The sequence below is a fragment of the Pseudomonas sp. TNT3 genome (assembly GCF_010095445.2).
In the GTDB taxonomy this organism is placed as follows: domain Bacteria; phylum Pseudomonadota; class Gammaproteobacteria; order Pseudomonadales; family Pseudomonadaceae; genus Aquipseudomonas.
The window spans coordinates 1-56,101 of the sequence record NZ_WFGV02000036.1 but is presented as its reverse complement, the minus strand read 5'-3'; the positions used below and the strand labels follow the sequence as shown (position 1 = coordinate 56,101).

Here is a 56,101-nt window from a genome sequence, read left to right as displayed (position 1 = left end):
TCGCGGTTGACGTAGCCGTAGCCGAAACGGCCGCGGTCGCACAGGAAGTACTGGTTCACCGAACCGTTGAAACGGTTTTCGATGCGACGCAGTTCACCGTAACGCTCACCCGGGGAGATGTTGCAACCGCTGGAGCAGCCATGGCAGATGCTCGGCGAGAACTGCATGTCCCACTTGCGGTTGTAGCGCTCGGAGTGAGTCTTGTCGGTGAACACACCGGTCGGGCAGACCTCGGTGAGGTTGCCGGAGAACTCGCTTTCCAGGGTGCCGTCTTCAACGCGACCGAAGTACACGTTGTCGTGGGCGCCGAATACACCAAGGTCAGTGCCGCCGGCGTAGTCTTTATAAAAGCGCACGCAGCGGTAGCAGGCGATGCAGCGGTTCATTTCGTGGGAAATGAACGGGCCCAGTTGCTGGTTCTGGTGGGTGCGCTTGGTGAAGCGATAGCGGCGTTCGTTGTGACCGGTCATCACGGTCATGTCTTGCAGGTGGCAATGACCGCCTTCTTCACAGACCGGGCAGTCGTGTGGGTGGTTGGTCATGAGCCATTCGACGACGCTGGCGCGAAACACTTTCGCTTCTTCGTCTTCGATGGAGATCCAGCTACCGTCGGTAGCGGGTGTCATGCACGACATGACGATGCGACCACGGGTGTCGTTCTCGTCGGTGTACTGCTTGACCGCGCACTGGCGGCAAGCGCCAACGCTGCCCAGGGCAGGGTGCCAGCAGAAATACGGGATATCGAGGCCTAGCGACAGACATGCCTGTAACAGGTTGTCTGCCCCATCGACTTCGAGCTCTTTGCCGTCTACGTGGATAGTGGCCATGGTTCAAAGTTCTTCGTTGGCCCGGTGTCAGCGGGCGTGGCTAATGGAATCTTGTTGTTCGCGTGAATCAACACAGCCGTTAAAGGCGTCATCACACGAGAAAGCGAAGGGTACGGACCCTTCGCTTTTTTAAGCGTTTACGCGCCGACTACGATCGGCCTTGCCAGAGGCGGGACGGCGGCGCTGGTAGGCGCAATGCCGGCTTCGAACTCCGAGCGGAAGTATTTGATTGCGCTGCCCAACGGCTCCACGGCGCCCGGTGCGTGAGCACAGAAAGTCTTGCCAGGGCCGAGGAAACCGACCAGACCCAGCAGGGTCTCGATGTCGCCGGCTTGCCCTTCACCGTTCTCGATCGCACGCAGCAGCTTGACGCTCCACGGCAGACCGTCACGGCACGGGGTGCAGAAGCCGCAGGACTCGCGGGAGAAAAACTCTTCCATGTTGCGCAGCAGGGACACCATGTTGACGCTGTCGTCCACCGCCATGGCCAGGCCGGTACCCATACGGGTGCCCACTTTGGCGATGCCGCCGGCGTACATTTGTGCGTCGAGGTGTTCCGGCAACAGGAAACCGGTACCGGCGCCGCCTGGCTGCCAGGCCTTGAGCTTGAAGCCATCGCGCATGCCGCCGGCGTAGTCTTCGAACAACTCGCGACCGGTGACGCCGAATGGCAATTCCCACAGGCCCGGGTTCTTGACCTTGCCGGAGAAGCCCATGAGCTTGGTGCCCATGTCTTCACTGCCTTCACGGGCCAACGATTTGTACCAGTCCACGCCGTCGGCAATGATCGCCGGCACGTTGCACAGGGTTTCAACGTTGTTCACGCAGGTCGGCTTGCCCCACACGCCAACGGCGGCAGGGAAGGGTGGCTTGGAGCGCGGGTTGGCGCGGCGGCCTTCGAGGGAGTTGATCAGTGCGGTTTCTTCACCGCAGATGTAACGCCCGGCGCCGGTGTGGACGAACAGCTCGAAATCGAAGCCGCTGCCCAGAATGTTCTTGCCCAGAAGGCCCGCTGCCTTGGCTTCTTCCACGGCACGGTTCAGGTGCTTGGCGGCGGTGGTGTATTCGCCACGCAGGAAGATGTAGCCACGGTAGGTTTTCAGCGCGCGAGCACTGATCAGCATGCCTTCGATCAGCAGATGGGGCAGTTGCTCCATCAGCATGCGGTCTTTCCAGGTGTTCGGTTCCATCTCGTCCGCGTTGCACAGCAGGTAGCGGATGTTGATGGATTCGTCTTTGGGCATCAGGCCCCACTTAACGCCAGTGGGGAAACCTGCACCGCCGCGACCTTTCAGGCCGGCGTCTTTCACGGTCTGGACGATGTCGTCCTGGGCCATGTCGGCGAAGGCTTTTCGCGCGGCGGCGTAACCGTTCTTGGCCTGGTACTCGTCGAGCCAGACAGCTTCGCCGTCGTCACGCAGACGCCAGGTGAGCGGGTGAGTCTCGGCCGAACGCTTGATGCGGTTGGCCGGGCCGAAAGAAGTCAGGGTCATACGTAGCCCTCGAGCAATTTGGCAACGCCGGCAGGCTGCACATCACCGAACGTGTCGTCGTCGATCATCAACGCCGGCGCCTTGTCACAGTTGCCGAGGCAGCAGACCGGCAGCAGGGTGAAACGACCGTCTGCGGTGGTCTGACCCAGGCCGATGCCCAGATTGCTCTGGATTTCGCTGACTACGGACTCGTGGCCGCCGATGTAGCAGACCATGCTGTCGCAGACGCGAATGATGTGACGGCCCACGGGCTGACGGAAGATCTGGCTGTAGAACGTCGCCACGCCTTCAACGTCGCTGGCCGGAATGCCGAGCATCTCGCCGATGGCGTAGAGCGCGCCATCAGGCACCCAGCCACGTTCCTTCTGGACGATCTTCAGTGCTTCGATCGACGCCGCGCGCGGATCTTCGTAGTGATGCAACTCGTGCTCGATGGCCGAGCGCTCGGTTTCGCTCAGGGCGAAACGGTCTGTCTGGATAAGCGTGCTGTTCATGCTTAGCGGTCCACGTCGGCCATAACGAAATCGATACTACCCAGGTACGCAATCAAGTCCGCGACCATGCTGCCTTTGATCACCGAAGGGATCTGCTGCAGGTGCGGGAAGCTTGGGGTGCGAATCCGGGTGCGGTAGCTCATGGTGCCGCCATCGCTCGTCAGGTAATAACTGTTGATGCCCTTGGTCGCTTCGATCATCTGGAAGGATTCGTTGGCCGGCATGACCGGGCCCCACGAAACTTGCAGGAAGTGCGTGATCAGGGTCTCGATGTGCTGCAGGGTGCGTTCTTTCGGTGGCGGCGTAGTCAGCGGGTGATCCGCCTTGTACGGGCCTTCCGGCATGTTGCGCATGCACTGCTCGATGATCTTGATGCTCTGGCGCATTTCTTCGACGCGCACGATGCAGCGGTCGTAGGCATCGCCATTGACGGCCAGCGGCACTTCGAATTCGAAGTTTTCGTAACCGGAGTACGGGCGAGCTTTACGCAGGTCGAAGTCGCAACCGGTCGAACGCAAGCCTGCACCGGTGACGCCCCATTCAAAGGCTTCCTTGGTGTTGTAGGCGGCGACGCCGATGGTCCGGCCTTTGAGGATGCTGTTGTCCAGGGCGGCTTTCTGATATTCGTCCAGACGCTTTGGCATCCACTCGACGAAGTCTTTCACCAGTTTTTCCCAGCCGCGTGGCAGGTCGTGAGCGACACCACCGATGCGGTACCAGGCCGGGTGCAGACGGAAACCGGTAATGGCTTCGATCACCGTGTACGCCTTCTGACGGTCGGTGAACGTGAAGAACACCGGGGTCATGGCGCCGACGTCCTGGATATACGTCCCCAGGAACAGCAGGTGGCTGGTGATACGGAAGAACTCGGCCATCATGATGCGGATGACGTCGACCTTCTCGGGCACCTTGATGCCGGCCAGCTTCTCGACCGAGAGCACGTACGGCAGGTTGTTCATCACGCCGCCGAGGTAGTCGATTCGGTCGGTGTACGGGATGAAGCTGTGCCAGGACTGACGCTCGGCCATTTTCTCGGCACCACGGTGGTGGTAACCGACGTCAGGCACGCAGTCGACGATCTCTTCGCCGTCCAGCTGCAGGATGATGCGGAAGGCACCGTGAGCAGAAGGGTGGTTCGGACCGAGGTTGAGGAACATGTAGTCCTCGTTCGCGCCTGAACGCTTCATGCCCCAGTCTTCAGGCTTGAAGCGTGCAGCTTCTTCCTCAAGCTGTTGCTTGGCCAGGGTCAGGGTGAACGGGTCAAATTCGGTGGCACGGGCCGGGAAGTCCTTGCGCAACGGGTGACCTTCCCAGGTCGGCGGCATCATGATGCGGGTCAGGTGCGGATGACCTTTGAAGTCGATGCCGTACATGTCCCAGACTTCACGCTCGTACCAGTTGGCGTTCGGCCAGATGCTGGTGACGGTCGGTACGCTGAGGTCGCTCTCGGACAAGGCGACCTTGATCATCACGTCACTATTACGTTCGATCGACATCAGGTGATAGAACACGGTGAAGTCGGCGCCGCTTGGCAGCCCTTGACGCTTGGTGCGCAGACGCTCGTCCACGCCGTGCAGGTCATAGAGCATGACGTACGGCTTGGGCAGGTTACGCAGGAAGCTGAGGACTTCGACCAGTTTGGCGCGGGCAACCCAAAGCACCGGCATGCCGGTGCGGGTAGGCTGGGCGGTGAACGCCTCGGGGCCAAAACGGTTGTTCAGTTCGACGACCACATCCTGGTCGTCTGCCTTATAAGGCGGGATGTACAGAGCACTGCCTGTAGTCATGGTTATTTATCGCTTTCGGTCAACGTAAAGAATGAAGCCAGTGTCTCGTTCTATTAAAGAAGCAGATCTGGATCAGACTTCGTCGGGGCTGCGCAGGTTGGTGACTGCGATTCGCTGTTCGCGGCGCTGTTCCTTTTGCGAAGGCATCTCGGCGCGATACACGCCTTGATCGCCGACGACCCAGGAAAGCGGACGACGCTCCTGTCCAATCGATTCCTGCAACAGCATCAAGCCTTGCAGAAAAGCTTCAGGACGGGGCGGGCAGCCAGGCACGTAGACGTCCACGGGCAGGAACTTGTCCACCCCTTGAACGACGGAGTAGATGTCGTACATGCCACCGGAGTTGGCGCACGAACCCATGGAGATAACCCATTTAGGTTCGAGCATTTGCTCGTAGAGACGCTGAATGATCGGCGCCATCTTGATGAAGCAGGTACCGGCGATAACCATGAAATCCGCCTGACGCGGCGATGCCCGGATAACCTCGGCGCCAAAGCGCGCGATGTCGTGGGGCGCCGTGAAGGCGGTAGTCATTTCCACGTAGCAGCACGAAAGACCGAAGTTATACGGCCACAGGGAGTTCTTGCGCCCCCAGTTGATCGTGCCGTTAAGCACGTCTTCGAGCTTGCCCATGAAGATGTTTTTGTGGACTTGATCTTCTAACGGATCGGAAACGGTTTCCCGCTCGCCGATCGGATACTGCTCGTTAGGAGCATCGGGGTCGATCCTGGTGAGATTGTATTGCATTGCCAAAGCCTCATTGTTTCAGCTTCGCCTGCCGCTTGCGCCGCGCTTCCGGAGCCCAGTCAAGGGCGCCCACTCGGAACAGGTAGACAAGACCTGCCAACAGAATTGCTATGAAAACGAGAGCTTCGACGAATCCGGTCCAGCCGCTTTCGCGGACGGACACAGACCAGGCAAAGAGAAAGAGGGCTTCGATATCGAAAATCACGAAGAGCATCGCGACCAGATAGAATTTGGCTGAGAGCCGTAAGCGGGCGCCACCTGTAGGTAGCATGCCGGACTCGAACGGTTCGTTTTTGCTGCGGCCCCAGGCTTTTGACCCAAGGAGGCTTGAGACGCCAAGCATGAAGGCACAGAGGCCGACGACGCCCAGAAGGAAAATGGCAAAGCCCCAGTTGTGGGCCATGAGTCCTGTCGCTTCGGGCATGCTGGAAATCCTTAACAGAGAGCAAAGGTCTCTGAGCTTGAAAAAGAAACAACGCAGTGACGATATGTCGCAGCAATCAATCCCGCTGATTTTATGGCACAACACGGTGCAAGTAAAATTCAGATAGCGAAATTATTGAATGGAATAAGGACATGGCGCACCTCAAAACCCCGGCGGCCCATGCGTTGCGGGCATTACGGGTTATTTCATCAATATTGTTTTGTTGGGAATGTAACGAACATAGTTTGAGCTAAATGATAATCAATATCGTTACTGGTGGTTTTTAAACTGTTTATCGGGTGAACGGGCAGGAAGTTGTCTTATATAGCGGTTACTGCAAGTAGCGAGCGAGATCGTTTTAACCTGCCTTCTGATCTGAAAACGGCTCTGGATCAATGATTTTCCGCACAAAAGCCGGCGTGCGCGAACCCTGTAGCAGCTGCCGAAGGCTGCGTCCGGCTGCGCAGCAGTCGTAAAACCCGAGTGCAAGGTGAAACAGGCACAACACGGTGGTTGGTTTCGAAAGGACTTCGTCCTCGAACGCAGCCTTCGGCAGCTGCTACAGGGCTGTGATTGCCTGCAAATCGCAGGCAAAAAAACGCCCCGAACCAGTCGGGGCGTCTAGAGGTGCGACGTTGCGGTTAGCTCTTACTCGTTCCGCAACGGCCGTTTACTCGGTATCAGTGGAACTGTTCTTCTTCAGTCGAGCCGGTCAGCGCGGTAACCGAAGACGAGCCACCCTGGATCACGGTGGTCATGTCGTCGAAGTAGCCGGTGCCCACTTCCTGCTGGTGAGCCACGAAGGTGTAACCCTTGGCAGCGTCAGCGAACTCTTGCTCTTGCAGTTTCACGTAGGCAGTCATGTCGTTGCGGGCGTAGTCGTGCGCCAGGTTGAACATGCTGTGCCACATGTTGTGAATGCCGGCCAGGGTGATGAACTGGTGCTTGTAGCCCATGGCGGACAGTTCGCGCTGGAACTTGGCGATGGTCGCGTCGTCCAGGTTTTTCTTCCAGTTGAAGGAAGGCGAGCAGTTGTACGACAGCAGTTGGTCCGGGTATTCCTTTTTGATCGCTTCGGCGAAGCGACGAGCCTCGTCCAGGTCCGGCTTGGCGGTTTCGCACCAGATCAGGTCGGCGTACGGAGCGTAAGCCAGGCCGCGAGCGATAGCCTGGTCCAGACCGGCGCGTACTTTGTAGAAACCTTCCTGGGTACGTTCGCCAGTCACGAATGGCTGGTCGTACGGGTCGCAGTCGGACGTCAGCAGGTCAGCAGCGTTAGCGTCGGTACGAGCCAGGATGATGGTCGGAGTACCGGCAACGTCAGCCGCCAGACGAGCAGCGGTCAGCTTCTGTACCGCTTCCTGGGTAGGAACCAGTACCTTGCCGCCCATGTGGCCGCATTTTTTCACGGAAGCCAGCTGGTCTTCGAAGTGAACGCCGGCGGCGCCTGCTTCGATCATGCTCTTCATCAGCTCGTAAGCGTTCAGTACGCCGCCGAAACCGGCTTCAGCGTCAGCTACGATTGGCGCGAAGTAGTCGATGTAGCCTTCGTCGCCCGGGCCTTTACCGGCTTTCCACTGGATCTGGTCAGCACGACGGAACGAGTTGTTGATGCGCTTGACCACGGTTGGAACCGAATCCACCGGGTACAGCGACTGGTCCGGGTACATCGATTCTGCGGAGTTGTTGTCCGCAGCGACTTGCCAGCCAGACAGATAGATCGCCTGGATACCGGCTTTGACTTGTTGCACAGCCTGGCCGCCGGTCAGGGCGCCCATGCAGTTGACGAAATCTTTCTCGGGACGGAAGGACGGCTTGGCACCCTGGGTCACCAGGTTCCAGAGCTTCTCGGCGCCCAGTTTTGCAAAGGTGTGCTCAGGTTGAACCGAGCCACGCAGGCGGACGACGTCAGCAGCGGAGTAAGCGCGTGTCACGCCTTTCCAGCGTGGGTTTTCAGCCCAATCTTTTTCGAGGGCTGCAATTTGCTGTTCGCGTGTCAGTGCCATGGAGATAAACCTCGTCGCGTCTTTTACGGAAAGTTGTTCTGCGGTGGAAAACTCATGCGCTCGCTGACCAGAAGCTTAGGGGTCAAGTCGGATTCGGCGGGATTGGCGACGGGATGAACGATGGGCTCGAGGGGAAGTGAGCAGGTAAGGGCGAACTGGCGAACGCATTCGGGCATCGTGGGCCGTGGTGCAAACTTCAGTGTGGAGCCGGGTTACCTAATTACGCTTCCGTCCCTCGGGACAACTTCGTTCCAGTCGGCAATCTCGTCAAACACACCTTATGGGCGGTACAGACACGAAGCGGTTCGCGAGGTAGGTGCGAACATCGCCTCGAAGGCCCTTGCCAGGGCCCCTGATTAGCGGGAGCGAGGCCATCATGCCTTTGCTTTTTTAGATCGTCAAACGTTTTGTAGTGCTTTTTTTCAAGCACTACATCTTTGGTCTAATAAGACTAATCAGTCAGTTTTCGGTGGTTTAGTCCAAAGTCTCGACTTTCACTCGCAGGGTCATGTCATCCCGGCCTTGAGTCGAGTAGCTGCGGGTGAGGCCCTGTTTGTCGGCCTGGCTTTGGCGGTTTACGCCGGCGAGGGTAATCCATTCGCCAAGGCGGCCCGTGACGGTTGTGTCGGTGCTTTGCACATTCACTACATCGGGCCGTTCCTGGCTCATGCGGTCGCGGTTGGTGCTGATGTCCAGGTGCACGATATCGCCGGTGATGCTGGCGGTGACGTAGAAACCCTGGGTGACGTTGCGGTACTCGGTCTGGCTGCGCAGATCGCCATAGGAATCGGACTGGGTGCTGGTCAGCGGTACGCTCTGGCCGACCTGGATCAGTGCCGGTGCGCCTTCGCTGGCCTGGATCTGCTGGATGCCACCGTCACGACTGTCGGTGCTGCGATTGATAATTCGCGTCTGGCCTGCATTGTTGCCATTGACCGAGTAACCCTGGTCGCCCTGGAAGTTGTTTTCGCTGGTGTCGACGGTGATCAGCAGGCGTTTGGGCTGGATGTCGAGTTGGGCGATAAGTGCTTTAAGTTCGTCGATCTTGCGCTGATCGGCGTTGACGATGAGTTGGTTGCCGTAGGCGCTGACCTGGCCATCCTTGCCGAGAAAATCCTGTGCCATCGGCAGCATGTCAGCGCTGGTGTGGTAGTTCAGCGGCACCACCTCGGTAGCAGCGATGACTGAAAAGCTGCAAGTTACCAGCAATGTGGCGAGCAGGGTGCGTAGGGACATGTCCGTTATCTCCGACTGTGAATGCTTTGATATTGCCAGTTTGTCGGCCCGCGGTGGCGCTAGTTGAATCGCAGACAGCAAAACGCCCCGGCATCCGGAGATGGCGGGGCGTGTTGTGGTGTTCCTGTGGCGAGGGGATTTATCCCCGTTGGGTCGCGAAGCGGCCCCAAAAACTCCAACCACGGTACATCAGGATTACCGCATGCAATGGTTTAGCGACTGCTGCGCAGCCGAACGGGGATGAATCCCCTCGCCACAGATTAATCCCCTAACACCAGGTGTTATGCCGAGTGACGCACCATGTCCACATGCGGAATCCCTGCTTCCAGGAACTCCTCACTGACCAGGCTGAACCCCAGGCGCTCGTAGAACGCTGTGGCCTGCACCTGGGCGCTGAGCATCTGCTGCTTCAGGCCGCGCTTTTCAGCTTCACCGATCACTGCTTGCATCAGCGCATCGCCGACTTTCAAACCACGCCAGTCCTTGAGAACCGAAACCCGGCCGATGTGTCCATCGGGCAGCAGGCGGGCGGTGCCAATTGGAAAGTCGCCTTCGAAGGCCAGAAAATGCACCGCAGTGGCATCATCGGCGTCCCATTCCAGCTCAGGTGGAACGGTTTGCTCGGCAATGAACACCGTCTCACGAATGCGCCGGATCTCGGCGTTGTCCTTTTGCCAGTCTGCGACACGAACGTGGATTTTATTCATCAGCAAACCCCAGGCTTCCTTGCTTGATCAGTTCGCACAACAGGCCGCGACCGTCTTCATCGCTCAGCCACTCGCCGAGGTTTTCGGCGTGCAGCGCATCGGCGGCGCAAATCATCTTCAGCAACTCGCGCAGCTTGCCCGGCAGGTAACGGCTCTGGCCGCTGGCGAACAGCAGAAGGTCGTCATCTACTTCGGACCAGGCCAGGCGCGCGCTCGGATTGCGGATCAGGATCGCGCCTTCTTCGAGACTGGCGAGCAGGTCGTCTTCTTCGATTTCTTCCGGGCCCACCACCAGTTCCGGGTAGCGCGGCTCGGTCATGTACTGGCCGAACCAGGTCAGCAGCAGGCGTTCATCGCTCATGTGCTCGGCCAGCAAGGCTTTCAGGCGATCAAGGGCGTCGTGCTGAATCTGGTGCGGATCGACCGCCGGCAGCGCGTCGGCATCGGTGTAGCGCTCTTCGTCGGTCAGGAACTGGCTGAGGAAGTCGGTGAAGTGAGTCAGCACTTCAGAGGCGCTTGGGGCGCGGAAGCCGACCGAGTAGGTCATGCAATCGTCAACCGCAACGCCGCAATGGGCCAGGCGCGGTGGCAGGTAAAGCATGTCGCCTGGCTCCAGTACCCACTCATCGGTGGCTTCGAAGTCAGCGAGGATGCGCAGGTCGGCGTGTGGCAGCAGCGGACTTTCGGAATCGCACATCTGGCCGATTTTCCAGTTGCGCTTGCCGTGACCTTGCAGCAGGAACACGTCGTAGTTATCGAAGTGCGGACCCACGCTGCCACCTGGGGCGGCAAAGCTGATCATCACGTCGTCGACGCGCCAGCTCGGCAGAAAGCGGAAGTTTTCCAGCAGTTCGCTGACTTCCGGCACGAATTGGTCAACGGCTTGAACCAGCAAGGTCCAGTCGGTTTCCGGCAACTTGCTGAATTCGTCTTCGGCGAACGGGCCGCGACGCATTTCCCAAGGGCGCTCGCCGTTCTCGATGATCAGGCGCGATTCAACTTCTTCTTCCAGCGCCAGGCCGGCCAGTTCGTCGGCGTCGATCGGGCTTTCGAAATCAGGGATCGCCTGACGGATCAGCAGCGGTTTTTTCTGCCAGTAGTCACGCAGGAATTCACGCGCCGTGATGCCGCCCAGAAGTTGAAGAGGAATGTCAGGATTCATGTGTAACCTATTGAAAAAAAGCACTTTTCAGACGGGAATAAAAACGCCCGGCGCTGCCGGGCGTCTCAAACGGGTACAGCGGTCGATCAGATGCGTTTGGCTTGGTCTACAGCGTTGCCGATGTAGTTCGCCGGGGTGAGCAGTTTCAGCTCGGCCTTGGCGGCGGCAGGCATGTCCAGGCCATCGATGAAAGTTTGCAGTGCTTCAGGGCTGATGCCCTTGCCACGGGTCAATTCTTTCAGCTTTTCGTACGGGTTTTCGATGTTGTAGCGACGCATTACGGTCTGGATCGGCTCGGCCAGCACTTCCCAGCAGGCATCGAGGTCGGCAGCAATCTTCTGCGCGTTGAGCTCGAGTTTGCTGATGCCTTTGAGGCTGGCTTCGTAGGCGATCACGCTGTGGGCGAAGCCGACACCGAGGTTGCGCAGCACGGTGGAGTCGGTCAGATCGCGCTGCCAGCGGGAAATCGGCAGTTTGCTCGCCAGGTGCTGGAACAGTGCGTTGGCGATACCCAGGTTGCCTTCGGAGTTTTCGAAGTCGATCGGGTTGACCTTGTGCGGCATGGTCGACGAACCGATTTCGCCAGCGATGGTGCGCTGTTTGAAATACCCGAGGGAGATGTAGCCCCAGATGTCGCGGTCGAAATCGATCAGGATGGTGTTGAAGCGGGCGATCGCGTCGAACAGCTCGGCAATGTAGTCGTGCGGCTCGATCTGGGTGGTGTACGGGTTGAAGCCCAGGCCCAGCTCGTCTTCGATGAAGGCGCGAGCATTTTCTTCCCAGTCGATTTCAGGGTAAGCCGACAGGTGAGCGTTGTAGTTGCCCACTGCGCCGTTGATCTTGCCCAGCAGCGGAACGGCAGCGACCTGAGCGATTTGACGCTCCAGACGGTAAACCACGTTCGCCAACTCTTTACCCAGTGTGGTCGGCGAGGCAGGTTGACCGTGGGTGCGCGACAGCATCGGTACGTCAGCGAAGCGGATGGCCAGTTCGCGGATCGCTTCGGCGGTCTGGCGCATCAGTGGCAGCATTACATCATCACGGCCTTCGCGCAGCATCAGGGCGTGGGACAGGTTGTTGATGTCCTCGCTGGTGCAGGCAAAGTGGATGAATTCGCTGACAGCGGCGAGCTCAGGCAGCTTGGCAGCTTGCTCTTTGAGCAAGTACTCGATGGCTTTAACGTCGTGGTTGGTGGTGCGTTCGATCTCTTTGACGCGCTCGGCGTGCTCGAGCGCGAAGTTTTCCGCCAGGGTGTTCAGTACAGCGTTGGCTTCGGCGGAAAACGCCGGCACTTCGCTGATGGCAGGGTGAGCGGCCAGGCGCTGGAGCCAGCGCACTTCCACCAGAACGCGAGCACGGATCAGGCCGTATTCGCTGAAAATTGGGCGCAGGGCCTGGGTTTTGCCGGCGTAGCGGCCGTCAACAGGGGAAACCGCAGTGAGCGAAGAAAGCTGCATGGGGTGTTCTCGGACAGTCGGGCAACGAAATGGGGCGCGTATCATACATGAAAAAATCCGCCGGTCCGTTGCCAACTGACCGGCGTATTACGCGTTACAGACCAAAAGCGATGTTGCGGGCGCGGTTCAGCTGCTGCGCATCAGCGGGTAAAGCTCTTTAAGCAATTTGCGACGACTGATCACCAGCTGCCAGCGATGGCCGCCCAACTGCCGCCACAGCCGCGCAGAACGAATGCCGGCCAGCAACAGGGCGCGGATCTTCGAAGCGTTGCTCGGTTGCTGCAGGTTGCGCATGTCGCCATGCACCTGGATCCGCTGGCGCAGAGTGCTCAGGGTGTCCTGGTAGAGCGCGCCACAGGCGGCGATGACATTTTCGTGCGCCGGGCCGAAGTGCTCGACCTGGGACTGGATCTGCGGCAATCGCTTGCCAATCGCTTCGAGCATGTCTTCGCGCTTGGCCAGCTGACGCTCGAGGCCGAGCATCGCCAGGGCGTAACGCAGTGGCTCGCGTTGCAGAGTGCTCGGATCGCGTTCCAGCGCGCCGATCAATGCGCGGTAGCCCTCACGCAGATTGAGGTCGTCGCCGCCGTACACTTCCAGCGTGTCCTTCGGGTCGCGAATCAACAGGCTGCCGAGCATGCAGGTCAGGCCTGCTTCGCTGGTTTGCCCCGTCTTGGCGATCTTGTCGACCAATACGGCGGCGAGAAACACGCCGCCCAACGCCGTCAGTTGTTCCTGGGTCGGGTTCATTGAGCCTGGCCTTTGCTCGTCCACGGCTCGGCCACTTCGATCACACCGCCGCCGAGGCAGATTTCACCGTCGTAGAACACCACGGACTGGCCTGGGGTGACCGCGCGTTGCGGGTCATCGAAGGTCGCACGGTAACCGGTTTCGGTCTTTTCCAGGGTGCAGGGCTGGTCGCTCTGGCGATAACGGACCTTGGCGGTCAGTTTGCGCGGCCCGGACAGGTCGATCGGGTTGACCCAATAAATGTCCGAAGCGAGCAGGGCGCGGGAGAACAGGTACGGATGGTCATTGCCCTGTCCAACGATCAGCTCGTTGTTTTCCAGGTCCTTGATCAGCACGTACCACGGCTCGTCACTGGCGTCTTTCAAGCCGCCGATGCCCAGGCCCTGACGCTGGCCGATGGTGTGGTACATCAGGCCATGGTGGCGACCGATGACTTCACCTTCGGTGGTCTTGATCTCGCCCGGCTGGGCGGGCAGGTATTGCTTGAGGAAATCACTGAAGCGGCGTTCGCCGATAAAGCAGATCCCGGTGGAATCCTTTTTCTTCGCGGTAGCCAGATCATGTTTCTCGGCAATCGCGCGCACTTCGGGTTTTTCCAGCTCGCCGACCGGGAACAGGGTCTTGGCGATCTGTTCACCGCCCACGGCGTGCAGGAAGTAGCTCTGGTCCTTGTTAGGGTCCAGGCCCTTGAGCAGCTCGGTGCGGCCGTCAACGTCACGTCGGCGCACATAGTGACCGGTGGCGATCAGGTCGGCGCCCAGCATCATGGCGTAGTCGAGGAACGCCTTGAACTTGATTTCGCGGTTGCAGAGGATGTCCGGGTTCGGGGTGCGACCGGCCTTGTATTCGGCCAGGAAGTGCTCGAACACGTTGTCCCAGTACTCGGCGGCGAAGTTGGCGGTGTGCAGCTTGATGCCAATCTTGTCGCACACGGCCTGGGCGTCCGCCAGGTCGTCCATGGCGGTGCAGTATTCCGTTCCATCGTCTTCTTCCCAGTTCTTCATGAACAGGCCTTCCACCTCATAACCCTGCTCGATCAACAGAAGGGCGGAAACGGAAGAGTCCACGCCGCCGGACATGCCGACAATGACGCGCTTCTTTTGTGTATCAGAAGGGGCTGGATCACGCATAGGGATTCAATGAGTGTCTTGAAAAAGGACGCGATTCTAGCAGGCTCAAGGCCACAAGGCTAAAGAGAAGGGCGGATCAATTCGAGGCCGAAGTGCTGGCCGTCCAGATAATCATCGATGCAACGGATGATCAGCTCGCTGCGCCAGTTTTCGCGCTGCGCCAGTAATTCGTCCCGCGTCAGCCACTTGGCGCCGACGATGCCGTCGTCCAGTTGATAATCGGGGTGGTGTTTAAGCGGTTTTGCAGTGAAGCAAACCCGTTGGTAGGTCACGCCGTTGCTGGGTGCGGTATAGAGGTAAATTCCGACCACGCCGGTGGCTTCGACGTCCCAGCCGGTTTCTTCCAGCGTCTCGCGTACCGCGGCTTCCGTCAGGGTTTCATTAGGGTCGAGGTGGCCGGCGGGCTGGTTGAGCACATTGCGCCCGTGCTTGTGCTCTTCGACCATCAGGAAGCGGCCGTTGTCTTCGACGATGGTGGCGACGGTGATGTGGGGTTTCCAGTCCATAAAGCTTCCTCAATTGTTGATAGGCAATGCGAACCTTGTGGGAGCTGGCTTGCCAGCGATAACGGAAGGTCAGTCAGCATTGTTGGTGCATGATAAACCGCCATCGCTGGCAAGCCAGCTCCCACAGGGTTTTGGGTTTTTCAGATCAATATGTGAAAACCAATAAACAAAAACCCCGGCACTGGGCCGGGGCTTTTTTTGCTTCCTTACAACCTTACACCAGTGCAGCGATCGCGGTGTTGAAGGTATTGCTTGGACGCATGGCCTTGCTGATCAAGTCGGCATTGGCGTGGTAGTAACCGCCGATGTCCACTGGCTTGCCTTGAACGGCGTTGAGTTCGGCAACGATGGTTGCTTCGTTCTCGGTCAAGGTTTTGGCCAGCTCGCCAAACTGCGCTTGCAGTGCAGCGTCTTCAGTCTGGGCCGCCAGGGCTTGAGCCCAGTACAGCGCCAGGTAGAAGTGGCTGCCGCGGTTGTCGATGTTGCCGACTTTGCGCGATGGCGACTTGTTGTTGTCCAGGAACTGGCCAGTGGCCTGATCCAGGGTCTTGGCCAGAACCAGCGCCTTAGGGTTGTTGTACGTCACACCCAAGTGCTCAAGGGAAGCGGCCAGGGCCAGGAACTCGCCCAGGGAATCCCAGCGCAGGAAGTTCTCTTCCAGCAGCTGCTGAACGTGCTTCGGAGCCGAACCGCCAGCGCCGGTTTCGAACAGGCCGCCACCGTTCATCAGCGGCACGATCGACAGCATCTTGGCGCTGGTGCCCAGTTCCATGATCGGGAACAGGTCAGTCAGGTAGTCGCGCAGTACGTTGCCGGTCACCGAGATGGTGTCGAGGCCGGAGCGGGTGCGCTGCAGGGTGAACTTCATCGCGTCGACTGGCGCCATGATCTGGATGTCCAGGCCGGTGGTGTCGTGATCCTTCAGGTAAGCCTGAACTTTCTCGATCACGACGCCATCGTGGGCGCGCATCGGGTCTAGCCAGAAAATGGCTGGAGTGGCGCTGGCGCGAGCACGGTTGACGGCCAGTTTGACCCAGTCCTGGATCGGCGCGTCTTTGGTCTGGCACATGCGGAAAGTGTCGCCGGCTTCAACCGACTGCTCCAGCAAGGTACGGCCAGCGCTGTCGGAAACCCGAACCACGCCGTTCGACTTGATCTGGAAAGTCTTGTCGTGCGAGCCGTACTCTTCGGCTTTCTTCGCCATCAGACCGACGTTAGGCACGCTACCCATGGTGGTCGGATCAAAGGCGCCGTTGGCCTTGCAGTCTTCGATCACCGCCTGGTAGATCGTGGCGTAGCAACGATCCGGGATCACGGCCTTGGTGTCGTGCAGCTGACCATCGGTGCCCCACATCTTGCCGGAGTCACGGATCATCGCTGGCATCGAGGCGTCGACAATGACGTCGCTCGGCACGTGCAGGTTGGTGATGCCTTTGTCGGAGTTGACCATGGCCAGCGACGGACGAACGGCGTAGACCGCCTGGATGTCCGCTTCGATCTGCGCTTGCTGCTCAGCCGGCAGGGCTTTGATGCGAGCGTACAGATCGCCGATGCCGTTGTTCAGGTTGAAGCCGATCTGTGCCAGCACGTCAGCGTGCTTGGCCAGTGCGTCTTTATAAAACTCGGCAACGATCTGGCCGAACATGATCGGGTCGGAGACCTTCATCATGGTGGCTTTCAGGTGAACCGACAGCAGCACGCCTTTGGCTTTGGCGTCTTCGATCTCGGCAGCAATGAAGCTGCGCAGAGCGTTTTTGCTCATGACCGCGCAATCGAGGATCTCACCGGCTTGCACGGTGGTTTTTTCTTTCAGGACGGTGGTGGTGCCGTCTTGAGCGATCAATTCGATTTTGACGGCGTCAGCGGCGTCGATCAGGGCAGCTTTTTCGCTGCCGTAGAAATCACCGGTGCTCATGTGCGCGACGTGGGACTTGGAGTCTGCAGCCCAGGCGCCCATTTTGTGCGGGTGCTTGCGAGCGTAGTTCTTGACCGAGAGCGGTGCACGACGATCGGAGTTGCCTTCGCGCAGTACCGGGTTTACGGCGCTGCCCTTGATCTTGTCGTAGCGCGACTTGGCGAGCTTGTCGGCGTCGGTGGTCACGGTTTCCGGGTAGTCCGGCAGTGCGAAGCCCTGGGCTTGCAGCTCTTTGATCGCTGCTTGCAGTTGCGGAACCGAAGCACTGATGTTCGGCAACTTGATGATGTTGGCTTCAGGCGTAACGGCCAGGTCGCCCAGTTCGGCGAGGTGGTCGGCTACGGCTTTGTCACCCAATTGCTCGGGGAAGCTGGCCAGGATGCGCCCTGCAAGAGAGATATCGCGGGTTTCAACGGCGATATCAGCCGAGGCAGTGAACGCCTCTACGATAGGCAACAGTGAATAGGTGGCGAGGGCTGGAGCTTCGTCGGTGAAGGTATAGATGATCTTCGAGCGGGTGGGCATATTCGGATTAACTCTCTCTTCTTTGCTAAAGCGTGCGCAGAAACTCGAAGGGCGCCGGGTAAGCGCGTTCGTTCAAAGTCATCCATGAGCCGAATGTCGAGTTTTGTGCGCGGTGATGTTGGGTGCATCAGTCGAGCGGCAAGCGGGTGGACTGCGGTAACAGTCCTGCTTTTTCAGGTCCAAAGTCTCGTGCTAGAGAGGTCGGCCGTCGTGACTCTGTGGTCAGCGGGCGGCATTATACATAGGTAGCTGGCAATCTGCCGATGGTTCATACGTAACGAACATCGTCCATTGGTCTAAAGGTCGCAGGGGAGTGTGGGGCGTAGAGTCTTGCACCGTGCTTGAGTTTGGCGCTTTTCCCTTTGCTTTCAGGCTTGTACGTTGCGAACTGCGCAGCTTTGCGGCAGATGGTTGGAACATAGGGTTTGCGCGCCGATTTAACTGGGGTACGCTCGAACGAAGCCAGATGTTCAATCCAAACAATGGAGTTCAGCATGGGATACAAGAAGATTCAGGTTCCAGCAGTCGGCGACAAAATCACCGTCAACGCGGACCATTCTCTCAATGTTCCTAACAACCCGATCATCCCCTTCATCGAAGGCGATGGTATCGGCGTTGATATCAGCCCGGTCATGATCAAGGTTGTCGATGCTGCTGTTAAGAAGGCTTACGGCGGCGATCGCAAAATTTCCTGGATGGAAGTCTACGCCGGGGAGAAAGCGACTCAGGTTTACGACCAGGACACCTGGCTACCTCAGGAAACCCTGGACGCGGTGAAGGATTACGTGGTTTCCATCAAGGGCCCTCTGACCACGCCGGTCGGTGGCGGCATCCGTTCGTTGAACGTGGCCCTGCGTCAGCAACTCGATCTTTATGTGTGCCTGCGCCCGGTGCGCTGGTTTGAAGGCGTCCCTAGCCCGGTCAAGAAACCAGGCGACGTCGACATGACGATCTTCCGCGAGAACTCGGAAGACATCTACGCCGGTATCGAGTGGAAAGCCGGCTCGCCGGAAGCGACCAAGGTCATCAAATTCCTCAAAGAAGAAATGGGTGTTACCAAGATCCGTTTCGACGAGAACTGCGGTATCGGCATCAAGCCGGTGTCCCTGCAGGGTACCAAGCGTCTGGCGCGCAAAGCATTGCAGTATGTGGTCGATAACGATCGCGACTCGCTGACCATCGTGCACAAAGGCAACATCATGAAGTTCACCGAAGGTGCCTTCAAGGAGTGGGCCTACGAAGTGGCGGCTGAAGAGTTCGGTGCGACACTGCTCGACGGCGGTCCGTGGATGCAGTTCAAGAACCCGAAAACCGGCAAGAACGTCATCGTCAAGGACGCCATCGCCGATGCCATGCTGCAGCAGATCCTGCTGCGCCCGGCCGAATACGACGTGATCGCAACCCTCAACCTGAACGGTGACTACCTGTCTGACGCCCTGGCGGCTGAAGTGGGCGGTATCGGTATCGCGCCAGGTGCGAACCTGTCCGACACCATCGCGATGTTCGAAGCGACCCACGGTACTGCGCCGAAATACGCCGGCAAGGACCAGGTGAACCCGGGTTCGCTGATCCTGTCCGCAGAGATGATGCTGCGCCATATGGGCTGGACCGAAGCGGCCGATCTGATCATCAAGGGCACCAACGGCGCAATCTCCGCCAAAACCGTGACCTATGACTTCGAACGTTTGATGGAAGGCGCCAAGTTGCTGTCGTCCTCTGCGTTCGGTGATGCGCTGATTTCGCATATGTAACATTTGCACGAAACGAAAAACCGCCCGGCTTGAGTGATTGAGCCGGGCGGTTTTTATTCCAGTTGGGGATCGGTCTGGAGGGAGGATACGAAACTAAGCTGTAACGGTTTGTTGCTCAGCAGGTGAGGCAACTTCCTCCACAGCCTGAGGCGCGCCGATGTTCACGGCATGCAGCCCTTTGGGTCCCTGGATGATCTCGAAGACGACAGCCTGACCCGCCTTCAGGGTTTTATAGCCGTCCATCTGGATGGCCGAGTAATGAGCAAAAAGGTCTTCGCTTTTGCCATCTTCATTGATGAAACCGTAGCCCTTGGCGTTGTTGAACCATTTCACCTTGCCGCTGACCTTCACACCTGACATACCCAACTCCCTCTGCAACAGACTCCATCACTGGAGTATCATCCAGTTCATCCGCAGTCGAATCTCATAAATAAGATTGACTCCGCGGACCTTTTTTACCCACTGTGGGCTCTATTGGTTGTAACACCGTTTTGCCGATAGTCAAGGTGACCAGGCAGTCGGAGTTGAAATCGTCCATGACCGCCCCCACCACTGTATTCGCACAACTGACGAACCTTTCTTTCCATGCATGCAATCAGCCAGATTCGACTAACATTCAATCAGGATCGCCCGGTTCTCCATCAAGACCCGGGGACACACGACGACGATTCTGCAGGCATTGCTGTTCAGGAGGCTAAGCCTGCTTTACAGGCACCACCGATGTACAAGGTGGTTTTGTTCAACGATGACTACACACCGATGGATTTCGTCGTCGAAGTGCTCGAGGTGTTTTTTAACCTGAATCGGGAGCTGGCGACCAAGGTCATGCTGGCCGTCCATACAGAAGGACGGGCAGTATGTGGAGTGTTTACCCGCGACATCGCCGAGACCAAGGCCATGCAGGTCAACCAGTACGCCAGGGAAAGCCAGCATCCGCTACTCTGTGAAATCGAGAAGGACGGTTAATCGCCGACCACTTGGGTATGAGGTGAAGCTATGTTAAACCGCGAGCTCGAAGTCACCCTCAATCTTGCCTTCAAGGAAGCCCGTTCGAAGCGTCATGAGTTCATGACCGTCGAACACCTCCTGCTGGCCCTATTGGACAATGAGGCTGCCGCCACCGTTTTGCGTGCCTGCGGCGCAAACCTCGACAAACTCAAGCATGATCTGCAGGAGTTCATCGACTCCACCACGCCGTTGATCCCCGTCCATGACGAGGACCGCGAGACCCAGCCTACATTGGGCTTCCAGCGTGTTCTGCAGCGTGCTGTCTTTCACGTACAGAGCTCGGGCAAACGCGAAGTGACCGGCGCCAATGTGCTGGTTGCGATCTTCAGTGAGCAAGAGAGTCAGGCAGTGTTCCTGCTGAAACAGCAGAGCGTTGCGCGCATCGATGTCGTCAATTACATCGCTCACGGCATCTCCAAGGTGCCCGGGCATGGCGATCACTCTGAAGGTGAGCAAGATATGCAGGATGACGAGGGCGGTGAGTCTTCATCTTCAGGCAATCCTCTGGATGCTTATGCCAGCAATCTCAACGAACTCGCGCGCCAGGGTCGAATCGACCCGTTGGTAGGCCGTGAGCTGGAAGTCGAGCGTGTCGCGCAGATTCTGGCGCGTCGCCGCAAAAACAATCCGTTGCTGGTGGGCGAGGCGGGCGTGGGTAAAACCGCGATTGCCGAAGGCCTGGCCAAACGCATTGTCGACAACCAGGTGCCTGACCTGTTGGCCAATAGCGTGGTGTATTCCCTTGACCTGGGCGCCTTGCTGGCCGGTACCAAATACCGTGGCGACTTCGAGAAGCGTTTCAAGGCGCTGCTCAATGAGCTGAAAAAACGTCCGCAAGCCATCCTGTTCATCGACGAGATCCACACCATCATTGGTGCGGGCGCCGCGTCCGGTGGTGTCATGGATGCCTCGAACCTGCTCAAGCCATTGCTGTCTTCGGGCGATATCCGTTGCATCGGTTCGACCACTTTCCAGGAATTCCGTGGGATCTTCGAGAAGGACCGTGCTCTGGCTCGGCGCTTCCAGAAAGTCGACGTGTCGGAGCCTTCGGTGGAAGACACCATCGGTATCCTGCGCGGCCTGAAAGGTCGTTTCGAAGCGCACCACAACATCGAATACAGCGATGAGGCCTTGCGTGCCGCTGCAGAACTGGCGTCGCGCTACATCAACGACCGGCACATGCCGGACAAGGCCATCGACGTCATCGACGAAGCGGGTGCCTATCAGCGTCTGCAGCCGATCGAGAAGCGCGTGAAACGTATCGAGGTGCCTCAGGTCGAGGATATCGTTGCGAAAATCGCGCGTATACCGCCAAAACATGTCACCAGCTCCGACAAAGAGCTGCTGCGCAACCTTGAGCGTGACCTGAAACTAACGGTGTTCGGTCAGGATGCTGCCATCGACTCTCTGTCGACGGCGATCAAACTGTCCCGCGCCGGCCTCAAGTCCCCTGACAAGCCTGTCGGTTCCTTCCTGTTCGCAGGGCCGACCGGTGTCGGTAAAACCGAAGCGGCGCGTCAGCTGGCGAAGGCATTGGGTATCGAACTGGTTCGCTTCGACATGTCCGAGTATATGGAGCGCCACACCGTATCGCGTCTGATCGGTGCGCCTCCTGGCTATGTCGGGTTCGATCAGGGCGGTCTGCTGACCGAAGCCATCACCAAGCAGCCTCACTGCGTGCTGTTGCTCGATGAGATCGAGAAGGCGCATCCGGAAGTCTTCAACCTGCTGTTGCAGGTCATGGACCACGGTACGCTCACTGATAACAACGGGCGTAAGGCGGATTTCCGTAACGTGATCGTCATTATGACGACCAACGCCGGTGCCGAAACTGCAGCACGTGCTTCGATCGGTTTCACCCATCAGGACCATTCGTCCGATGCGATGGAAGTGATCAAGAAGAGCTTCACGCCAGAATTCCGTAACCGTCTGGACACCATTATCCAGTTTGGTCGCCTCAGCCATGAGGTCATCAAAAGCGTGGTGGACAAGTTCCTTACGGAGCTTCAGGCGCAGCTGGAAGACAAGCGTGTGCAGCTGGAAGTGACGGACGCGGCGCGTAGCTGGCTGGCAGCAGGTGGCTACGATTCGGCGATGGGTGCCCGGCCAATGGCGCGTTTGATTCAAGACAAGATCAAGCGTCCACTGGCGGAAGAAATTCTCTTTGGCGAACTGGCCGACCATGGCGGTGTGGTACACATCGACCTCAAGGATGGCGAGCTGACCTTCGAGTTCGAAACCACGGCAGAAATGGCCTGACGTTAATCGCAACAAAGCAAAAGGCGCTGAAAGGCGCCTTTTTGCTGTCTATCGCCTCACCGCGATCCCCTGTAGGAGCGAGCCTGCTCGCGATGGCGGTGTGTCAGTGACGTTAATATTGGCTGATATGACGCTATCGCGAGCAGGCTCACTCCTACATCGGGGGGCGTTGCCAATCAAATTCTGCGCACACAAAAACGCCCGGCATAAACCGGGCGTCTTGTATTGACTTGATTAGCGAGCGCGGTAAGTGATGCGCCCTTTGCTCAAGTCATAGGGCGTCAGCTCGACGCGCACTTTGTCACCGGTAAGAATACGGATGTAGTTCTTGCGCATCTTGCCGGAGATATGCGCGGTTACGACGTGCCCATTTTCCAACTCCACACGAAACATGGTGTTGGGCAGGGTGTCGACGACAGTGCCTTCCATTTCGAAGCTGTCTTCTTTCGACATGCAGTAAAGCCCTCGGTGTCCAATGAATGGCCCGGTGCAACTGCGCCAGGCAAAAGCGGCGTGCATTGTGCCCGAAAAATGGGGTTTAAGCCAAGGGGTTTAGGGATTGCTCTAGTTCAGGATGACCCAGCGCTGGTTAATCAGCAGTTCGATAGGGCGATATTGAGTCTTGTAGCTCATCTTTTTGCAGTTTTTGATCCAGTAACCCAGGTACACCGCTTCCAGCCCCAGGCGCTGGGCCTCGGCGATTTGCCAGAGGATCGCGTAACGCCCCAGGCTGCGGCGTTCTTCGGCAGGCTCGTAAAAGGTATAAACCGCCGAAAGCCCGTTAGGCAGCAGGTCCGTTACGGCGACGGCCAGCAGCCGGCCTTCTTGCCTGAATTCATAAAACCGGGAAAACGGCAGGTCGCGTACCAGGAACGTGGAAAACTGATCACGGCTCGGCGGGTACATGTCCCCGTCGGCGTGACGCTGCTCGATATAGCGCTGATAGAGATCGAAGTATTCTTCGGTGAACTTGGGTTTGGCGGGGCGTACCTGCACATCGAGGTTACGTTTGAAAATGCGCTTCTGCTGGCGGTTGGGTAAAAAATTGGCAACAGGAATGCGCGCTGGAACGCACGCATTGCAATTTTGGCAATGGGGCCGATAGAGGTGGTCGCCACTACGCCGAAAACCCATTTCGGACAGATCTGCGTAGACATGCACGTCCATGGGCTGGCTAGGATCGAGGAACAGGGTGGTGGCCTGCTCTTCGGGCAGATAACTGCAAGAGTGGGGCTGAGTGGCATAAAACTTCAAGCGCGCCAACTCGGTCATGATCAACCCTCGATAATCTTTTGAATAAGTGTAAGCGCTTTTGAATAAGTGTAAGCCACGCGCGTCAAAGTCGCTCAGCAAACCCATGTGGCGCGGTTGGGTTGGTCCAGGTGCTGCGTCAGATAGCCGGCAAATTCGCGGCGGGGAATGGCTCGCGCACCAAGGCTGTGCAGATGGTCGGTCGGCATCTGGCAATCGATCAGTACAAAACCTGAGTCTTTCAGGTGTTGGACCAGTGTGGCAAAGCCAAATTTCGACGCGTTGTCGGCGCGGCTGAACATCGACTCGCCGAAAAACAGTTGCCCCATTGCCAATCCATAGAGGCCGCCAACCAGCTCGCCCTGGTCCCAGACTTCGACCGAATGCGCGTAACCACGCCGGTGCAGTTCGAGGTAGGCGTTTTGCATCGCTTCGGTGATCCAGGTGCCGTCCGCGTAATCCCGCGGCGCAGCACAGGCGCGGATGACCGCTTCGAAATCCTGATCAAACGTCACCTGATAGCGCTGTTGGCGCAGCAACTTGTTCAGGCTGCGCGAGATGTGCAGTTCGTCGGGAAACAGGACTGTGCGAGGGTCCGGCGACCACCAGAGAATCGGCTGGCCTTCGGAGAACCAGGGAAAGCACCCATGACGGTAAGCCTGGATCAAACGATCGGCGGACAGATCGCCGCCCGCGGCCAGGAGACCGTTGGGATCGCGCATGGCTTTGTCCAGCGGCGGGAAGGTCAGGGTGTTGCGTTGTAACCAAGTCAGCATGGCATCCGGGCTTGCAGAAGGGGAGGGCGGGGGCGGGTTGTCAGGCCCGTCGTGAAGTTTGCCGTCAAACGGCGGGAATGTCGTCGAGGAATTTTTCGGCGTCCAGCGCGGCCATGCAACCGGCGCCGGCAGACGTCACTGCCTGGCGGTAGACATGGTCGGCGACATCGCCCGCTGCAAACACACCGGGAATTTGCGTGGCGGTGGCGTCGCCGTCGCTGCCACTTTTAACCTGCAGGTAGCCGTCGCGCATGCTCAGCTGGCCTTCGAACAGGTCGGTATTGGGTTTGTGCCCGATGGCGATGAATACGCCGGTCACCGGCAGATCACTGGTTTCCCCGGTGAGACTGTCCCGCAGGCGGGCGCCTGTGACGCCGCTGGCGTCGCCCAGTATCTCGTCCAGATGCTGGTTCCAGTGCAGGCGGATATTGCCATTGGCGGCTTTCTCGAACAGTTTGTCCTGGAGGATTTTCTCCGAGCGCAGTTTGTCGCGACGGTGGATCAGGTGCACTTCCTTGGCGATGTTCGACAGGTACAACGCTTCTTCAACCGCCGTATTCCCACCGCCCACTACCGCGACCAGCTGATTGCGATAGAAGAACCCGTCGCAGGTGGCGCACGCCGAAACGCCTCTGCCGGCAAACGCCTCTTCCGAGGGTAACCCCAGGTACTGCGCCGATGCGCCCGTGGCGATAATCAGCGCGTCACAGGTATAGGTCCCGCCATCGCCGATCAGCTCGAACGGGCGTTGTTGCAACTTGGCGGTATGGATGTGGTCGTAAACGATCTCTGTGTCAAAGCGTTCGGCGTGTTTTTGCATGCGCTCCATCAGCACCGGGCCCGTAAGGCCTTCGACGTCGCCGGGCCAGTTATCGACTTCCACGGTGGTGGTGAGCTGGCCTCCTGCCTGTATGCCGGTGATGACAACGGGTTTGAGGTTGGCGCGGGCGGCATACACAGCGGCGCTGTAACCGGCCGGGCCGGAACCCAGAATGATCAGGCGGGAATGCTTCGCTTCGCTCATAAATACACCTCATAAGCCTTTGTCACAAAAGAGAATGCATGCTCAAATTGAACGATAGGGTATGTGTCGATTGCCAGGTTGCTTCCAAGGGTTGCGAGCATGGCATCAGACGAACAAACCCGTACAATGCCTGCTTGTAACAGTGCATGTTTTAAAAAAGCAGTGCATCCCGTGTTTATCAAAACGCGGGTGCAGTGTTAAAAGTAGTCCCAGTTGCGCCTGTTCACTTTTTTACCTGCCTGGATTGGGCAGTTTTTATAGTCATTCAACAGATGGACGCGCCATTGGCGCAGGAAAAGTAGCGTTTTGAAGAAATCCACCGCAGCACCTAAAACAGTCGTCGTTCCGCTCTGGCGGCAGCAATTGCACTACCGACTCAAGGAAGGTGCATTGATCGCCATCGGTGCCTTGTGCCTGTTCCTGATGATGGCCTTGCTGACGTATGGCAAGGACGATCCGGGCTGGAGCCACAACAGCAAGATCGATGATGTGCAGAATTTCGGCGGCCCCGCCGGTTCCTACAGCGCCGATATCCTGTTCATGGTGCTGGGATACTTCGCCTACATCTTCCCGTTGTTGCTGGCAGTCAAGGCCTGGCAGATTTTCCGTCAGCGTCACGAGCCATGGCAGTGGAGCGGCTGGCTGTTTTCCTGGCGGCTGATCGGCCTGGTGTTCCTGGTGCTGTCGGGCGCTGCTTTGGCTCACATCCATTTCCATGCCGCAACCGGTCTTCCCGCCGGTGCCGGGGGCGCGCTGGGCGAGAGCCTGGGCGATCTGGCCCGCAATGCGCTGAACATCCAGGGCAGCACGTTGCTGTTCATCGCGCTGTTCCTGTTCGGCCTGACGGTATTCACCGACCTGTCTTGGTTCAAGGTGATGGACGTCACCGGCAAGATTACCCTCGACCTTTTCGAACTGTTCCAGGGCGCCGCCAATCGCTGGTGGGCCGCTCGCGTCGAACGCAAGCAACTGGTCGCTCAACTGCGTGAAGTCGACGACCGCGTCCACGACGTGGTCGCGCCAACCGTGACCGACAAGCGTGAACAGGCCAAGGTCAAGGAACGCCTGATCGAACGTGAGCAGGCCCTGAGCAAGCACATGTCCGACCGCGAGAAGCAGGTGCCGCCGGTGATTGCCCCCGCGCCACCGAAACCTGCCGCCCCAAGCAAGCGCGTGGAAAAAGAGAAACAGGCGCCGTTGTTCGTCGACAGCGCCGTGGAAGGCACGTTGCCGCCGATCTCGATTCTCGACCCTGCAGAAAAGAAACAGCTCAATTATTCGCCCGAATCCCTGGCCGCGGTTGGCCACTTGCTGGAAATCAAGCTCAAGGAATTCGGCGTTGAAGTCTCGGTGGATTCGATTCACCCGGGCCCGGTGATTACCCGTTACGAAATCCAGCCTGCAGCCGGCGTCAAAGTCAGCCGCATTTCCAACCTGGCGAAAGACCTGGCGCGTTCGCTGGCAGTGACCAGCGTGCGTGTGGTGGAAGTGATTCCGGGCAAAACCACGGTTGGTATCGAAATCCCTAACGAGGACCGCCAGATCGTGCGCTTCTCCGAAGTGCTATCGACCCCCGAGTACGACAACTTCAAGTCGCCTGTCACGTTGGCGCTGGGTCACGATATCGGCGGCAAGCCGGTCATCACCGACCTGGCGAAAATGCCGCACTTGCTGGTGGCCGGTACGACCGGTTCCGGTAAATCGGTGGGTGTGAACGCGATGATCCTGTCGATCCTGTTCAAGTCTGGCCCGGAAGACGCCAAGCTGATCATGATCGACCCGAAAATGCTTGAGCTGTCGATCTACGAAGGCATTCCGCATTTGCTGTGCCCGGTCGTGACCGACATGAAGGACGCGGCCAACGCCCTGCGCTGGAGCGTGGCGGAGATGGAGCGCCGCTACAAACTGATGGCGAAGATGGGCGTGCGTAACCTTTCGGGCTTCAACGCCAAGGTCAAGGAAGCACAGGATGCCGGCGAACCGTTGACCGATCCGCTGTACAAACGCGAAAGCATTCACGATGAAGCGCCGCTGCTGACCAAGCTGCCGACCATCGTGGTGGTGGTCGACGAATTCGCCGACATGATGATGATCGTCGGCAAGAAAGTCGAAGAACTGATCGCCCGTATCGCCCAGAAAGCGCGGGCCGCGGGTATTCACTTGATCCTTGCGACCCAGCGTCCGTCGGTTGACGTGATCACCGGCCTGATCAAGGCAAACATTCCTACCCGTATGGCGTTCCAGGTGTCGAGCAAGATCGACTCGCGGACCATTATCGACCAGGGTGGCGCCGAGCAATTGCTGGGCCACGGTGACATGCTCTACATGCCGCCGGGCACCAGTCTGCCGATCCGTGTTCATGGTGCGTTCGTTTCCGATGACGAGGTTCACCGGGTGGTCGAAGCGTGGAAACTGCGCGGCGCGCCGGAATACAACGATGACATTCTCGCGGGTGTCGAAGAGGCCGGCAGTGGCTTTGAAAATGGCGGCAGTGGTGGCGGTGATGATGATGCCGAAACCGATGCGCTCTACGACGAAGCCGTGCAGTTCGTCCTGGAAAGCCGCCGTGCTTCCATTTCCGCAGTACAGCGCAAGCTGAAGATCGGCTACAACCGCGCCGCACGCATGATCGAAGCCATGGAAATGGCTGGCGTCGTGACGTCCATGAACACCAACGGTTCCCGCGAAGTCCTGGCGCCAGGCCCGGTTCGCGACTGATCAGCTATTGAAAAGGGCGGCGTTATCAGACGTCGCCCGCACTCCCACGAATGTTATGAGGACTCCCATGCGTCTTATCCGCATGCTGTTGCTGCCGGTACTGGCTTTGACCACGCTCTCGGCCCACGCCGATGACAAGGACGTGGCACGTCTGACCCAACTGCTGGAAAAATCCCAGACCCTGAGCGCCCGTTTTTCCCAGCTGACCCTCGATGGCAGCGGCACACAGTTGCAGGAAACCGCCGGTCAGATGTCCTTGCAGCGCCCCGGCCTGTTCTACTGGCACACCGATGCGCCGCAGGAACAACTGATGGTGTCCGATGGCAAGAAGGTATCCCTGTGGGACCCGGACCTGGAACAGGTCACGATCAAGAACCTCGACCAGCGTCTGACCCAGACGCCGGCGCTTTTGTTGTCCGGTGATGTTTCCAAGATCAGCCAGAGCTTCGACATCAGCGCCAAGGAAGCCGGCGGCGTGATCGACTTCACCTTGAAGCCGAAAACCAAGGACACGCTGTTCGACAGCCTGCGCCTGTCGTTCCGCAATGGCCTGGTCAATGACATGCAACTGATCGACAGTGTCGGCCAGCGCACCAATATCCTGTTCACCGGCGTGAAGGCCAACGAGCCGATCCCGGCGTCCAAGTTCAAGTTCGACATCCCTAAAGGGGCGGACGTGATCCAGGAGTAAAACGCAAAACCTGTAGGAGTGAGCCTGTGTGGCGAGGGAGCTTGCTCCCGCTGGACTGCGCAGCAGTCCCCTCCTATTCAGACAGAAAGAGGGGACGCTACGCGACCCAGCGGGAGCAAGCTCCCTCGCCACAGGATCTACGGCATTTTTGATTGATTGGCATCCGAGATAAGAGGTTATAGAAAAGCAGTGATGGACCTGTTTCGCAGCGCCCCGATCGCTCAACCATTGGCCGCCCGCCTGCGCGCCGCCAATCTGGATGAGTATGTCGGTCAGGAACACCTGCTGGCGCGTGGCAAGCCTTTGCGCGAAGCGCTGGAGCAGGGAGCCCTGCACTCGATGATTTTCTGGGGACCTCCGGGCGTGGGCAAAACCACCCTTGCACGGCTGCTGGCGGAAGTGTCGGACGCGCACTTTGAAACTGTTTCAGCGGTACTCGCCGGGGTGAAGGAAATCCGTCAGGCCGTAGAAATTGCCAAGCAACAGGCCGGGCAATACGGCAAGCGCACCATCCTGTTCGTCGATGAGGTGCATCGCTTCAACAAGTCCCAGCAGGATGCTTTTCTGCCCTATGTCGAAGACGGCACGCTGATCTTCATCGGCGCCACCACCGAAAACCCCTCGTTTGAACTCAATAACGCCTTGCTCTCCCGGGCCCGCGTGTATGTGCTCAAAAGCCTCGACGAAGCGGCGCTGCGCAAACTGGTGCATCGCGCGCTGACCGAAGAGCGCGGTCTGGGCAAGCGTCAGCTGACTCTCAGCGACGAAGGCTTCCAGATGCTGCTGTCGGCCGCCGATGGCGACGGTCGGCGTCTGCTCAACCTGTTGGAAAACGCCTCGGACCTGGCTGAAGACAACAGCGAAATCGGCACGGATTTGTTGCAGAGCCTGCTGGGCGATACCCGCCGGCGGTTCGACAAGGGTGGCGAAGCGTTCTACGACCAGATTTCTGCGCTGCATAAATCCGTACGCGGCTCCAACCCCGATGGCGCGCTGTACTGGTTCGCGCGAATGATCGATGGCGGTTGCGATCCGTTGTACCTGGCCCGGCGCGTCGTGCGCATGGCCAGTGAAGACATCGGCAACGCCGATCCGCGCGCCCTGAGCCTGTGCCTGGCGGCATGGGAGGTGCAAGAACGGCTCGGCAGCCCCGAAGGCGAACTCGCCGTGGCCCAGGCCATTACCTATCTGGCGTGCGCACCCAAAAGCAATGCGGTGTACATGGGCTTTAAAGCGGCCCTGCGCAGCGCCACCGAACACGGCTCCCTCGAAGTGCCGCTGCACCTGCGCAACGCGCCGACCAAGCTGATGAAGCAACTGGGTTACGGCGACGAATACCGTTATGCCCATGACGAGCCGGACGCCTACGCCGCCGGCGAAGATTACTTCCCGGAAGAACTCGCGCCCCAGCCGTTCTACCAGCCGGTGCCGCGAGGTCTGGAATTGAAGATCGGCGAGAAGCTCAATCACCTCGCGCAGCTGGACCGTCTCAGCCCTCGGCAGCGGAGAAAATAATGCTTCCTCTGATCGTTGCAGTTTCAGTCGGCGGGATCGCTGGCACCTTGTTGCGCTTCGGCACCGGTAATTGGGTCAACGCTAATTGGCCGCGGCACTTCTATACCGCGACGCTGGCCGTTAATATCATCGGCTGTTTGCTGATCGGCGTTCTATACGGTCTGTTTTTGATACGCCCGGAGGTGCCCATCGAGGTGCGCGCCGGGTTGATGGTCGGCTTCCTCGGGGGGCTGACGACTTTTTCATCCTTTTCACTGGATACGGTGCGCCTGCTGGAAAGCGGGCAAGTGCTTCTGGCCCTGGGCTATGCTGCCATCAGCGTATTCGGCGGGCTGCTCGCCACGTGGGCTGGCCTGTCCTTGACCAAACTTTGATAACGAGAGACCGACATGCTCGATTCCAAACTGTTACGTAGCAACCTTCAGGACGTAGCGGACCGCCTGGCATCCCGTGGCTTTGCCCTGGATGTTGCGCGCATCGAAGCGCTGGAAGAACAGCGCAAGACCGTTCAGACCCGCACCGAAGCACTGCAGGCTGACCGTAATGCGCGCTCCAAATCCATCGGCCAGGCCAAGCAGCGCGGTGAAGACATCGCGCCGCTGATGGCTGATGTCGAGCGCATGGCGAATGAGTTGAGCGCCGGTAAAGTGGAGCTGGACGCGATCCAGACCGAACTGGACTCGATCCTGCTCGGCATCCCGAACCTGCCCCACGAATCCGTGCCCGTCGGCAAGGATGAAGACGACAACGTCGAAGTACGCCGTTGGGGCACCCCGACCGCGTTCGATTTCCCGGTTCAGGACCACGTGGCCCTCGGCGAGAAGTTCGGCTGGCTGGACTTCGAAACCGCCGCCAAACTGTCGGGCGCCCGTTTCGCCCTGCTGCGCGGCCCGATCGCTCGTCTGCACCGCGCTCTCGCGCAGTTCATGATCAACCTGCACACCACCGAACACGGTTACGAAGAGGCTTACACGCCTTACCTGGTCCAGGCGCCGGCGTTGCAAGGCACCGGTCAGCTGCCGAAGTTCGAAGAAGACCTGTTCAAGATCGCTCGCGAAGGTGAAGCGGATCTGTACCTGATTCCGACGGCCGAAGTCTCGCTGACCAACATTGTTGCCGGCGAAATCGTTGATTCGAAATTGCTGCCGATCAAGTTCGTCGCGCACACGCCGTGCTTCCGCAGTGAAGCCGGTGCATCCGGTCGTGATACCCGCGGGATGATTCGTCAGCACCAGTTCGACAAGGTCGAAATGGTCCAGATCGTTGAGCCGTCGACGTCGATGGAAGCGCTGGAAGGCCTGACCGCCAACGCCGAGAAAGTCCTGCAACTGCTCGAGCTGCCTTATCGCACCCTGGCGCTGTGCACCGGCGACATGGGTTTCAGTGCGGTCAAGACGTACGACCTGGAAGTGTGGATCCCGAGCCAGGACAAGTACCGCGAGATTTCGTCGTGCTCCAACTGCGGCGACTTCCAGGCCCGTCGTATGCAAGCGCGTTTCCGCAACCCGGAAACCGGCAAGCCTGAACTGGTTCACACCCTGAACGGTTCCGGCCTGGCGGTCGGTCGTACCCTGGTTGCCGTGCTGGAGAACTACCAGCAGGCCGACGGTTCGATCCGTGTGCCGGACGTGCTGAAGCCGTACATGGGTGGCCTGGAGGTCATCGGCTAAATGGACTATCTGCCGCTGTTTCACAACCTTCGCGGCAGTCGTGTGTTGGTCGTCGGTGGGGGGGAGATTGCCTTGCGCAAATCCCGCCTGCTGGCCGAAGCCGGTGCTCTGCTGCGCGTGGTTGCACCTGAAATCGAGCCGCAATTGCGCGAACTGGTTGCCGGCAGCGGTGGCGAGTGCGTGTTGCGCGGTTATATCGAGACGGACCTGGACGGTTGCGGGCTGATCATTGCCGCCACCGATGACGAGCCGCTGAACGCGCAAGTCTCCGCCGATGCTCATCGGCGCTGTGTCCCGGTCAATGTGGTGGACGCGCCAGCCCTGTGTAGCGTGATCTTCCCGGCGATCGTCGATCGTTCCCCACTGATCATCGCCGTCTCCAGTGGCGGCGATGCGCCGGTGCTGGCGCGGTTGATTCGGGCGAAGCTGGAAACCTGGATACCTTCCACCTACGGACAACTGGCCGGCCTGGCTGCGCGCTTTCGTACTCAGGTCAAAAACCTGCTTCCGGATGTGCAGCAGCGCCGGGCGTTTTGGGAAGATGTGTTTCAGGGCCCGATTGCCGACCGGCAACTGGCCGGGCAGGGCGCTGAAGCCGAGCGCTTGCTGCTGGCGAAAATCGCTGGCGAGCCGCCAGCAAAAACCGGTGAAGTGTATTTGGTCGGTGCCGGGCCGGGTGATCCGGACCTGCTGACTTTCCGCGCCTTGCGTCTGATGCAGCAAGCCGACGTGGTGCTGTACGACCGTTTGGTCGCGCCGGCGATTCTGGATTTGTGCCGTCGCGATGCCGAGCGGGTTTACGTCGGCAAGCGTCGCGCCGATCACGCAGTGCCTCAGGATCAGATCAACCAGCAGTTGGTAGATCTGGCCAAGGCTGGCAAGCGCGTCGTGCGTTTGAAGGGCGGTGATCCGTTCATCTTCGGTCGTGGCGGTGAAGAGATCGAAGAGCTGGCGGCCCATGGCATCCCGTTCCAGGTCGTGCCGGGTATCACGGCAGCCAGCGGTTGCGCGGCGTATGCCGGTATTCCGCTGACGCACCGCGATTATGCGCAGTCAGTGCGTTTCGTCACCGGGCACCTGAAGGACGGTTCCACAGATTTGCCTTGGGCCGACCTGGTCGCGCCGGCGCAAACCCTGGTGTTCTACATGGGGCTGGTGGGCTTGCCGATCATTTGCGAGCAATTGATCAAGCATGGCCGAGCAGCCGATACGCCGGCGGCGCTGATCCAGCAGGGCACCACCGTCAATCAGCGGGTATTCACCGGCACCCTGGCGGACCTGCCTCGGCTGGTGGCGGAGCACGAAGTGCATGCGCCCACCTTGGTGATCGTCGGGGAAGTGGTGCAACTGCGCGAGAAACTGGCGTGGTTCGAAGGGGCTCAGGCGCAGGTCTGAAGACCGAGTGGACCCCATCGCGAGCAGGCTCACTCCCACATTTCGACCGTGTGAAGCCACAAATTTTGTGCTTAATACAGATCCAATGTAGGAGTGAGCCTGCTCGCGATGAGGCCATCAGATCATTTCCAGATCTCAGGCCTTGCGCCAAACCCCTTTCCCGCTCAACCGCGCCCGATCATGCGGTGCATTGAAATCCTGCGCCGGCCCCTTAGGCACAACCCCCGTCGGATTAATCGTCTTGTGGCTGCCGTAGTAGTGCTTTTTGATGTGCTCAAAGTTCACCGTCTCGGCAATTCCCGGCCACTGATAAAGCTCACGCAGCCAGTTCGACAAGTTCGGATAGTCGGCAATCCGCCGCAGGTTACATTTGAAATGCCCGTGATACACCGCATCAAAGCGAATCAACGTGGTGAACAGCCGAATGTCCGCCTCGGTCAAATATTCCCCGACCAGGTAACGATTGGCGCCCAGTAACGACTCCAATCGGTCCAGCTCGGCAAACACCTCATCGAACGCTTCTTCGTACGCCTGCTGCGACGTGGCAAAGCCTGCGCGGTACACGCCGTTGTTAACCGCGGGATAAATACGCTCGTTCAGCGCATCAATCTCGCCACGCAATGGCGCCGGGTAGAAGTCCAGGTCATTGCCGGTCAACTCATCAAATGCACTGTTGAGCATGCGGATGATCTCCGCCGATTCGTTATTCACAATGCGATTTTGTTGCTTGTCCCACAGTACAGGCACGGTCACACGCCCGGTGTAGTCAGCGGTGTCGGCGGTGTAGCGCTGATGCATGAAGTCGAAGTGCTCGAGTTTGTCGCCGGTGGAGCCGAGCGACTGGTCAAAGGTCCAGCCGTTTTCGAGCATCAACCAACTGACCACCGACACGTCGATCAAGCTGTCGAGGCCTTTGAGTTTGCGCAGGATCAACGTGCGATGCGCCCACGGACACGCAAGCGAGACGTAGAGGTGATAGCGCCCGGCGTCAGCCGCAAAGCCCCCGATGCCACTCGGGCCGGGCTGGCCGTCGGTGGTCACCCAGTGGCGACGCTGCGCCTGCTCACGCTGAAACGCGCCGTCCTTGCTGCTTTCGTACCACTGGTCCTGCCAGCGTCCTTCTACTAACAAACCCATGTCCAAGACTCCTCAATCAATAAGCGTTGGAGAGGAGTCTATGCGCATAGGTTCGAACAAAAAGCGCAAAGGTTGGGCGGTTATGATCGGTTAAATCGATCTGTCCCGAGCGTCCCAGTAGTGTTGAGCCGTTTCAAAGGCCTGCTCCCGGGTTTGACCGAGGCCGCGCAGCGCCAGGGCCATGGTCGCGATCAATGCCATTTGCGGGTAGCTGTCGACCACATCACCACGCCACACCGCTTTCAAATGCTCAGGGTCGAGCGAGGCGGGTTTGACGTGACGCTGGCTGGAAAGCTGTGGCCATTCCTCGTCCCAGCTTTCGCCGCCCGTTGTGCCGTACAAGTGGCTGTCGGCATCCGGGTTGATCTCGATCTCGCCGCCGTCGCCTTTCACCACGATAGCGGTATCGCCGAGCAAGCCGCTGGCATCGCGATGCACCGCCTGATAGCCGGGGTGGAAGATGCTTTGCAAGCCACAACGGGCGCTCAGCGGATTAAGGATTCGCGTCAATGAATGGATGGGCGAACGTAGCCCCAAGGTGTTGCGCAGGTCGATCATCCGTTGCAACTGCGGTGCCCAGTCCACCAGCGGCATGAATGCCAGCCCGCCGTTATCCAGCGCGGCGCCCACCTGTTGCCAGTTGCGGCACAGCGGGATCTGCAATTGCGCCAGTAGTTGCTCGCTGTACAACCGACCGGCCGTGTGCGCGCCGCCGCCGTGCATGAAAATCCGCAGGCCATTCTGCGCCAGGCATTTGGCCGCGAGCAGGTACCACGGCAGATGACGTTTTTTACCTGCGTAGGTCGGCCAGTCCAGATCGACCGCCATTGCCGGTGGATTCAGGCGCTGACGCAAGGCTTCGGTGAACCCGGCCATTTCCTCGGCGCTTTCTTCCTTGTGCCGCAGCAGCATCAGGAATGCGCCGAGCTGGGTTTCCTCGACCTTGTCGTCGAGCACCATGCCCATGGCTTCGCGGGCTTCCTCACGGGTCAAATCACGCGCGCCGCGCTTGCCTTTGCCAAGGATGCGCACGAACTGGGCGAACGGATGCTCGGCGGGCGTTTCGAGGGTCAGCGCTGGATAGTCGGTCATAAGCAATTCGTCGGTTTGGGCAGGCCCGCCAGTTTTGCGGCGAGTTTGGCAGGGGTGCCTTTGAACAGTCGGTTCAGGTGCAGGCTGTTGCCTTTTTCCGGGCCGAGCTTCAATGCGGTGTACTTGATCAACGGGCGCGTGGCCGGGGACAGCTGGAATTCGGCGTAAAAGCTGCGCAGCAGTTCGAGGACTTCCCAGTGATCAGGACTCAGCTCGATGCCTTCCGCCGCCGCCAGGGCACTCGCCACGTCGGCAGACCAGTCACTGAGTTCGACCAGGAAACCGTCCTTGTCCAGTTCGATGGCGCGGGCGCCGACTGTCAGCGAATTCATAGCCAGCTGTTGACCTTGTCGTAGTGGATCGACAGGTCGACGAAGGCCGGATAATCCACGCCGATTGCCCAGTCTGGAACCGAAATCGCCCGTGCCTGAGCATCTTCTGCCAGCACGAACAGTTTCAGGCCACGGGCGCTCAAGACGCCGAAGGGTGCAGTGCCTGGCTGCAAGGCGTACGCCGCATCGCCCGACAGCAGCAGCCCATCGTCGGTGCCGATAACACGTAGGCAACTGGTCAGGCGATCGTCGCCGAAAGGGGAATGAGACAACACATGCAAAGTCGACATCAGAGGGTGATCACCTGGTCGTAACGGTCAATAAGTGCGGTGATTTCAGCGGCGGACAGCATTTGGGCTTCTGCCAGTGAAAAACCCTCCAGCCCTCGCGCTGCCGAGCTGTCGCCACAGACGAACAATTGCTCGACACCGAACATCGGCAAGGCCTGCAGGTTTGCACTCAGGTCTTTCTGTTGCAGGGCCTTGGCGTCCTGTTTTGCCGCGAGCTGAAACACGCCGTCATCGAGAAACAGCAGGCCGATGGGCAGATCGAAGGCGCCGCCAGCCAGGACGATGTCCAGTGCTTCCCGCGCGTTCGGCCCGGACCAGGGGGCCTGGCGGCTGATGATCAACAAGGATTTGGGCATGTCAGGCGCCTCCAAAACAGATCAGGCGGTCGGCGTCCTGCACTGCGTCGTGCAACTGACCCAGACCGGACAATTCCCAAGGCGCGCCTGCCGATACAGCGTCGCGTTGATAACGCTTGGCCTCTTCCTCGTTCAGCACGCCACGGCGCAGGGCCGCGGCGATGCACACCACACCGTCGAGCTGATGGTCGGTGACAAAGGCGCGCCATTGCCGGGGCACATCCAGCTCATCCTGGGGGGTGACCACGCTGGCGGACGCGTTGTAGACGCCATCCTGGTAGAAAAACAGCCGGACAATCTCATGCCCCCCAGCCAACGCAGCCTGGGCGAACAGCAAGGCGCGGCGCGAGGAGGGCGCATGGGCGGCGGAAAACAGCGCAATGGCGAACTTCATGGCGGACTCGATCAGCAAAACTGCGTGCATGATAAAGCTTTATCGGTGGGGCGGCTAAGGGGCTTTGCCTGGAAGCTACTCGTCAGATACACAGGGAGCACCTGTAGGAGCTGCCGCAGGCTGCGATCTTTTGACTTTGATTTTTTAGAGCAAGATCAAAAGATCGCAGCCTTCGGCAGCTCCTACATTGGGTTCAGCGCGGCATATACCCCAACTGCCAGCGCCGCGGAATCATCAAGGACAACACCCCGATCCCCCCAGCCAGCAGCCCGCTGACAAACAGCGCCTTGAGCCCGAGATGATGCTCGAGCAACGCGCCCAGCACCGCGCCGGCAAACATCCCGGTCCACGGGATCAACTGCACCCGCCAGCCGCTGCGTCGTTCGCCCAGCATCCATCGGCCTAGCCCACGACCAAACCGCGACAACGCGCCGGTGACGTACGTCAGCCCGACCGGCAATCCGTTCACCTCTTCCACGGCCGCATTGAGCATGCCCATGGCGATGATCGCGGCCAGCAGCGCCGGCAATTGATCGTCATAAGGCCAGGCTGCGGCACCACAGAGCAGCATGGCGATGCACAGCAACAAGGGCAGCGCCCGGCGCCCACCCAGGCGGCTGACGACAATACCCAACGCGTTGCCGAGGATGAAGGTGGCGACGAGGATCAGCAAACGCAGGGTCAGCCCCATGTCTCCGTCGCTGATGGCCACCGCGAGGCGGGTGGTGTTGCCGCTCATGAACGAGACAAAATCGCCACTGGCCATGAAGCCGATGGCGTCAGTCATGCCGGCGAGCACCGACAGGCCGGCAACCAGCGACAGGCCGATGCGTCCGCGCCATTTCCTGGCATGCAGATGGCCCGGGCTGGCGCGTTCAGTGGAGAGGGATGGCAGCATTGGCGAAGGTCGTCCTCAGGCAGCAGCAAACAGGGTTACTTGCCCAGTCCATATAACTCGCAATATTCCAGCCAGTCCATACCCGCCATCTCGGCCACTTCCTTGTGCACTTCCAGACGCTGCGCCTGATAGTCCTGATCAGTCTCGGCGGTCAGTTGCAGCGTGAGCTCCCAGGCAAACAATCCAAGCCGCTCAGCCTCGGCTTCAAAGGCTTCATGCAAACGTTCGTCGCGAAACTGCGCCGCGGTTTCGCCCTTGGCCTGAGCCAATAGCGGATTGAGGTTGTCGAGTTCGACGCGCAGTTCAGGACGCTCATCGAGAAACTTCTCTAGCGCCTGCTCGTGTTGCTGTTCGGTTGCCGCCATGGTCGCTCCTTGATAACGAAACTACGTGGATTGCTTCTTGCTGGCCTTGGCTGCTGCGGCCAGGCATTCGAGGGCAAACTGCTCGGGATAGGTCATCTGGATCGGCGTGGTTTCGCCTTTGACGGTGCGTTCGCCGTCGAGGATGTAGCGAATGCGCTTGTCGGTCACCCCGATGCGCTTGGCGATCCAGGACGGCGTCTGGCCAATCTGGCTGATCAGCTTGTCGGCATATTCAGCGGTGGGTTTGTAGTATTCGGCGTTGGGTGTCATGGCCTTTCCAGAAAATGCGCCCGGAAATGGGGCGTTGCGAGGTTAATGGCGCGACAGGGTGAGCGAATCGCCCTCCGGTGTCGCGTTATATATGAAGTAAAGCAGAACGAAACGCCGTGCCCGGGTGATACAGTCCGCTTTTTTCCTGATGAGCGAATGCAATGCGAATTCTGATGGTGGCGCTGGCCGCAACCTTGCTGGCGGGTTGCGCCGGCTCGGTGATGAACGATGCTCGCACCAAAACCCCGTACAAAACCCTGAAGTCGGACAAGCCGGAAAAAGTCGTTGCCCAGTGCGTGCAGTTTTCCTGGCAGGACGAAGCGGTGTTTGGTGACGATGCCGGCGCCTACCTGCAGCCGGGCGAGAAGGGTGGGACGACCGTTTACACCCGTGCGGCGGAGTCTTTCGTGGACGTGACACTGGATGCTTCGGGGACGGTGCTGAGCTACTACGCGCAGCAGGATGATTTCGTTGCCAAGCGCCGGTTGGCGGCGCTGGCGACCTGCCTCTGAATTCAGCCTGATCCCCCTTGTAGGAGTGAGCCTGCTCGCGATAGCGGTAGGTCAGTCGACATAAATGTTGAATGACCTACCGCTATCGCGAGCAGGCTCACTCCTACAAAGGATCAGGTGTCGATTACATAATTGGCGCAGTCGCTAAACGTCGTTGATCAACCGCTTCTGAAAGAAGAAGCGCTTGTGCCCCGGCGGGTAATCGGCAATATGTCCCAGCTCGCTGTAACCCATCTTCTTGTAAAAGCCCGGCGCCTGGAATTCGAAGGTGTCGAGCCAGATCCCGACGCATTCCTTCTCCCGTGCCAACTCTTCGGCCATCTGCATCAGCCGTGATCCCAATCCCTGACCCCTCGCGTGTTCCGGCACCGACAGTAGCTCGATATACATCCACTGATAGAACACCGAGGCGTACAACCCGCCGAGAATGTCGTCGTGCTCATTGCGCACCAGCAAGGCAATCGGCTCGTCGACCGTGACGCCAGCCTTTGAGGCGTTGTAGGCGCGCAAGGGCAGGCGAATCGCCTGGCGCTCGTCGTCCGTGGGGTCTTGCGATTGTTCAATTCGCAGTGTCATCAGCTAAATCCTTATGGCCATGAGAGAAGGGTGCAAGCGTAGCGCGGCGATGGGTGATTGATCCAGAGCTTCACGTGGAACTGTCGCTGCAGCGCGAATGTCTAGCCTAAATAGCGTCATTCGAGAACGCTGCCGATGAGGACACTCCGTGAATATTTTTGAAGCCTTGCGTGAAAGCCACGACCGTCAACGTACCTATGCCGACGCGCTGATCAAGACCAGCGGCGACACCCCTGAGCGGGTCGAAGCTTACAAGCAGCTGAAGGCGGAACTGCAGGCCCACGAAACCGCAGAGGAACGGCATTTTTACATTCCGCTGATGGAGTTCGACAACGGCGTCGACCTCAGCCGCCATGCCATCTCTGAACACCACGAGATGGACGAGATGATGGAAACCCTCGACGAGACCGAGATGTCCAGCCCGGCCTGGCTCGCCATGGCGAAGAAACTGTCCGAAAAGGTCCATCACCACCTGAAGGAGGAAGAGCAAAAGTTCTTCCAGATGGCCGGCAAGCTCCTGAGTGACAAGCAGAAGGAAACGCTGGCCGGGCAGTACGTAAAGGAGTACGAAGCGCAGCTTTCCTGAGGTGGTTTTTCGCCTAAGATGCTGGCTTTCCAATGGAGCAGGAACGCGTTGTCATGTCGAATACAGCTGAACGGGTCAACATCGTAGAATCTGAGGTGTTGTCCCACGACTGGTACCTGCTGAAGAAAATCACCTTTGATTACCTTCGCAACAACGGCGAGTGGCAGCGCCAGACCCGTGAGGTCTATGACCGCGGCAATGGCGCGGCGATTCTGCTGTTCAATCGTGCGAAGAAAACCGTCGTACTGACTCGCCAGTTCCGCTTGCCAGTGTTCGTCAACGGGCATGACGGCTTGCTGATCGAAGTGGCGGCGGGGTTGCTCGACGGTGCAGCGCCGGAAGTACGCATCCGCGATGAAGCGGAGGAAGAAACCGGTTATCGCGTGCACCATGTGCAGAAGGTGTTCGAGGCGTACATGAGCCCCGGTTCAGTTACTGAAAAACTGCATTTTTTCATCGCCGAATATGACGCCGCGTCGAAGGTCAGCGAGGGCGGCGGACTGGAGGAAGAAACCGAAGAGCTCGAAGTGCTGGAATGGACTTTCGACGACGCACTCGAAGCGTTCTACCGCGGTGAAATCTGCGATGCGAAAACCATCATGCTGTTGCAGTACGCCGCGATGAAAAACATCTTCGCAACGACCTGACCTTGAAGCGCCCACGATCCCTGTAGCAGCTGCCGAGCCTGCGAGGCTGCGTCCGACTGCGCAGCAGTCGTATTCTCTGGCGCTGTCGTTTGACTGACACACCGTTGCGTAAGGTTTGCGACTGCTGCGCAGTCGGACGCAGCCTCGCAGGCTCGGCAGCTGCTACACGTTATGTATTGGCTGCTCGAACAGATCGCCGGTCATGCCGGTACCTGACCGCTTGGCCCTCTCCAACCGCAACAACAACGCCTTCGCCTCCAGCCCCCCCGCAAACCCCGTCAACTTCCCCGACGCCCCAATCACCCGATGGCACGGCGCGACAATCGATATCGGATTCTTCCCGTTCGCCGCACCCACTGCGCGGACCGCGCTCGGATTGCCGATCTGCATGGCGATCTGGCTATAGCTGCGGGTCTCGCCGAACGGAATCGTCAACAGCGCTGCCCAGACCTTCTTCTGAAATTCCGTACCGGCAAATTCCAGCTCCAGCTCGAAGTGATCACGGGTGCCGGCAAAATATTCGCGCAGCTGTTCGGCCGTGCGCAAAAGGATCGGATTGTCCGTCGATTCGCTCATGGACCCCAGTCGCACGCGGCCCGGTGCGTCGTTTTCCCAGAGGATGGCGACCAGGCGTGAGCCATTCGCGACCAGCTTCAGCTCACCGACCGGGGACGCCAGGGTTGTGCAGATGTAGGTCATATCGCAGGCCGCGCCGATTTGTTGAACAAGCGTTAAGGATACTGCCTGGTCGGGGAGGCGCAATACGCAATCTTAGCCATACTGGCTACTGCTCCTGAAGCGTTCCCTCTGTCCTGGGCAGAGCCAAAAAACAAAAAAAGAGACCGAATCATGAAGTTCGAACCTTTTGCCAAATCGCTGATAGCGACCTCATTGGCGCTCAGCTGCCTCAGTACTTACGCGGCTTCCGTGGCCCCGGTCGCGGCCGAAAACGGTATGGTCGTCACTGCCCAGCACCTGGCCAGTCACGTGGGTGTCGATGTGCTCAAGAACGGCGGCAACGCTGTCGATGCAGCCGTCGCGGTCGGCTACGCGCTGGCGGTGGTGTATCCCGCAGCGGGCAACCTGGGCGGCGGTGGTTTCATGACCATCCAGCTGGCCGATGGACGCAAGACCTTCCTCGATTTTCGCGAAAAAGCCCCTCTGGCGGCGACTGCCGACATGTACCTCGACAAAGAGGGCAATGTCGTCCCTGATCTGAGTACCCGCGGCCACCTGGCGGTCGGCGTGCCGGGCACTGTATCGGGCATGGAGCTGGCGCTGTCCAAATACGGTACCAAACCCCGCAAGGACGTGATCGCCCCGGCGATCAAACTGGCTGAAGACGGTTTTGTGCTGGAGCAGGGTGATGTCGACTTGCTGGAGTACGCCACCGATGTCTTCAAGAAAGACATCAAGGACTCCGGCTCGATCTTCCTGAGCAATGGCGAACCGATGCAGGTCGGCCAGAAGCTCGTGCAAAAAGACCTCGGCAAAACCCTGCGGGAAATTTCCGAGAAAGGCGCTGACGGCTTCTACAAAGGGTGGGTCGCCGACGCCATCGTCACGTCCAGCCAGGCCAACAAAGGCATCATCACCCAGGCCGACCTCGACAAATACAAGACCCGCGAACTGGCTCCGGTGGAGTGCGACTATCGCGGTTACCACGTGGTCTCGGCACCTCCGCCAAGCTCCGGTGGCGTGGTCATCTGCGAAATCATGAACATCCTCGACGGCTACCCAATGAAAGACCTGGGTTACCGTTCGGCCCAGGGCATGCACTACCAGATCGAAGCCATGCGCCACGCCTATGTGGACCGCAACAGCTACCTGGGTGACCCGGACTTCGTGAAGAATCCGATCGAGCACCTGCTGGATAAAAACTACGCGACCAAAATCCGTGCGGCCATCGACCCTAAAAAGGCCGGCGTTTCCCGCGAGATCAAACCCGGCGTCGCGCCCCATGAAGGCAGCAACACCACGCACTATTCCATCGTCGACAAATGGGGCAACGCGGTGTCGGTGACCTACACCCTCAACGACTGGTTCGGTGCTGGCGTCATGGCCAGTAAAACCGGGGTCATTCTCAATGATGAGATGGACGACTTCACCTCGAAAATCGGCGTGCCGAACATGTACGGCCTGGTCCAGGGTGAAGCCAATATCATCGCCCCCGGCAAGGCGCCGTTGTCGTCGATGAGCCCGACCATCGTCACCAAGGACGGCAAGGTGGTGATGGTCGTCGGCACCCCCGGTGGCAGCCGCATCATCACCGCGACGCTGCTGACCATCCTCAACGTGATCGATTACGGCATGAACATCCAGGAAGCGGTCGATGCCCCACGTTTCCACCAGCAATGGCTGCCGGAAGAAACCAACCTGGAAACCTTCACCACCAGTCCCGACACGGTGAAGATGCTCGAAGCCATGGGCCACAAGTTCGCCGGGCCGCAGGATGCCAACCACGTGGCGGCCATTCTGGTCGGCGCCCCTTCGCTGGAAGGCAAACCGGTCGGCAAAAACCGTTTCTACGGCGCGAACGACCCACGACGCAACACCGGGTTGTCGCTCGGTTATTAAGGGTTGTTTTTAGAAGGGGACGGATCTATTTTCTGTCCCCTTGTCCCACCGACATTTCAAGGAAGGAAGGAAGACCATGAGCACCGCCCTGCTGATCATCGACGTACAGCGCGCTCTGTGTGCCGGCGAATACGAATGCTTCGATATCAAACGCATCATCGACACCATCAACGGACTCAGTGCCAAGGCCAGAAAAGCCAACATCCCCGTCATCCTCATCCAGCACGAGGAAGAGGGCGACTTGTTGAAGTTCAATAGCGAAGGCTGGCAACTTGCGGAAGGGCTGGTGACCTCAGATGAGGACCTGCGCGTACGCAAAACCACGGGCGACTCGTTCTACCACACAAATCTGGGGACGTTACTGCAAGAGAAGGGGGTTGAACGCCTGATCATCTGCGGGCTGCAAACCGACTATTGCGTGAATGCCACCGTGCGCCAGGCGCACACACTGGGCTATGACGTGGTGCTTGCCGCTGATGCACATTCGACGGTGGACAATGGGAATATGGCGGCCGAAGACATCATTGCCGAACACAACAAAGATCTGGCGCACTTGACGGGTTCGGTCGCCCGAATCGATGTCACAAAGGCGAGCGAAATCAAATTCTGAAATCGTTTTTCGATGGCGAGAGATGAAGCGACGACTGCTGCGCAGCCGAGCGGGACGGTGCGACGATTCGATAAACTCCCTCGCCACAGGGATTTGCTGAGCGCTCGAGCCGACGTACTGCCTCAAGAGCACCATAAGAAATTCCTGCAGATAACCACTGTGGCGAGGGAGTTTACTCCCGCTGGACTGCGCAGCAGTCCCCAACAATTCCCTAATTCCCAACAATCCCCAACAATCTCAAGTGGCAAACATCAACCGCTTCCCCTCATCCACCGCAACCGGCCCCACACCGCCCAGCACCAAGCGAGTAACGGTCGCCGCTGCATCCCGATAATCCTCATCCCGCGGCGTCTCCCGGCCCGTGATATGCGCCATCTGCCAACCCAGGTTGGTGTAGGTGCGCGTCGCCGACCAAATGAACAGCATCAGGTGTTCCGGGTCCACCGGCGCCAGCAACCCCCGAGCAATCCAGCTGCGCAGGCATTCGACATTGCGTCGTGCCTCGGCATACAGCAGGTCCCGACATTCTTCGGGCAATTGCCGGCCACCCAGTAACAACTCCCCACTGAACACCTTCGCAATATGCGGATGCTCCCGGGCGATCCGGATCCGTGCGGCAATGTAGGCCTGCAATCCCGCAACCGGGTCATCGCTCTCGCGCAGCACCGCCGAGGCTTCAAGCAGTGGCTCGACAAACCCGAGAAGCACCTTGGCGTAAAGACTTTCCTTGCTCCGGAAGTAGTAATAGAGATTGGCCTTAGGCACACCCGCCCGCGCTGCGATGTCCCGCGTCTGGGTGGCGTCGAAGCCTTTGGCGGCGAACTCTGCGCTGGCGGCCTCCAGAATGACATGCAGATTGTGCTGGCGAATGCGGCTCATGAACGGCTGTCTTCGGGATTTGAGTGACGCAATATACAAAACTACATAGCGAAAGAGCCAGCAGGCACGGCATTTATCGATCGAGTGATGAGCGAAGGAGGGTGCAAGCAGTCGAGGCGGGGCTACACTTATCGCCTGCTTCATCGAACCCCACGCCCTTCCCTTGAAGGAGGCGAACCCGTCGTGGATGCATTCACAGCACTTGTTGACTACCTGATCTTGTGGGTGATCAAGCCTGTCAGCCACCAGTTCCTTAGCCTCTTTGATGTGAACGGCCGGTTAGGTGTGCTGTTCCTGTCCATCTCGTACGCCATTGCCTATTGCCTGTATCGATACAGGAAGCATCGCGGTTTGACCCACGCGCAATCCTTCTGGCAATTCATCGGCGGCCACCGGGTGCATTTTCACCAATCCGCGTTGCTGGATTACCGTTACTACTTCGTACGCGCCATCCTCAAAATCGCGCTGGTGCTGCCCATTGTCGGCCTGGTAGACCCACTCATCCTGCGCTCCGGCGACTACATCGCGTTCTTCACAAACCTCTGGGGCGCCCGCGTGCAAATGCAGGCTCACCTCGCACTCTCATTGCTCTACGGCATGGGCGTATTCCTGCTGAAGGATTTCATCAACTACTGGTCCCATCGCGCCTTTCACACCCGATGGCTCTGGGCTTTCCACAAAGTCCATCATTCGGCGAGTGTCCTTGTACCCGCCACCGCCAGCCGGGTGCATTTCGTGGAAAAGATTGTGGAAAAGCTCTCTTCCACAATCGTCATCAGCCTCTATGCCGGCGTCGTCTGGTACGCCTGTGGCGGGGAAGTCAGCCGCTACACGTTGTTCGGCGTGACCTACATGGTGTTCATCCTCAACGGTCTGGCGGCGAACCTGCGTCACAGCCACGTATGGTTCTCGTTCGGGCCGCTGGTCGAACATGTGCTGAACAGCCCGGCCCAGCACCAGATCCATCACAGCGATGCACCACGGCACTTCAACAAAAACTTCGGCATCAACATGTCCCTGTGGGACTGGATGTTCGGCACGCTGTACGTGACCACGTCGAAGCCCGAAACGCTGCGGTTTGGCATCGGCGACCAGGACCGAGACCGGTATGGGTCGATCTACAGCCTGATAGTCACGCCTTTTTCGGAGATCGCCAGCAAGGTTCGTTCGGCCAAGCCCCTCGTTGACGCCATACGTACCGAATCGCTGCCCTTGGCTACCTTGGGCTGGACGCACTTGCTACGCCTATGTCATCGTCAAAATAATACGACGTGTAGTGCACAGGATCAGAAGCAATGGAGGAGGGCAATCAGGTCGATGCGCAGGTATCGATGGCAACGCTAAAGGCGTTCAATCTCTGTGTATTGCAATTGGGCCGACTCGCTCGGGACAACGGCTCTTCCCGATTCATCGACGAGGGCCTGCAAGCCTTTCGCTCGCTGGTGCCCTTCGCATCAGCCTGGTGGGGCGAGATGTCCGCTTCGGGGGGCAATATCCCTCCCAGGAGCTGGATGCACGGGCGCATCGATCTGCCCGAGTCCTTCGCCTTCGAGTGGCACAAGGGCGCGGACGCGGACACCTTCTCCCATAACACCTTGAGCCAGCCTGGCGTGGTCGTGCGAGAGAGCGGATACGACGATCTCGACGAGGGCGTCAGCGCCTTTGCGCGACGTCACGATCTGCTCCACGCGATGTGCATCACCTTCGAGTTGCCCGAGAGTGGATTGATGTTCTTCGTCTGCCTGTATCGGGGCCAGCATGAGCTCGCGTTCGATGAAGGCGAGGCCGGTTTGTTCTCGGCATTCTGCGATCACTTGCTGCAACTGTGGCGGTTCCAGGTGCAGGACATGATTCGCTTCGACACGGTGAATGGCGCCAGCGATTTCGGGGTGGCCCGCCTGGACGGCAGCTTGCTGTACATCGGCGCATCGTTGTGTGCGGCGATCCAGCACGAACTGCCTCGGTGGAGTGGTTCAACGCTGCCTCTCGAGGTGGTTGCACAGTTGGCAAAAGCGCCATGCGTGATGCGCCTCGGTCGCTGTGCGCTGACGCTCACACCCAACGGCGATCATGTGATTCTGTCCCTCGAAACACTGTCACGTGGCGTCGTGCTTGCACCCCGTGAGCGCACGGCGGCGATGCTGTTCGCGGCCGGCCATTCCTACAAGGAAATCGCAAAAATCCTTGTCTTGAGCCCGGCGACCGTTCGCACGTATTTGCGCAACTGCTATGTGCAGCTTGGTGTGAAGAGCAAGGTTGAATTGGGCTCGGCGCTGCGCTCACCCGCTGCAAACCCGCTGGTAAAATCTGAATAGACCCGGTTGGCAACATGCCCGGCATTGCGGTTTATTAACCTCACCCTCCTCATTTGTAGAGGTCCATTCGACTGCCGCACCCTATAGGGTATGCCCTGCATATCAGGGGCTTGCACGGCAGTCTGTTCGGGCGCTTCCAAAACTATAAAAACAGAGGTGAGGCAGGTGAAATTTTCCAGGCTGTGTATCGCAGTGACGGCGGCAACGGCATTTTCCTGTGTGGCGCTGGTGGGGTGTCAGACACAAGGTTCGAGCGCCGCAGACACGATCATGCGCAATGGTTATGTCTACACCGTCGACGGTCAGAATTCGGTGCAACAGGCGATCGCCGTGTCGGGCGGCAAGATCGTCTACGTCGGTAGCGATGCCGGCGTTTCATCATTTATCGGCCCACACACCCGGTTGATCGACCTGGCTGGACGCATGGTGATGCCGGGCTTCGTCGATGCGCATATGCATCCGGGCGACGGCGGTCGCGCCATGACCCTGTGCGATCTGAAGTACCAGACGATGACCCGCAAGGTCTTTCAGCAAACCATTCAGGCATGCCTGGACGCCGAGAAGGACAAAGGCCCCGATGTGTGGCTGGAAGTCGGCAGCTGGGACCGAATGGGCATGCACGGACTCGATGGCGACCCCGACAAGTCGACCCTGGACGCGCTCAAGACCCAACGTCCGATTCAGGTCCGCTCCAGTGATTTCCATACCGTGCTGGTCAACTCCCGCGGCCTGGCGGTTGCCGGCGTCGATAAGCGCACAGCCGATCCTGGTGACGGCAAGTATGCCCGTGACAGCGCGGGCAATCCGACCGGTATCTGCGAGGACGGTGCCGCCGAATCCATGGCGCTCGTGGTGCCACCCGCCACTGACGCCGAGAAGTTGAAGCAGACACGCGCCGCGCTCGACGCCATGCGCCAGCAAGGGATCACCAGTTTCTTCGATGCCTTGTCGGGGCCCGAAAGCGGCAAGGCTTTCACTCAGTTGCAACAGTCGGGCGAACTCACTGCGCGAGCCCTGCTGGCGATCAAGCTGGACCCGTCCGCGGCGGCGGCGGACCCGGCGAAAACCATTGCCGAGGCGAAGGCGTTGGCCGACATTTACGACCAGGGAGAAGCCAAGCCGGCGCCGGGCGTGAGCATGCGCCACGTCAAGCTGTTCATGGACGGGATCATCAACGCACCGGCGGACACGGGCGCGATGTTGACGCCGTACCTGCGCAACACCGGCACCGAAAAGGCGCCGAAGTGGGCGCCCGGCAAAAACCTCGGCGAGCTGTACTTCCCGCCGCAAGTACTCAATCCACTGATGCTCAAAGCCGTGCAGGCCGGCCTTGATCCGCATCTTCACGCCACCGGCGAACGCGCCGTGCGTGATTCACTCAACAGCATTGAATACGTGCGCCAGCAACTGCCGGGTAACGGCTTTCGTCCGGCCATCGCCCACGCCGAATCGGTTGATCCCGCGGACTATTCGCGCTTCAAGGCGCTGGACGTGACGGCCACCATGTCCTTCCAGTGGGCCCAGCAGGCACCGTCCACCATTGACGGCACCAGCGACCATCTGGGCCCGGCGCGGTTTTCCCGCATGGAGCCTTCGGGCAGCATTGCCGATGCTGGCGGTCGCGTGGCCTATGGCAGCGACTGGCCGGTCGATCCGCTCGACGAATTCCTTGCACTGAAGATTGGCGTTACCCGCGCTGGCGACCCTCAGAACCCTCACAGCTATGGGCCCAACTATGCCGGCAAGCTGAATGCCGACCCGGCGCTGTCCCGCACCGAGGTGCTGCGGACCATCACGATGAACGCCGCCGAACAACTGAAACTGGACACCGTTGTCGGCTCGCTCGAAGTGGGCAAGTTCGCCGACCTGATCGTCCTGGACAAGAACTTCATGCAGGTGCCCGAGCAAGCGTTGGGCCGCAACGAGGTGTTGTTGACCGTCGTTGGCGGCAAGGTCGTGTGGGCCAAGGCGCCGTTCGCGAGCCTTGATCCGAAAGCGTTGTCACAGGCGTCAGTCATTTCGACGGCTCAATAAAAACCTATAAGAGAGCGTTCCCATGCAACGATTCATTCCAAACCTGTTGGCCGCAGCCCTCGCGTTGTCGTCCGTGCAAGCGATGGCCGCCGCAGACCTGGTCCTGTTCAACGGCAAAGTATTCACCGCCGAACCGGGTCAGGCGCTGGTTCAGGCCGTCGCCGTACAAGACGGCAAGATTCTTCAAGTGGGCACTGACGCCCAAATCAACGCCCTGGCGGATGAGCGCACCCGGCGAATCGATCTGGCGGGCAAAGTGTTGATGCCCGGCATGATCGACAGTCACAGCCACCCGATCGTCGCCGCATTCGACAGTATGGGCGCGACGCTGCTGGACGAGGTCAAGCCGCTGCCGGAACTTGAACAATGGATCATCGAACAGGAGCAGGCGGGGCGTGCTCGGGCCGGTGATGTGGTCAGCATCGCGGGCGTAAGTTCGGCCTACTGGGAGAAAAGCCGTGAGCTCGGCCAACGCTTCAATCAGGGCCGCTGGGCCGATCAGCCCTTGGTGCTCAGCGGTATTGACGGGCACACCGGCTGGGCCAACAACGCCATGCTCAAGCGCCTGAAAATAGACGCCGCACTGGTCAAGGGCCTGTCGGAAAAAGAGCGCAGCTACGTCGGGCACGAGAAGGATTTCACGCCCACGGGTTACTTTGCCGAGTCGCGCTGGGATCTGGTGCGCAGCCAGATTCCGGCACCGAGTGACGAGGTCATGCTTAAAGCGGCCCGCGAAGCCGTCAGGGTCAATAATCAATACGGCGTCACCGCCTGGATGGACGCTGCAGCGAATGCCGGCAGCGGTGATTCGTTGTTCGATTTCCAGGCCACCGAACAGAGCTACGGCGTCCTGCCGTTGTACCGCGAACTGGCGCAGAAGGGCGAACTCAGCGCCCACGTGGCCGCGCTGCTGCTGACCAATCCGAAAAGCACACCGGCTGACCTGGAAGTGCTGGCCAAGGTCATGAAGAAATTCGAGGGCGTGCCCAACGTGACGTTCCCCGGTCTCAAGGTCTTCGCTGACGGTGTCCTGGAGTTCCCCGGGCAGACCGCCGCGGTGATCGTACCGTTCAAGAACAGCCATAAAGATGGACAATTGCTGATCGATCCCGCGCACTTCGGCGAGCTGGTCGTCGCGGCGGAAAAGCGTGACTGGATCGTGCATATGCATGCCGTCGGCGACCGCGCGGTGCGTGAATCACTCAATGGTTTCGAATACGCCCGCAAGCTGAACCCGACGCCGATGGCGCACAGCATCAGCCACTTGCAACTGGTCAACCCCAAAGAGTTTCCACGCTTCAAGCAGCTGGGCGTGATCGCCTCCATGCAGCTGCTGTGGGCCACTGGCGAAAGCTACACCGTGGAGCTCGTCAAGCCGTACATCAGCGCGTTTGCCTATGGCTATCAGTATCCCGCCCGATCACTGCATAACGCCGGTGCTGTCATCGCCGGCGGCAGCGACTGGCCGGTGTCCAGCCCCAATCCGTGGAACGCCATCGCTCAGGCCAGCACCCGCAAAGGTCCACTGGGCGTGCTGAATGCCAAGGAAAGCATTGATCGCCAGACCATGTTCTACGCCTACACCCTCAATGCGGCCAAAGCCTTGCGACTGGAGAAGCAAATCGGCTCTCTGCTGCCGGGCAAACAGGCGGACCTGATCATCCTCGACCGCGACGTGTTCAAGGTCAGCGACGATGAGCTGTTCGACACGCAAGTGCTGAAAACTTTCTTCGCCGGCAAAGAGGTCTACGCCCCCGCGTCCTGACCACTCCTTCACCCGCAACACCCCAAAAAACTGCCCGGCTCCTCGTCCTGCGAGGGGTTCGGCAGCGGCACGCCCGACATTCCTGTACCTCCATAAAAATAAGAGATTTGTATGAACGCGCGCTCACTCTGCACCCTCGCCAGCTTGCTGTTGGCACCCTTGACCTCCCACGCCTTGGCCCTGAACGACGACTTCAGCCTGGACATGAGCCTGGCCGCCGTCAGCGACTATCGCTCCCGCGGTGTCTCGCAAACCCTCGGCGACCCCGCGATCCAGGCGAGCGCCACGCTGGTGCACAGCAGCGGCCTGTACATCGGCACCTGGACCTCGAACGTCGATTTCGGCGGCGAATTCAAAACCCGCCAGGAGCTCGAGTACTACGCCGGTTACTACTGGCAGGCGACCGACGCCATCAGCCTGGACCTGGGTTATCTCAAGTACAGCTTTCCCAAGGAAGGGCAGTTCAACTTCAGTGAGGTCTACGGGATTCTTGATGTCTATGGCGTGAAGCTCGGCGTCCACTATTCCAACGATACCCCCAATATTTTCGGCGAAGACCAGGACACGCTCTACACCTACCTCGCCTACAAGATCGCGTTGCCAGCCGAGGTTGGCCTCGACCTGCGCGTCGGTCGCAGCGATGTCAAAGACCCGGCCTACTGGTCGGGCAGCGGCGACAACCGCAACGCCTACTACGAGTGGGAAGCCAAGGTCAGCCGGGATTTCGTCGGCGTGACCTGGGGCCTCAGTTACGTCGATACCGACCTGTCCAAAAGCGAATGCACGAGCTGGTACGGCTACGGCGATCTGTGCAACGCCACGGTCATCGCCAGCGCCAGCAAGACGTTCTAAGCATGAGCCTGCGCGCCCCACATCCGTCTTCCTCAGAAGAGCACACAGCAATGACCAAGGTCAGCGACAGTCCGCAACGCAACCCCCTGATCGAGACCCGTTCGATCGATTACATTCCCGAGGCCGAGCGTCATGGCAGCCTCTACAGCCAGTTCACCCTGTGGCTTGGCGCCAACCTGCAAATCACCGCGATCGTCACCGGCGCATTGGCGGTGGTGCTGGGGGGGGATGTGTTCTGGTCCCTCATCGGCCTGTTGATCGGCCAACTGCTCGGCGGCGCCGTCGTCGCCCTGCACGCGGCTCAGGGGCCCAGACTTGGGTTGCCGCAGATGATCTCCAGTCGCGTGCAGTTCGGGGTCTACGGCGCGGCCATCCCGATCGTGCTGGTGTGCCTGATGTACCTGGGGTTCAGCGCCACGGGGGCGGTGTTGTCCGGGCAGGCGATTGCCCAGTTGATCCAGGTCAGCGACAGCACCGGCATTCTGATATTCGCCGCCGCCATCGCCCTGTTGACGATGTTCGGGTATCGAGTGATTCATCTGGTCGGCAAAGTCGCCAGCGTGCTGGGCATCATTGCCTTCGTCTACCTGTTTACCCGATTGCTGACACTCAACGATATCGGCCTGCTGCTGGACAATCGCCACTTCGGCTGGAGTACCTTCCTGCTCGCGGTGTCGCTTTCCGCCTCGTGGCAAATCGCCTTCGGCCCCTACGTCGCCGACTATTCGCGCTATCTGCCCAGCAAGACGTCCTCCTGGAAAACCTTCACCGCCGTGGGGCTGGGGACCGTGCTGGGCGCCCAGGCGTCGATGGTCCTGGGCGTGTTCGCAGCGGCACTGACGGGCGCCAATTTCCGCGGGCATGAAGTGGCGACCATCGTCAGCCTGGGCAGCACCGGCCTGATGGCTTCGCTGCTCTACCTGAGCATCGTGTTCGGCAAAGTCACCGTCTCCACCCTCAACGCCTATGGCAGCTTCATGTGCGTGGCAACCATCATCAGCGGCTTCAAGGGCCGCCTGGAGATTACCGCCAGGCAACGCATGCTGTTTGTACTGGCGATCGTCGCGGCCTCGACAACACTGGCGCTGCTGGGCCAGTACTCGTTCCTCAACAGCTTCAAGTACTTCATCCTGTTCCTGCTGACGTTCTTCACCCCCTGGAGCGCGATCAACCTGGTGGATTACTACTTCATCAACAAGGAACGCTACGACATCCCGGCACTGTCAAACCCGAACGGCCGATACGGTCGCTGGAACAGGACAGGGATCAGCGTGTACATCATGGGCGTGCTGGTACAGCTGCCTTTTGTCGACACGCACTTCTACTCTGGCCCAATGGTCGCGCAGTTGGGCGGCGTGGATATTTCATGGATCGTGGGGCTGGTGGTGCCGGGGATTGTCTATTACGTACTGGCCAGGAGAACGGTGATGGTGCTAGAAGCTGCGTAGGAGCTGTCGAGTGAAACGAGGCTGCGATCTTTTGATCTTGATCTTGATGATCGCAGCATCCCGCCCTTACTTCCCGGCCCCCTCAATCGCCGCAATCATATGAGGCACCGCATACGCCTTGTACCAATGCTGCATCCCTTCAATGGCTGTCTTGGCCGGAGCACTGTTCCGAGCCCCCACAAGCTCCGCACACGCCTGCGCCATGGCGACCAGAATCCGCGCCGCCTCTGGCACGTAAGGCAGATCATTCCCGGCGTCGTGTCGCTCGCGAATGATCTGGTAGCGGATATTCTCCGGCAACGTCCAGGCGCTGATCAGAAACTCCTGAACAGAGTAATCGACGCCGTTGATGTGCACGGTCGCGGCACGATGTTCTTCCCTGAGTCCCGCCGCTTCGAGCTGCTCGCAGCTATCGATGACGGTGTTCATCATGTCTCGGATTTGTTGCCAGTCAGTCTTCATTTGAACTCCGTTTCTTGAGGGGGATTGGACAAGATCAAAAGATCGCAGCCTCGTTGCACTCGACATTCCCTTGTAGGAGCTGTCGAGTGAAACGAGGCTGCGATCTTTTGATCTTCTAATCGACCGCTACTCAGACGCCTCGATTCGATCCAACACCCGATTCACCGCCAACTCGCCCAGCATGATGGCCTGCGCGATCCCCAACAACGCATTACGCGACGTCCCTTCCAAATGATCCACCAGATCAGTGGCCATCACATTCGCCGACGCCAGAGACTCGCAGGCATAGGCCAGCAGGGTTTCGTTATCGAGGTCGGGGTTGACGGTGAAGAAGGTGCAGAGTTTGTGCGGGGTGGCTTTGATGTCGGCGATTGAGGGCGTGCGATTGGCTTTGTTTTGAGGATTATTTGAATCGGGCTTTTCACTGGATGCTACCGGATCGATATCCGGCGGATTGGGCGTTACCTTGGGCATGGATCGAACTCCTAATTGTATCAAATGAGCCATCGCTCGCTACCAAACGAGGGTGGCGGCCATACGTAGGTTGGTAGACCGGCAATTAGGACCCGGCGCCCCCGAAGGAGCCCTGCGCATGGCCGCCATAAACAGAGACCTTAAAGTCCTGCTAATGGAAGTGCTCTGCGCCTAATTGCCGGGCTACCAAACCCAATCGCTGTTTTTCAGCGACCGACCCACGATAGAGCCCGCACCCAAGGCGCACAAGCCGGCGGATTCTGGCGTACCTGTAGGCATCCACGCAAGGTGATGTAGCTTTCAAGAAGTGAAGCTGACGGCGATTAAACAGGGCCATCTGGAAAGATGGTTCAGTATGCCCAATACCATTTTCCAGCCAGACAAAAAATCCCCAAAAAACTCGTTCAACTGTAGGGGCGAGCCTGCTCGCGATGGGGCCCGAACGGCCCCCACAGTAAAGAAGCCACGCCAAATCATCCCGCCAGAACACGATTTTTCCTACAGCTACAGCGCCCCAAAACCCGGACCCGTCCTACGCGTCACGCGGAAACATCCTATATAAAATTGCACCCATTTCTTGAAAGCTTTCTACCCCTTGGAACAGGGGGAAGGGCTCCCTTCCTGACGCCTCATCACAGACCAGGAAGGCCTGAACATGCTCACCCCACCGATCACCTTCTTCGACCACAGCCGCCACAAACTCGAGGTCCGCCGCGTCGACCTGCCCCTCAACGTCCTGGCCTTCCATGGCGAAGAACGCCTCAGCCAACCCTTCACCTACCTCATCGAGTTCACCTCCACTGAACTCGACATCGGTGCCGAGCAGCTGCTAAACAAACACGCCCAGTTCAGCCTCTTCGCCGCCGTGCAACCGCTGTTCATTCGCGGCCTGCCCAAGCCCGAGATCAACCCCCTGCGCACCTTGCGCGGGGTGATCACCGGCTTCAAGCGCCTGTCCGGCTCCAACGACGAAGCCCGCTACGAAATCACCCTGCAACCGCGTCTTGCACGGCTGGGCAGGGGCCAACAGTTCCGCATCTACCAGCACCAATCCGTGCCGGAAATCGTCGAGCACATCCTGCGCAGTCGTCACGACTTCGAAGGCCAGGACTTTCTTTTCCACCTGCACCGCGACTACCCCAAGCGCGAACAGGTCATGCAGTTCGGCGAAAGCGACCTGGCCTTCATCGACCGCCTGCTGGCCGAAGTCGGCATCTGGTACCGCTTCACCAGCAACGATCGCCTGCACATCGACGTCGTCGAATTCCACGACGACCAGCGCGCCTACCAGTTCGACGTCGAGCTGCCGTACCGCCCGCCATCGGGCCTCAACAGCCACCAGCAAGACGGCGTCTGGCAGTTGCAATCGAGCCACGCCGTGGTCGAGCAACACGTCAACATCCGCGCCTACCACCACCGTGACGCCCGCGCCCATCTGGACGGCGAAATCGACCAGACCCACGGCGCCACGACCAACTACGGCGAGGCCTACCACTACGCCGAACCCTACACCGTGCTCGGCGATCGCTACGACCAGGACGAAGACCTGCAAAGCGAAAGCGGCTACTTCTACGCCCGCCTGCGCCACGAACGCTACCTCAATGCCCAGACTCGACTCAGCGGCATCAGCAGCAGCGCCACCCTGGCACCCGGCCAGGTGCTGAAAATCTCCGGCGGCGCGCCCCAGGCCTTCGAGCCCGGCAGCGTCATCACCCAACTGATCACCCAGGCCGCCCGCGATCGCAGCTTCGAAGCGCACTTCCAGGCCATCCCCTACTTGCAAACCGTGTGCTTTCGTCCACCGCTGCCGGCCAAACCCCAAATCGCCGGCACCATCCCCGCGCGTATCACCAACCCCCAGGCCAACGATCCTTACGCCGAAATCGACCTCGAAGGCCGCTACCGGGTCAACTTCCTGTTCGACCGCGACACCTGGAACCCCGGCCTGGAAAGCATGTGGCTACGCCTCGCCCGACTCTACGCCGGCGACACCCACGGCCTGCACC

Annotated in this window: 55 protein-coding genes (1 of these 55 cut by a window edge); 21 read left to right on the top strand and 34 right to left on the bottom strand. The window is 59.3% G+C overall.

The annotated features are described in order from the left end of the window. The 15 genes from nuoG to GBC55_RS20105 form a co-directional block, all read right to left on the bottom strand. Positions 1-827 carry the 5' end (the start) of an NADH-quinone oxidoreductase subunit NuoG gene (gene nuoG, locus GBC55_RS20175; protein ID WP_162438562.1) on the bottom strand. 1,888 nt of this gene lie to the left of the window's left edge, so the window shows 827 of its 2,715 coding nt (coding positions 1-827); the start codon lies at positions 825-827; the stop codon falls past the left edge of the window. Between the two features lie 137 nt (positions 828-964). Continuing rightward, the gene (nuoF, locus tag GBC55_RS20170) at positions 965-2,320 is read right to left on the bottom strand and encodes an NADH-quinone oxidoreductase subunit NuoF (protein ID WP_162438561.1); all 1,356 of its coding nucleotides are present in this window, start codon (positions 2,318-2,320) and stop codon (positions 965-967) included. Beyond that, positions 2,317-2,814, bottom strand: a complete 498-nt coding sequence (gene nuoE, locus GBC55_RS20165) for an NADH-quinone oxidoreductase subunit NuoE (RefSeq protein ID WP_162438560.1) — start codon at positions 2,812-2,814, stop codon at positions 2,317-2,319. Before nuoE ends, nuoF begins: the two co-directional genes overlap by 4 nt. A gap of 2 nt (positions 2,815-2,816) precedes the next feature. Then, a complete protein-coding gene (gene nuoC / locus GBC55_RS20160; RefSeq protein ID WP_162438559.1) occupies positions 2,817-4,601 on the bottom strand; it encodes an NADH-quinone oxidoreductase subunit C/D in 1,785 nt (594 codons plus the stop codon). Between the two features lie 72 nt (positions 4,602-4,673). Further along, positions 4,674-5,348 carry an NADH-quinone oxidoreductase subunit B gene (locus GBC55_RS20155; RefSeq protein ID WP_008146035.1) on the bottom strand — a complete coding sequence of 225 codons (675 nt, stop codon included), beginning with the start codon at positions 5,346-5,348 and terminating at the stop codon, positions 4,674-4,676. 10 nt (positions 5,349-5,358) lie between these two features. Beyond that, entirely contained in the window at positions 5,359-5,772 is a 414-nt protein-coding gene (locus GBC55_RS20150; RefSeq protein WP_003223812.1) for an NADH-quinone oxidoreductase subunit A, read from the bottom strand. 680 nt (positions 5,773-6,452) lie between these two features. Then, positions 6,453-7,778: an isocitrate lyase gene (gene aceA / locus GBC55_RS20145; protein WP_008032724.1), complete on the bottom strand. Its 1,326-nt coding sequence runs from the start codon at positions 7,776-7,778 to the stop codon at positions 6,453-6,455. A 474-nt stretch (positions 7,779-8,252) separates the two neighbouring features. Beyond that, on the bottom strand, positions 8,253-9,014 hold the full coding sequence (locus GBC55_RS20140) for a secretin N-terminal domain-containing protein (protein ID WP_162438558.1): 762 nt from the start codon (positions 9,012-9,014) through the stop codon (positions 8,253-8,255). 281 nt (positions 9,015-9,295) lie between these two features. Next, on the bottom strand, positions 9,296-9,721 hold the full coding sequence (locus GBC55_RS20135) for a GNAT family N-acetyltransferase (protein ID WP_162438557.1): 426 nt from the start codon (positions 9,719-9,721) through the stop codon (positions 9,296-9,298). Continuing rightward, positions 9,714-10,883 carry a cupin domain-containing protein gene (locus GBC55_RS20130; RefSeq protein ID WP_162438556.1) on the bottom strand — a complete coding sequence of 390 codons (1,170 nt, stop codon included), beginning with the start codon at positions 10,881-10,883 and terminating at the stop codon, positions 9,714-9,716. The genes GBC55_RS20135 and GBC55_RS20130 overlap by 8 nt, the downstream gene beginning before the upstream one ends. 86 nt (positions 10,884-10,969) lie before the next feature. Continuing rightward, a complete protein-coding gene (purB, locus tag GBC55_RS20125; protein ID WP_162438555.1) occupies positions 10,970-12,340 on the bottom strand; it encodes an adenylosuccinate lyase in 1,371 nt (456 codons plus the stop codon). 126 nt (positions 12,341-12,466) lie between these two features. Next, the gene (gene hflD / locus GBC55_RS20120; protein WP_162438554.1) at positions 12,467-13,090 is read right to left on the bottom strand and encodes a high frequency lysogenization protein HflD; all 624 of its coding nucleotides are present in this window, start codon (positions 13,088-13,090) and stop codon (positions 12,467-12,469) included. Beyond that, a complete protein-coding gene (mnmA, locus tag GBC55_RS20115; RefSeq protein ID WP_162438553.1) occupies positions 13,087-14,220 on the bottom strand; it encodes a tRNA 2-thiouridine(34) synthase MnmA in 1,134 nt (377 codons plus the stop codon). Before mnmA ends, hflD begins: the two co-directional genes overlap by 4 nt. Positions 14,221-14,279: 59 nt before the next feature. Continuing rightward, positions 14,280-14,726 carry an NUDIX hydrolase gene (locus GBC55_RS20110; RefSeq protein WP_162438552.1) on the bottom strand — a complete coding sequence of 149 codons (447 nt, stop codon included), beginning with the start codon at positions 14,724-14,726 and terminating at the stop codon, positions 14,280-14,282. A gap of 214 nt (positions 14,727-14,940) precedes the next feature. Continuing rightward, complete coding sequence (locus GBC55_RS20105; protein WP_162438551.1) at positions 14,941-17,166, bottom strand: NADP-dependent isocitrate dehydrogenase; 2,226 nt, start codon at positions 17,164-17,166, stop codon at positions 14,941-14,943. Between the two features lie 494 nt (positions 17,167-17,660). On the opposite strand from GBC55_RS20105, the gene icd reads away from it, so the two are divergent. Beyond that, positions 17,661-18,917 (top strand): NADP-dependent isocitrate dehydrogenase, encoded by a 1,257-nt coding sequence (gene icd, locus GBC55_RS20100; RefSeq protein WP_162438550.1) that lies wholly within the window; start codon positions 17,661-17,663, stop codon positions 18,915-18,917. 93 nt (positions 18,918-19,010) lie between these two features. On the opposite strand, the gene cspD is transcribed toward icd, so the two are convergent. Next, the gene (gene cspD, locus GBC55_RS20095) at positions 19,011-19,277 is read right to left on the bottom strand and encodes a cold shock domain-containing protein CspD (RefSeq protein WP_162438549.1); all 267 of its coding nucleotides are present in this window, start codon (positions 19,275-19,277) and stop codon (positions 19,011-19,013) included. Positions 19,278-19,502: 225 nt separating this feature from the next. Between cspD and clpS the strand changes: the two genes are divergently transcribed. Beyond that, positions 19,503-19,883, top strand: a complete 381-nt coding sequence (clpS, locus tag GBC55_RS20090) for an ATP-dependent Clp protease adapter ClpS (RefSeq protein WP_162438548.1) — start codon at positions 19,503-19,505, stop codon at positions 19,881-19,883. 30 nt (positions 19,884-19,913) lie between these two features. Beyond that, complete coding sequence (gene clpA / locus GBC55_RS20085) at positions 19,914-22,184, top strand: ATP-dependent Clp protease ATP-binding subunit ClpA (protein WP_007946437.1); 2,271 nt, start codon at positions 19,914-19,916, stop codon at positions 22,182-22,184. 234 nt (positions 22,185-22,418) lie between these two features. Here the strand turns inward: clpA and infA are convergent, their stop codons facing one another. From infA to trxB, 4 genes are all read right to left on the bottom strand, one after another. Beyond that, positions 22,419-22,637 (bottom strand): translation initiation factor IF-1, encoded by a 219-nt coding sequence (gene infA, locus GBC55_RS20080; RefSeq protein WP_002553999.1) that lies wholly within the window; start codon positions 22,635-22,637, stop codon positions 22,419-22,421. Between the two features lie 111 nt (positions 22,638-22,748). After that, entirely contained in the window at positions 22,749-23,456 is a 708-nt protein-coding gene (locus GBC55_RS20075; RefSeq protein ID WP_162438547.1) for an arginyltransferase, read from the bottom strand. 74 nt (positions 23,457-23,530) lie between these two features. Next, positions 23,531-24,211 carry a leucyl/phenylalanyl-tRNA--protein transferase gene (aat, locus tag GBC55_RS20070; RefSeq protein WP_162438546.1) on the bottom strand — a complete coding sequence of 227 codons (681 nt, stop codon included), beginning with the start codon at positions 24,209-24,211 and terminating at the stop codon, positions 23,531-23,533. Positions 24,212-24,275: 64 nt separating this feature from the next. Then, the gene (gene trxB / locus GBC55_RS20065) at positions 24,276-25,235 is read right to left on the bottom strand and encodes a thioredoxin-disulfide reductase (RefSeq protein ID WP_162438545.1); all 960 of its coding nucleotides are present in this window, start codon (positions 25,233-25,235) and stop codon (positions 24,276-24,278) included. A 306-nt stretch (positions 25,236-25,541) separates the two neighbouring features. Here trxB and GBC55_RS20060 point away from each other — a divergent pair, with 306 nt between their 5' ends. The 6 genes from GBC55_RS20060 (at position 25,542) to cysG (ending at position 33,224) form a co-directional block, all read left to right on the top strand. Further along, a complete protein-coding gene (locus tag GBC55_RS20060) occupies positions 25,542-27,953 on the top strand; it encodes a DNA translocase FtsK (protein ID WP_162438544.1) in 2,412 nt (803 codons plus the stop codon). Between the two features lie 67 nt (positions 27,954-28,020). Then, entirely contained in the window at positions 28,021-28,644 is a 624-nt protein-coding gene (gene lolA, locus GBC55_RS20055) for an outer membrane lipoprotein chaperone LolA (RefSeq protein ID WP_162438543.1), read from the top strand. 192 nt (positions 28,645-28,836) lie between these two features. After that, the gene (locus tag GBC55_RS20050) at positions 28,837-30,159 is read left to right on the top strand and encodes a replication-associated recombination protein A (protein WP_162438542.1); all 1,323 of its coding nucleotides are present in this window, start codon (positions 28,837-28,839) and stop codon (positions 30,157-30,159) included. After that, positions 30,159-30,533: a fluoride efflux transporter CrcB gene (gene crcB, locus GBC55_RS20045; protein ID WP_162438541.1), complete on the top strand. Its 375-nt coding sequence runs from the start codon at positions 30,159-30,161 to the stop codon at positions 30,531-30,533. Before GBC55_RS20050 ends, crcB begins: the two co-directional genes overlap by 1 nt. Before the next feature lie 15 nt (positions 30,534-30,548). After that, on the top strand, positions 30,549-31,829 hold the full coding sequence (gene serS, locus GBC55_RS20040; protein ID WP_162438540.1) for a serine--tRNA ligase: 1,281 nt from the start codon (positions 30,549-30,551) through the stop codon (positions 31,827-31,829). Beyond that, positions 31,830-33,224, top strand: coding sequence for a siroheme synthase CysG (gene cysG / locus GBC55_RS20035; RefSeq protein ID WP_162438539.1), 1,395 nt, complete (start codon positions 31,830-31,832; stop codon positions 33,222-33,224). A gap of 135 nt (positions 33,225-33,359) precedes the next feature. On the opposite strand, the gene GBC55_RS20030 is transcribed toward cysG, so the two are convergent. The 9 genes from GBC55_RS20030 to GBC55_RS19990 form a co-directional block, all read right to left on the bottom strand. After that, on the bottom strand, positions 33,360-34,361 hold the full coding sequence (locus GBC55_RS20030; protein ID WP_162438538.1) for a glutathione S-transferase family protein: 1,002 nt from the start codon (positions 34,359-34,361) through the stop codon (positions 33,360-33,362). Positions 34,362-34,451: 90 nt separating this feature from the next. Next, positions 34,452-35,453, bottom strand: coding sequence for a glycosyl transferase family protein (locus GBC55_RS20025; RefSeq protein WP_162438537.1), 1,002 nt, complete (start codon positions 35,451-35,453; stop codon positions 34,452-34,454). Beyond that, complete coding sequence (locus tag GBC55_RS20020; RefSeq protein ID WP_162438536.1) at positions 35,450-35,785, bottom strand: TusE/DsrC/DsvC family sulfur relay protein; 336 nt, start codon at positions 35,783-35,785, stop codon at positions 35,450-35,452. Before GBC55_RS20020 ends, GBC55_RS20025 begins: the two co-directional genes overlap by 4 nt. Next, positions 35,782-36,075 (bottom strand): sulfurtransferase complex subunit TusB, encoded by a 294-nt coding sequence (gene tusB / locus GBC55_RS20015; RefSeq protein WP_162438535.1) that lies wholly within the window; start codon positions 36,073-36,075, stop codon positions 35,782-35,784. Before tusB ends, GBC55_RS20020 begins: the two co-directional genes overlap by 4 nt. Further along, positions 36,075-36,431, bottom strand: a complete 357-nt coding sequence (gene tusC / locus GBC55_RS20010) for a sulfurtransferase complex subunit TusC (RefSeq protein ID WP_162438534.1) — start codon at positions 36,429-36,431, stop codon at positions 36,075-36,077. The genes tusB and tusC overlap by 1 nt, the downstream gene beginning before the upstream one ends. 1 nt (position 36,432) lies before the next feature. Next, complete coding sequence (gene tusD, locus GBC55_RS20005; RefSeq protein ID WP_162438569.1) at positions 36,433-36,825, bottom strand: sulfurtransferase complex subunit TusD; 393 nt, start codon at positions 36,823-36,825, stop codon at positions 36,433-36,435. Positions 36,826-37,018: 193 nt separating this feature from the next. Continuing rightward, positions 37,019-37,723, bottom strand: a complete 705-nt coding sequence (locus tag GBC55_RS20000; protein ID WP_162438533.1) for a YoaK family protein — start codon at positions 37,721-37,723, stop codon at positions 37,019-37,021. A 35-nt stretch (positions 37,724-37,758) separates the two neighbouring features. Continuing rightward, the gene (locus GBC55_RS19995; protein ID WP_162438532.1) at positions 37,759-38,088 is read right to left on the bottom strand and encodes a DUF6388 family protein; all 330 of its coding nucleotides are present in this window, start codon (positions 38,086-38,088) and stop codon (positions 37,759-37,761) included. A 21-nt stretch (positions 38,089-38,109) separates the two neighbouring features. Beyond that, positions 38,110-38,358, bottom strand: coding sequence for a hypothetical protein (locus GBC55_RS19990; RefSeq protein WP_162438531.1), 249 nt, complete (start codon positions 38,356-38,358; stop codon positions 38,110-38,112). Between the two features lie 161 nt (positions 38,359-38,519). Between GBC55_RS19990 and GBC55_RS19985 the strand changes: the two genes are divergently transcribed. Next, positions 38,520-38,870 (top strand): hypothetical protein, encoded by a 351-nt coding sequence (locus GBC55_RS19985; protein WP_162438530.1) that lies wholly within the window; start codon positions 38,520-38,522, stop codon positions 38,868-38,870. A 144-nt stretch (positions 38,871-39,014) separates the two neighbouring features. On the opposite strand, the gene GBC55_RS19980 is transcribed toward GBC55_RS19985, so the two are convergent. Beyond that, complete coding sequence (locus tag GBC55_RS19980) at positions 39,015-39,446, bottom strand: GNAT family N-acetyltransferase (protein ID WP_162438529.1); 432 nt, start codon at positions 39,444-39,446, stop codon at positions 39,015-39,017. 148 nt (positions 39,447-39,594) lie between these two features. Here GBC55_RS19980 and GBC55_RS19975 point away from each other — a divergent pair, with 148 nt between their 5' ends. Together GBC55_RS19975 and GBC55_RS19970 are read left to right on the top strand one after the other, a co-directional pair. Beyond that, positions 39,595-40,032 carry a hemerythrin domain-containing protein gene (locus GBC55_RS19975; RefSeq protein WP_162438528.1) on the top strand — a complete coding sequence of 146 codons (438 nt, stop codon included), beginning with the start codon at positions 39,595-39,597 and terminating at the stop codon, positions 40,030-40,032. A gap of 53 nt (positions 40,033-40,085) precedes the next feature. Then, positions 40,086-40,679: an NUDIX domain-containing protein gene (locus tag GBC55_RS19970; protein WP_162438527.1), complete on the top strand. Its 594-nt coding sequence runs from the start codon at positions 40,086-40,088 to the stop codon at positions 40,677-40,679. A 162-nt stretch (positions 40,680-40,841) separates the two neighbouring features. Here GBC55_RS19970 and GBC55_RS19965 read toward each other — a convergent pair whose 3' ends face one another. Beyond that, positions 40,842-41,378 carry a methylated-DNA--[protein]-cysteine S-methyltransferase gene (locus GBC55_RS19965; RefSeq protein WP_162438568.1) on the bottom strand — a complete coding sequence of 179 codons (537 nt, stop codon included), beginning with the start codon at positions 41,376-41,378 and terminating at the stop codon, positions 40,842-40,844. 150 nt (positions 41,379-41,528) lie between these two features. On the opposite strand from GBC55_RS19965, the gene ggt reads away from it, so the two are divergent. Then, positions 41,529-43,256, top strand: a complete 1,728-nt coding sequence (gene ggt, locus GBC55_RS19960; protein ID WP_162438526.1) for a gamma-glutamyltransferase — start codon at positions 41,529-41,531, stop codon at positions 43,254-43,256. Positions 43,257-43,332: 76 nt separating this feature from the next. After that, positions 43,333-43,866: a cysteine hydrolase family protein gene (locus tag GBC55_RS19955; protein ID WP_162438525.1), complete on the top strand. Its 534-nt coding sequence runs from the start codon at positions 43,333-43,335 to the stop codon at positions 43,864-43,866. Between the two features lie 237 nt (positions 43,867-44,103). On the opposite strand, the gene GBC55_RS19950 is transcribed toward GBC55_RS19955, so the two are convergent. Further along, positions 44,104-44,745 carry a TetR/AcrR family transcriptional regulator gene (locus tag GBC55_RS19950; RefSeq protein WP_162438524.1) on the bottom strand — a complete coding sequence of 214 codons (642 nt, stop codon included), beginning with the start codon at positions 44,743-44,745 and terminating at the stop codon, positions 44,104-44,106. Between the two features lie 183 nt (positions 44,746-44,928). On the opposite strand from GBC55_RS19950, the gene GBC55_RS19945 reads away from it, so the two are divergent. The 6 genes from GBC55_RS19945 to GBC55_RS19920 all read left to right on the top strand — a co-directional run bounded on the left by GBC55_RS19945 (position 44,929) and on the right by GBC55_RS19920 (position 53,159). Then, complete coding sequence (locus tag GBC55_RS19945; RefSeq protein WP_162438523.1) at positions 44,929-46,089, top strand: sterol desaturase family protein; 1,161 nt, start codon at positions 44,929-44,931, stop codon at positions 46,087-46,089. After that, positions 46,041-47,060, top strand: a complete 1,020-nt coding sequence (locus GBC55_RS19940) for a helix-turn-helix transcriptional regulator (protein WP_162438522.1) — start codon at positions 46,041-46,043, stop codon at positions 47,058-47,060. Before GBC55_RS19945 ends, GBC55_RS19940 begins: the two co-directional genes overlap by 49 nt. Positions 47,061-47,225: 165 nt before the next feature. Then, complete coding sequence (locus tag GBC55_RS19935; protein WP_162438521.1) at positions 47,226-49,094, top strand: amidohydrolase; 1,869 nt, start codon at positions 47,226-47,228, stop codon at positions 49,092-49,094. 22 nt (positions 49,095-49,116) lie between these two features. Beyond that, entirely contained in the window at positions 49,117-50,859 is a 1,743-nt protein-coding gene (locus GBC55_RS19930) for an amidohydrolase (protein ID WP_162438520.1), read from the top strand. A gap of 111 nt (positions 50,860-50,970) precedes the next feature. Next, the gene (locus tag GBC55_RS19925; RefSeq protein ID WP_162438519.1) at positions 50,971-51,711 is read left to right on the top strand and encodes a TorF family putative porin; all 741 of its coding nucleotides are present in this window, start codon (positions 50,971-50,973) and stop codon (positions 51,709-51,711) included. Between the two features lie 50 nt (positions 51,712-51,761). Next, positions 51,762-53,159 (top strand): cytosine permease, encoded by a 1,398-nt coding sequence (locus GBC55_RS19920; protein WP_162438518.1) that lies wholly within the window; start codon positions 51,762-51,764, stop codon positions 53,157-53,159. A gap of 66 nt (positions 53,160-53,225) precedes the next feature. Here GBC55_RS19920 and GBC55_RS19915 read toward each other — a convergent pair whose 3' ends face one another. Together GBC55_RS19915 and GBC55_RS19910 are read right to left on the bottom strand one after the other, a co-directional pair. Continuing rightward, a complete protein-coding gene (locus GBC55_RS19915) occupies positions 53,226-53,621 on the bottom strand; it encodes a hypothetical protein (protein WP_162438517.1) in 396 nt (131 codons plus the stop codon). Between the two features lie 126 nt (positions 53,622-53,747). Next, the gene (locus GBC55_RS19910; protein WP_162438516.1) at positions 53,748-54,095 is read right to left on the bottom strand and encodes a DUF6124 family protein; all 348 of its coding nucleotides are present in this window, start codon (positions 54,093-54,095) and stop codon (positions 53,748-53,750) included. 655 nt (positions 54,096-54,750) lie between these two features. Here GBC55_RS19910 and vgrG point away from each other — a divergent pair. Continuing rightward, positions 54,751-56,101: type VI secretion system tip protein VgrG (gene vgrG, locus GBC55_RS19905; RefSeq protein ID WP_247266959.1), on the top strand; the 1,351-nt coding region annotated here is incomplete at its 3' end.

What these genes read in the sequence shown, in the direction of transcription:
- GBC55_RS19995 (WP_162438532.1), bottom strand. Translation starts at nt 38,088, where the DNA reads ATGGCGGCAACCGAACAGCAACACGAGCAGGCGCTAGAGAAGTTTCTC.
- mnmA (WP_162438553.1), bottom strand. Translation starts at nt 14,220, where the DNA reads ATGCGTGATCCAGCCCCTTCTGATACACAAAAGAAGCGCGTCATTGTC.
- trxB (WP_162438545.1), bottom strand. Translation starts at nt 25,235, where the DNA reads ATGAGCGAAGCGAAGCATTCCCGCCTGATCATTCTGGGTTCCGGCCCG.
- cysG (WP_162438539.1), top strand. Translation starts at nt 31,830, where the DNA reads ATGGACTATCTGCCGCTGTTTCACAACCTTCGCGGCAGTCGTGTGTTG.
- GBC55_RS19940 (WP_162438522.1), top strand. Translation starts at nt 46,041, where the DNA reads ATGGAGGAGGGCAATCAGGTCGATGCGCAGGTATCGATGGCAACGCTA.
- GBC55_RS19965 (WP_162438568.1), bottom strand. Translation starts at nt 41,378, where the DNA reads ATGACCTACATCTGCACAACCCTGGCGTCCCCGGTCGGTGAGCTGAAG.
- aat (WP_162438546.1), bottom strand. Translation starts at nt 24,211, where the DNA reads ATGCTGACTTGGTTACAACGCAACACCCTGACCTTCCCGCCGCTGGAC.
- nuoF (WP_162438561.1), bottom strand. Translation starts at nt 2,320, where the DNA reads ATGACCCTGACTTCTTTCGGCCCGGCCAACCGCATCAAGCGTTCGGCC.
- GBC55_RS19930 (WP_162438520.1), top strand. Translation starts at nt 49,117, where the DNA reads ATGCAACGATTCATTCCAAACCTGTTGGCCGCAGCCCTCGCGTTGTCG.
- GBC55_RS20110 (WP_162438552.1), bottom strand. Translation starts at nt 14,726, where the DNA reads ATGGACTGGAAACCCCACATCACCGTCGCCACCATCGTCGAAGACAAC.
- aceA (WP_008032724.1), bottom strand. Translation starts at nt 7,778, where the DNA reads ATGGCACTGACACGCGAACAGCAAATTGCAGCCCTCGAAAAAGATTGG.
- purB (WP_162438555.1), bottom strand. Translation starts at nt 12,340, where the DNA reads ATGCAGCTTTCTTCGCTCACTGCGGTTTCCCCTGTTGACGGCCGCTAC.
- tusB (WP_162438535.1), bottom strand. Translation starts at nt 36,075, where the DNA reads ATGTCGACTTTGCATGTGTTGTCTCATTCCCCTTTCGGCGACGATCGC.
- GBC55_RS19985 (WP_162438530.1), top strand. Translation starts at nt 38,520, where the DNA reads ATGCGAATTCTGATGGTGGCGCTGGCCGCAACCTTGCTGGCGGGTTGC.
- GBC55_RS19950 (WP_162438524.1), bottom strand. Translation starts at nt 44,745, where the DNA reads ATGAGCCGCATTCGCCAGCACAATCTGCATGTCATTCTGGAGGCCGCC.
- GBC55_RS20075 (WP_162438547.1), bottom strand. Translation starts at nt 23,456, where the DNA reads ATGACCGAGTTGGCGCGCTTGAAGTTTTATGCCACTCAGCCCCACTCT.
- GBC55_RS19910 (WP_162438516.1), bottom strand. Translation starts at nt 54,095, where the DNA reads ATGCCCAAGGTAACGCCCAATCCGCCGGATATCGATCCGGTAGCATCC.
- GBC55_RS20050 (WP_162438542.1), top strand. Translation starts at nt 28,837, where the DNA reads ATGGACCTGTTTCGCAGCGCCCCGATCGCTCAACCATTGGCCGCCCGC.
- GBC55_RS20025 (WP_162438537.1), bottom strand. Translation starts at nt 35,453, where the DNA reads ATGACCGACTATCCAGCGCTGACCCTCGAAACGCCCGCCGAGCATCCG.
- serS (WP_162438540.1), top strand. Translation starts at nt 30,549, where the DNA reads ATGCTCGATTCCAAACTGTTACGTAGCAACCTTCAGGACGTAGCGGAC.
- GBC55_RS20105 (WP_162438551.1), bottom strand. Translation starts at nt 17,166, where the DNA reads ATGCCCACCCGCTCGAAGATCATCTATACCTTCACCGACGAAGCTCCA.
- clpA (WP_007946437.1), top strand. Translation starts at nt 19,914, where the DNA reads ATGTTAAACCGCGAGCTCGAAGTCACCCTCAATCTTGCCTTCAAGGAA.
- infA (WP_002553999.1), bottom strand. Translation starts at nt 22,637, where the DNA reads ATGTCGAAAGAAGACAGCTTCGAAATGGAAGGCACTGTCGTCGACACC.
- GBC55_RS20030 (WP_162438538.1), bottom strand. Translation starts at nt 34,361, where the DNA reads ATGGGTTTGTTAGTAGAAGGACGCTGGCAGGACCAGTGGTACGAAAGC.
- ggt (WP_162438526.1), top strand. Translation starts at nt 41,529, where the DNA reads ATGAAGTTCGAACCTTTTGCCAAATCGCTGATAGCGACCTCATTGGCG.
- hflD (WP_162438554.1), bottom strand. Translation starts at nt 13,090, where the DNA reads ATGAACCCGACCCAGGAACAACTGACGGCGTTGGGCGGCGTGTTTCTC.
- GBC55_RS20155 (WP_008146035.1), bottom strand. Translation starts at nt 5,348, where the DNA reads ATGCAATACAATCTCACCAGGATCGACCCCGATGCTCCTAACGAGCAG.
- cspD (WP_162438549.1), bottom strand. Translation starts at nt 19,277, where the DNA reads ATGTCAGGTGTGAAGGTCAGCGGCAAGGTGAAATGGTTCAACAACGCC.
- clpS (WP_162438548.1), top strand. Translation starts at nt 19,503, where the DNA reads ATGCATGCAATCAGCCAGATTCGACTAACATTCAATCAGGATCGCCCG.
- icd (WP_162438550.1), top strand. Translation starts at nt 17,661, where the DNA reads ATGGGATACAAGAAGATTCAGGTTCCAGCAGTCGGCGACAAAATCACC.
- nuoC (WP_162438559.1), bottom strand. Translation starts at nt 4,601, where the DNA reads ATGACTACAGGCAGTGCTCTGTACATCCCGCCTTATAAGGCAGACGAC.
- GBC55_RS19955 (WP_162438525.1), top strand. Translation starts at nt 43,333, where the DNA reads ATGAGCACCGCCCTGCTGATCATCGACGTACAGCGCGCTCTGTGTGCC.
- GBC55_RS19980 (WP_162438529.1), bottom strand. Translation starts at nt 39,446, where the DNA reads ATGACACTGCGAATTGAACAATCGCAAGACCCCACGGACGACGAGCGC.
- GBC55_RS19915 (WP_162438517.1), bottom strand. Translation starts at nt 53,621, where the DNA reads ATGAAGACTGACTGGCAACAAATCCGAGACATGATGAACACCGTCATC.
- GBC55_RS20135 (WP_162438557.1), bottom strand. Translation starts at nt 9,721, where the DNA reads ATGAATAAAATCCACGTTCGTGTCGCAGACTGGCAAAAGGACAACGCC.
- tusC (WP_162438534.1), bottom strand. Translation starts at nt 36,431, where the DNA reads ATGCCCAAATCCTTGTTGATCATCAGCCGCCAGGCCCCCTGGTCCGGG.
- tusD (WP_162438569.1), bottom strand. Translation starts at nt 36,825, where the DNA reads ATGAAGTTCGCCATTGCGCTGTTTTCCGCCGCCCATGCGCCCTCCTCG.
- GBC55_RS19970 (WP_162438527.1), top strand. Translation starts at nt 40,086, where the DNA reads ATGTCGAATACAGCTGAACGGGTCAACATCGTAGAATCTGAGGTGTTG.
- GBC55_RS19925 (WP_162438519.1), top strand. Translation starts at nt 50,971, where the DNA reads ATGAACGCGCGCTCACTCTGCACCCTCGCCAGCTTGCTGTTGGCACCC.
- GBC55_RS19990 (WP_162438531.1), bottom strand. Translation starts at nt 38,358, where the DNA reads ATGACACCCAACGCCGAATACTACAAACCCACCGCTGAATATGCCGAC.
- GBC55_RS20020 (WP_162438536.1), bottom strand. Translation starts at nt 35,785, where the DNA reads ATGAATTCGCTGACAGTCGGCGCCCGCGCCATCGAACTGGACAAGGAC.
- GBC55_RS20130 (WP_162438556.1), bottom strand. Translation starts at nt 10,883, where the DNA reads ATGAATCCTGACATTCCTCTTCAACTTCTGGGCGGCATCACGGCGCGT.
- GBC55_RS20150 (WP_003223812.1), bottom strand. Translation starts at nt 5,772, where the DNA reads ATGCCCGAAGCGACAGGACTCATGGCCCACAACTGGGGCTTTGCCATT.
- GBC55_RS20000 (WP_162438533.1), bottom strand. Translation starts at nt 37,723, where the DNA reads ATGCTGCCATCCCTCTCCACTGAACGCGCCAGCCCGGGCCATCTGCAT.
- nuoE (WP_162438560.1), bottom strand. Translation starts at nt 2,814, where the DNA reads ATGAACAGCACGCTTATCCAGACAGACCGTTTCGCCCTGAGCGAAACC.
- crcB (WP_162438541.1), top strand. Translation starts at nt 30,159, where the DNA reads ATGCTTCCTCTGATCGTTGCAGTTTCAGTCGGCGGGATCGCTGGCACC.
- GBC55_RS20140 (WP_162438558.1), bottom strand. Translation starts at nt 9,014, where the DNA reads ATGTCCCTACGCACCCTGCTCGCCACATTGCTGGTAACTTGCAGCTTT.
- GBC55_RS19920 (WP_162438518.1), top strand. Translation starts at nt 51,762, where the DNA reads ATGACCAAGGTCAGCGACAGTCCGCAACGCAACCCCCTGATCGAGACC.
- lolA (WP_162438543.1), top strand. Translation starts at nt 28,021, where the DNA reads ATGCGTCTTATCCGCATGCTGTTGCTGCCGGTACTGGCTTTGACCACG.